Annotated in this window: 61 protein-coding genes and 1 pseudogene (2 of these 62 running past the window's edge); 27 read left to right on the plus strand and 35 right to left on the minus strand. The window is 44.3% G+C overall.

Annotation, left to right across the window (positions count from 1 at the left end; translation table 11 throughout):
• The 8 genes from BS19_RS00485 to sctW all read right to left on the minus strand — a co-directional run.
• Positions 1-606, minus strand: partial view of a virulence-associated V antigen gene (locus BS19_RS00485; RefSeq protein ID WP_038172577.1) — the 5' portion only. It extends 129 nt beyond the left edge of the window; the window shows 606 of its 735 coding nt (coding positions 1-606); it begins with the start codon at positions 604-606; its stop codon lies beyond the left edge, outside the window.
• Positions 607-616: 10 nt separating this feature from the next.
• Positions 617-841, minus strand: a complete 225-nt coding sequence (locus BS19_RS00490) for a hypothetical protein (RefSeq protein ID WP_038173055.1) — start codon at positions 839-841, stop codon at positions 617-619.
• Between the two features lie 115 nt (positions 842-956).
• On the minus strand, positions 957-3,074 hold the full coding sequence (gene sctV, locus BS19_RS00495; protein WP_038172578.1) for a type III secretion system export apparatus subunit SctV: 2,118 nt from the start codon (positions 3,072-3,074) through the stop codon (positions 957-959).
• The gene (gene sctY / locus BS19_RS00500; RefSeq protein ID WP_038172579.1) at positions 3,067-3,408 is read right to left on the minus strand and encodes a type III secretion apparatus assembly chaperone SctY; all 342 of its coding nucleotides are present in this window, start codon (positions 3,406-3,408) and stop codon (positions 3,067-3,069) included. Before sctY ends, sctV begins: the two co-directional genes overlap by 8 nt.
• 4 nt (positions 3,409-3,412) lie before the next feature.
• Entirely contained in the window at positions 3,413-3,808 is a 396-nt protein-coding gene (gene sctX / locus BS19_RS00505) for a type III secretion apparatus assembly protein SctX (protein ID WP_245609241.1), read from the minus strand.
• Positions 3,808-4,179, minus strand: coding sequence for a type III secretion chaperone SycN (gene sycN, locus BS19_RS00510; RefSeq protein WP_038172581.1), 372 nt, complete (start codon positions 4,177-4,179; stop codon positions 3,808-3,810). The genes sctX and sycN overlap by 1 nt, the downstream gene beginning before the upstream one ends.
• A complete protein-coding gene (locus BS19_RS00515; protein ID WP_038172583.1) occupies positions 4,166-4,450 on the minus strand; it encodes a TyeA family type III secretion system gatekeeper subunit in 285 nt (94 codons plus the stop codon). Before BS19_RS00515 ends, sycN begins: the two co-directional genes overlap by 14 nt.
• On the minus strand, positions 4,431-5,330 hold the full coding sequence (sctW, locus tag BS19_RS00520; RefSeq protein WP_038172585.1) for a type III secretion system gatekeeper subunit SctW: 900 nt from the start codon (positions 5,328-5,330) through the stop codon (positions 4,431-4,433). The genes BS19_RS00515 and sctW overlap by 20 nt, the downstream gene beginning before the upstream one ends.
• A gap of 187 nt (positions 5,331-5,517) precedes the next feature.
• Here sctW and sctN point away from each other — a divergent pair, with 187 nt between their 5' ends.
• Genes sctN through sctU form a run of 8 tightly spaced genes read left to right on the plus strand, consistent with a single transcriptional unit; the run spans position 5,518 to position 11,801 of the window.
• Positions 5,518-6,840 carry a type III secretion system ATPase SctN gene (gene sctN, locus BS19_RS00525; protein ID WP_038172587.1) on the plus strand — a complete coding sequence of 441 codons (1,323 nt, stop codon included), beginning with the start codon at positions 5,518-5,520 and terminating at the stop codon, positions 6,838-6,840.
• The gene (gene sctO, locus BS19_RS00530; protein WP_038172590.1) at positions 6,837-7,298 is read left to right on the plus strand and encodes a type III secretion system stalk subunit SctO; all 462 of its coding nucleotides are present in this window, start codon (positions 6,837-6,839) and stop codon (positions 7,296-7,298) included. Before sctN ends, sctO begins: the two co-directional genes overlap by 4 nt.
• A gap of 8 nt (positions 7,299-7,306) precedes the next feature.
• Positions 7,307-8,068 (plus strand): type III secretion system needle length determinant, encoded by a 762-nt coding sequence (locus BS19_RS19580; protein WP_051686461.1) that lies wholly within the window; start codon positions 7,307-7,309, stop codon positions 8,066-8,068.
• Complete coding sequence (gene sctQ, locus BS19_RS00540) at positions 8,065-9,027, plus strand: type III secretion system cytoplasmic ring protein SctQ (protein WP_038172591.1); 963 nt, start codon at positions 8,065-8,067, stop codon at positions 9,025-9,027. Before BS19_RS19580 ends, sctQ begins: the two co-directional genes overlap by 4 nt.
• Position 9,028: 1 nt before the next feature.
• On the plus strand, positions 9,029-9,679 hold the full coding sequence (sctR, locus tag BS19_RS00545; protein WP_038172593.1) for a type III secretion system export apparatus subunit SctR: 651 nt from the start codon (positions 9,029-9,031) through the stop codon (positions 9,677-9,679).
• 15 nt (positions 9,680-9,694) lie between these two features.
• The gene (gene sctS / locus BS19_RS00550) at positions 9,695-9,961 is read left to right on the plus strand and encodes a type III secretion system export apparatus subunit SctS (protein WP_038172595.1); all 267 of its coding nucleotides are present in this window, start codon (positions 9,695-9,697) and stop codon (positions 9,959-9,961) included.
• Positions 9,958-10,752: a type III secretion system export apparatus subunit SctT gene (gene sctT / locus BS19_RS00555; RefSeq protein ID WP_038172597.1), complete on the plus strand. Its 795-nt coding sequence runs from the start codon at positions 9,958-9,960 to the stop codon at positions 10,750-10,752. Before sctS ends, sctT begins: the two co-directional genes overlap by 4 nt.
• Positions 10,749-11,801, plus strand: coding sequence for a type III secretion system export apparatus subunit SctU (gene sctU, locus BS19_RS00560; protein WP_038172598.1), 1,053 nt, complete (start codon positions 10,749-10,751; stop codon positions 11,799-11,801). Before sctT ends, sctU begins: the two co-directional genes overlap by 4 nt.
• Positions 11,802-11,843: 42 nt before the next feature.
• Here the strand turns inward: sctU and BS19_RS00565 are convergent, their stop codons facing one another.
• The 14 genes and pseudogenes from BS19_RS00565 to BS19_RS00630 form a co-directional block, all read right to left on the minus strand.
• On the minus strand, positions 11,844-13,007 hold the full coding sequence (locus BS19_RS00565) for a VopS family T3SS effector adenosine monophosphate-protein transferase (protein ID WP_038172600.1): 1,164 nt from the start codon (positions 13,005-13,007) through the stop codon (positions 11,844-11,846).
• A 3-nt stretch (positions 13,008-13,010) separates the two neighbouring features.
• On the minus strand, positions 13,011-13,448 hold the full coding sequence (locus BS19_RS00570; RefSeq protein ID WP_038172602.1) for a CesT family type III secretion system chaperone: 438 nt from the start codon (positions 13,446-13,448) through the stop codon (positions 13,011-13,013).
• 141 nt (positions 13,449-13,589) lie between these two features.
• The gene (locus BS19_RS00575; protein ID WP_038172604.1) at positions 13,590-14,249 is read right to left on the minus strand and encodes an HrpE/YscL family type III secretion apparatus protein; all 660 of its coding nucleotides are present in this window, start codon (positions 14,247-14,249) and stop codon (positions 13,590-13,592) included.
• Positions 14,228-14,893 carry a SctK family type III secretion system sorting platform protein VscK gene (gene vscK / locus BS19_RS00580; RefSeq protein WP_038172605.1) on the minus strand — a complete coding sequence of 222 codons (666 nt, stop codon included), beginning with the start codon at positions 14,891-14,893 and terminating at the stop codon, positions 14,228-14,230. Before vscK ends, BS19_RS00575 begins: the two co-directional genes overlap by 22 nt.
• Entirely contained in the window at positions 14,886-15,626 is a 741-nt protein-coding gene (gene sctJ / locus BS19_RS00585; RefSeq protein WP_038172607.1) for a type III secretion system inner membrane ring lipoprotein SctJ, read from the minus strand. The genes vscK and sctJ overlap by 8 nt, the downstream gene beginning before the upstream one ends.
• 2 nt (positions 15,627-15,628) lie before the next feature.
• Entirely contained in the window at positions 15,629-15,976 is a 348-nt protein-coding gene (gene sctI, locus BS19_RS00590; protein ID WP_038172609.1) for a type III secretion system inner rod subunit SctI, read from the minus strand.
• Positions 15,973-16,332 (minus strand): YscG family type III secretion system chaperone, encoded by a 360-nt coding sequence (locus BS19_RS00595; RefSeq protein ID WP_038172610.1) that lies wholly within the window; start codon positions 16,330-16,332, stop codon positions 15,973-15,975. Before BS19_RS00595 ends, sctI begins: the two co-directional genes overlap by 4 nt.
• Before the next feature lie 3 nt (positions 16,333-16,335).
• Positions 16,336-16,587 carry a type III secretion system needle filament subunit SctF gene (gene sctF / locus BS19_RS00600; RefSeq protein WP_038172612.1) on the minus strand — a complete coding sequence of 84 codons (252 nt, stop codon included), beginning with the start codon at positions 16,585-16,587 and terminating at the stop codon, positions 16,336-16,338.
• Entirely contained in the window at positions 16,571-16,807 is a 237-nt protein-coding gene (locus BS19_RS00605; protein WP_038172614.1) for an EscE/YscE/SsaE family type III secretion system needle protein co-chaperone, read from the minus strand. The genes sctF and BS19_RS00605 overlap by 17 nt, the downstream gene beginning before the upstream one ends.
• The gene (gene sctD / locus BS19_RS00610; protein ID WP_038172616.1) at positions 16,794-18,101 is read right to left on the minus strand and encodes a type III secretion system inner membrane ring subunit SctD; all 1,308 of its coding nucleotides are present in this window, start codon (positions 18,099-18,101) and stop codon (positions 16,794-16,796) included. Before sctD ends, BS19_RS00605 begins: the two co-directional genes overlap by 14 nt.
• A pseudogene (gene sctC / locus BS19_RS00615) lies at positions 18,007-19,871 on the minus strand (type III secretion system outer membrane ring subunit SctC). The gene sctD and the pseudogene sctC overlap by 95 nt, the downstream one beginning before the upstream one ends.
• Entirely contained in the window at positions 19,868-20,296 is a 429-nt protein-coding gene (locus tag BS19_RS00620; protein WP_038172618.1) for a YscB family type III secretion system chaperone, read from the minus strand. Before BS19_RS00620 ends, sctC begins: the two are co-directional and overlap by 4 nt.
• A gap of 13 nt (positions 20,297-20,309) precedes the next feature.
• The gene (locus BS19_RS00625; RefSeq protein WP_038172620.1) at positions 20,310-21,296 is read right to left on the minus strand and encodes a T3SS regulon anti-activator ExsD domain-containing protein; all 987 of its coding nucleotides are present in this window, start codon (positions 21,294-21,296) and stop codon (positions 20,310-20,312) included.
• A gap of 147 nt (positions 21,297-21,443) precedes the next feature.
• On the minus strand, positions 21,444-22,250 hold the full coding sequence (locus tag BS19_RS00630) for a helix-turn-helix transcriptional regulator (RefSeq protein WP_425424999.1): 807 nt from the start codon (positions 22,248-22,250) through the stop codon (positions 21,444-21,446).
• Positions 22,251-22,916: 666 nt separating this feature from the next.
• Here BS19_RS00630 and BS19_RS00635 point away from each other — a divergent pair.
• The 4 genes from BS19_RS00635 to BS19_RS00650 all read left to right on the plus strand — a co-directional run bounded on the left by BS19_RS00635 (position 22,917) and on the right by BS19_RS00650 (position 27,582).
• Entirely contained in the window at positions 22,917-23,363 is a 447-nt protein-coding gene (locus BS19_RS00635) for a CesT family type III secretion system chaperone (RefSeq protein WP_038172624.1), read from the plus strand.
• A gap of 12 nt (positions 23,364-23,375) precedes the next feature.
• The gene (gene exsE2 / locus BS19_RS00640) at positions 23,376-23,657 is read left to right on the plus strand and encodes a T3SS regulon translocated regulator ExsE2 (RefSeq protein ID WP_038172626.1); all 282 of its coding nucleotides are present in this window, start codon (positions 23,376-23,378) and stop codon (positions 23,655-23,657) included.
• Between the two features lie 360 nt (positions 23,658-24,017).
• Positions 24,018-25,115: a NapC/NirT family cytochrome c gene (locus BS19_RS00645; protein ID WP_038172628.1), complete on the plus strand. Its 1,098-nt coding sequence runs from the start codon at positions 24,018-24,020 to the stop codon at positions 25,113-25,115.
• A gap of 19 nt (positions 25,116-25,134) precedes the next feature.
• Positions 25,135-27,582, plus strand: coding sequence for a molybdopterin guanine dinucleotide-containing S/N-oxide reductase (locus BS19_RS00650; protein ID WP_038172630.1), 2,448 nt, complete (start codon positions 25,135-25,137; stop codon positions 27,580-27,582).
• A 99-nt stretch (positions 27,583-27,681) separates the two neighbouring features.
• On the opposite strand, the gene BS19_RS20340 is transcribed toward BS19_RS00650, so the two are convergent.
• Positions 27,682-27,852, minus strand: coding sequence for a hypothetical protein (locus tag BS19_RS20340; protein WP_169738995.1), 171 nt, complete (start codon positions 27,850-27,852; stop codon positions 27,682-27,684).
• Positions 27,853-27,967: 115 nt separating this feature from the next.
• Between BS19_RS20340 and BS19_RS00655 the strand changes: the two genes are divergently transcribed.
• On the plus strand, positions 27,968-28,657 hold the full coding sequence (locus BS19_RS00655) for a DNA-3-methyladenine glycosylase I (protein ID WP_038172631.1): 690 nt from the start codon (positions 27,968-27,970) through the stop codon (positions 28,655-28,657).
• A gap of 153 nt (positions 28,658-28,810) precedes the next feature.
• A complete protein-coding gene (locus tag BS19_RS00660; RefSeq protein WP_038172633.1) occupies positions 28,811-29,233 on the plus strand; it encodes a BLUF domain-containing protein in 423 nt (140 codons plus the stop codon).
• A 2-nt stretch (positions 29,234-29,235) separates the two neighbouring features.
• Here the strand turns inward: BS19_RS00660 and ohrR are convergent, their stop codons facing one another.
• On the minus strand, positions 29,236-29,694 hold the full coding sequence (gene ohrR / locus BS19_RS00665; protein ID WP_038172635.1) for a transcriptional regulator OhrR: 459 nt from the start codon (positions 29,692-29,694) through the stop codon (positions 29,236-29,238).
• Positions 29,695-29,807: 113 nt separating this feature from the next.
• Here ohrR and ohr point away from each other — a divergent pair, with 113 nt between their 5' ends.
• The gene (gene ohr, locus BS19_RS00670; protein WP_038172636.1) at positions 29,808-30,230 is read left to right on the plus strand and encodes an organic hydroperoxide reductase Ohr; all 423 of its coding nucleotides are present in this window, start codon (positions 29,808-29,810) and stop codon (positions 30,228-30,230) included.
• A 123-nt stretch (positions 30,231-30,353) separates the two neighbouring features.
• Here the strand turns inward: ohr and metE are convergent, their stop codons facing one another.
• The gene (metE, locus tag BS19_RS00675) at positions 30,354-32,639 is read right to left on the minus strand and encodes a 5-methyltetrahydropteroyltriglutamate--homocysteine S-methyltransferase (RefSeq protein WP_038172638.1); all 2,286 of its coding nucleotides are present in this window, start codon (positions 32,637-32,639) and stop codon (positions 30,354-30,356) included.
• A gap of 260 nt (positions 32,640-32,899) precedes the next feature.
• On the opposite strand from metE, the gene BS19_RS00680 reads away from it, so the two are divergent.
• Complete coding sequence (locus BS19_RS00680) at positions 32,900-33,820, plus strand: LysR substrate-binding domain-containing protein (RefSeq protein ID WP_038172640.1); 921 nt, start codon at positions 32,900-32,902, stop codon at positions 33,818-33,820.
• A gap of 32 nt (positions 33,821-33,852) precedes the next feature.
• On the opposite strand, the gene BS19_RS00685 is transcribed toward BS19_RS00680, so the two are convergent.
• The 3 genes from BS19_RS00685 to BS19_RS00695 all read right to left on the minus strand — a co-directional run bounded on the left by BS19_RS00685 (position 33,853) and on the right by BS19_RS00695 (position 37,408).
• The gene (locus BS19_RS00685; RefSeq protein WP_038172642.1) at positions 33,853-34,053 is read right to left on the minus strand and encodes a DUF4250 domain-containing protein; all 201 of its coding nucleotides are present in this window, start codon (positions 34,051-34,053) and stop codon (positions 33,853-33,855) included.
• Positions 34,054-34,138: 85 nt separating this feature from the next.
• On the minus strand, positions 34,139-34,819 hold the full coding sequence (locus tag BS19_RS00690; protein WP_038172644.1) for a hypothetical protein: 681 nt from the start codon (positions 34,817-34,819) through the stop codon (positions 34,139-34,141).
• 126 nt (positions 34,820-34,945) lie between these two features.
• A complete protein-coding gene (locus tag BS19_RS00695; protein WP_038172645.1) occupies positions 34,946-37,408 on the minus strand; it encodes an EAL domain-containing protein in 2,463 nt (820 codons plus the stop codon).
• 205 nt (positions 37,409-37,613) lie between these two features.
• Between BS19_RS00695 and BS19_RS00700 the strand changes: the two genes are divergently transcribed.
• Positions 37,614-39,887, plus strand: coding sequence for a YgiQ family radical SAM protein (locus BS19_RS00700; protein WP_038172647.1), 2,274 nt, complete (start codon positions 37,614-37,616; stop codon positions 39,885-39,887).
• 46 nt (positions 39,888-39,933) lie between these two features.
• Here BS19_RS00700 and serC read toward each other — a convergent pair whose 3' ends face one another.
• Both serC and BS19_RS00710 read right to left on the minus strand, forming a co-directional pair.
• Entirely contained in the window at positions 39,934-41,016 is a 1,083-nt protein-coding gene (gene serC, locus BS19_RS00705; protein WP_038172649.1) for a 3-phosphoserine/phosphohydroxythreonine transaminase, read from the minus strand.
• Between the two features lie 124 nt (positions 41,017-41,140).
• Positions 41,141-42,406, minus strand: coding sequence for a DUF945 family protein (locus BS19_RS00710; protein WP_038172651.1), 1,266 nt, complete (start codon positions 42,404-42,406; stop codon positions 41,141-41,143).
• A 174-nt stretch (positions 42,407-42,580) separates the two neighbouring features.
• Here BS19_RS00710 and BS19_RS00715 point away from each other — a divergent pair, with 174 nt between their 5' ends.
• The 3 genes from BS19_RS00715 to BS19_RS00725 all read left to right on the plus strand — a co-directional run bounded on the left by BS19_RS00715 (position 42,581) and on the right by BS19_RS00725 (position 45,759).
• Entirely contained in the window at positions 42,581-44,533 is a 1,953-nt protein-coding gene (locus BS19_RS00715) for an ATP-binding protein (RefSeq protein WP_038172653.1), read from the plus strand.
• Complete coding sequence (locus tag BS19_RS00720; RefSeq protein ID WP_038172655.1) at positions 44,530-45,027, plus strand: response regulator; 498 nt, start codon at positions 44,530-44,532, stop codon at positions 45,025-45,027. The genes BS19_RS00715 and BS19_RS00720 overlap by 4 nt, the downstream gene beginning before the upstream one ends.
• A 165-nt stretch (positions 45,028-45,192) precedes the next feature.
• Positions 45,193-45,759 (plus strand): hypothetical protein, encoded by a 567-nt coding sequence (locus BS19_RS00725; RefSeq protein ID WP_038172657.1) that lies wholly within the window; start codon positions 45,193-45,195, stop codon positions 45,757-45,759.
• 101 nt (positions 45,760-45,860) lie between these two features.
• On the opposite strand, the gene BS19_RS00730 is transcribed toward BS19_RS00725, so the two are convergent.
• On the minus strand, positions 45,861-46,448 hold the full coding sequence (locus BS19_RS00730; protein WP_038172659.1) for a TfoX/Sxy family DNA transformation protein: 588 nt from the start codon (positions 46,446-46,448) through the stop codon (positions 45,861-45,863).
• 355 nt (positions 46,449-46,803) lie between these two features.
• Between BS19_RS00730 and BS19_RS00735 the strand changes: the two genes are divergently transcribed.
• The 5 genes from BS19_RS00735 (at position 46,804) to BS19_RS00755 (ending at position 52,200) form a co-directional block, all read left to right on the plus strand.
• Positions 46,804-47,724 (plus strand): HDOD domain-containing protein, encoded by a 921-nt coding sequence (locus BS19_RS00735; RefSeq protein ID WP_038172661.1) that lies wholly within the window; start codon positions 46,804-46,806, stop codon positions 47,722-47,724.
• A 19-nt stretch (positions 47,725-47,743) separates the two neighbouring features.
• Positions 47,744-48,649 carry a LysO family transporter gene (locus tag BS19_RS00740; protein WP_038172663.1) on the plus strand — a complete coding sequence of 302 codons (906 nt, stop codon included), beginning with the start codon at positions 47,744-47,746 and terminating at the stop codon, positions 48,647-48,649.
• 115 nt (positions 48,650-48,764) lie between these two features.
• The gene (locus BS19_RS00745) at positions 48,765-49,277 is read left to right on the plus strand and encodes a hypothetical protein (RefSeq protein WP_038172665.1); all 513 of its coding nucleotides are present in this window, start codon (positions 48,765-48,767) and stop codon (positions 49,275-49,277) included.
• Between the two features lie 130 nt (positions 49,278-49,407).
• The gene (gene panP, locus BS19_RS00750; RefSeq protein WP_038172667.1) at positions 49,408-51,066 is read left to right on the plus strand and encodes a pyridoxal-dependent aspartate 1-decarboxylase PanP; all 1,659 of its coding nucleotides are present in this window, start codon (positions 49,408-49,410) and stop codon (positions 51,064-51,066) included.
• Between the two features lie 279 nt (positions 51,067-51,345).
• Positions 51,346-52,200 (plus strand): MurR/RpiR family transcriptional regulator, encoded by an 855-nt coding sequence (locus BS19_RS00755; protein WP_038172669.1) that lies wholly within the window; start codon positions 51,346-51,348, stop codon positions 52,198-52,200.
• Positions 52,201-52,231: 31 nt separating this feature from the next.
• Here BS19_RS00755 and BS19_RS00760 read toward each other — a convergent pair whose 3' ends face one another.
• Entirely contained in the window at positions 52,232-53,485 is a 1,254-nt protein-coding gene (locus BS19_RS00760) for an iron-containing alcohol dehydrogenase (RefSeq protein WP_038172671.1), read from the minus strand.
• Between the two features lie 268 nt (positions 53,486-53,753).
• On the opposite strand from BS19_RS00760, the gene BS19_RS00765 reads away from it, so the two are divergent.
• On the plus strand, positions 53,754-54,020 hold the full coding sequence (locus BS19_RS00765) for a GrxA family glutaredoxin (RefSeq protein ID WP_009841803.1): 267 nt from the start codon (positions 53,754-53,756) through the stop codon (positions 54,018-54,020).
• 92 nt (positions 54,021-54,112) lie between these two features.
• Here the strand turns inward: BS19_RS00765 and BS19_RS00770 are convergent, their stop codons facing one another.
• From BS19_RS00770 to BS19_RS00780, 3 genes are all read right to left on the minus strand, one after another.
• Positions 54,113-55,009: a helix-turn-helix transcriptional regulator gene (locus tag BS19_RS00770; protein WP_038172675.1), complete on the minus strand. Its 897-nt coding sequence runs from the start codon at positions 55,007-55,009 to the stop codon at positions 54,113-54,115.
• Positions 55,010-55,155: 146 nt separating this feature from the next.
• Positions 55,156-56,175, minus strand: a complete 1,020-nt coding sequence (locus BS19_RS00775; RefSeq protein ID WP_084185916.1) for an alpha/beta hydrolase family protein — start codon at positions 56,173-56,175, stop codon at positions 55,156-55,158.
• 26 nt (positions 56,176-56,201) lie between these two features.
• Complete coding sequence (locus BS19_RS00780) at positions 56,202-57,140, minus strand: DUF2860 family protein (RefSeq protein ID WP_157631108.1); 939 nt, start codon at positions 57,138-57,140, stop codon at positions 56,202-56,204.
• A 422-nt stretch (positions 57,141-57,562) separates the two neighbouring features.
• Between BS19_RS00780 and BS19_RS00785 the strand changes: the two genes are divergently transcribed.
• A protein-coding gene (locus tag BS19_RS00785; RefSeq protein WP_038172681.1) for an aspartate:alanine antiporter crosses the window boundary here: on the plus strand, positions 57,563-57,671 show its 5' portion. The gene runs 1,574 nt beyond the window's last position; the window shows 109 of its 1,683 coding nt (coding positions 1-109); it begins with the start codon at positions 57,563-57,565; its stop codon lies beyond the right edge, outside the window.

Raw genomic sequence — 57,671 nt, forward strand, 5'->3', positions numbered from 1 at the left:
ATTAAGCAGTTTGGATTTATCACTAATGGATGTTGAAAAATCACTTAGGTTCTTCACCTCTTTAGTATTTTGATAAGAGGTTTTATTGACGCTGATACCCTGCTGAATTAGGAAGTCTTTATGATTACTAATATTATGATCCAACAGATACTGATACTCTGGAGACTGTTTAAAAGTGGCCTCATCTTGATAATTAAAATCTGCATAGCTAAAACCTTCATTCTGTGGTGTATAGGTTTGAGATTCTTGATTGCTGTCCGTGTTACTTAACTTAGAATGGATGTTGGACTGCACCACCGCGTAAATTTTGAGTTGCGTTGTGAGTGCTTGCAGCTCCTGTTTCTGCAATTCACGTTTTTCTATGCGATCCAGGCGGCGCTCATTCAGTGCAAGCAGCACCTTATCGTCAAGTTGAGAGGTTGAATGAGGGGCGGTACTTTTACGCACTTGGCGATCTTCTAACTGCGCGGCTCGCTCAATGGCAAAAGCAGGGTTCAGTGCCAGTTGGCTTTGATTAAATGTGGTTGGCTGACAATCTTGCATCGTACTCTGAGCATAATGAGTCGTAGTCGTCGTTTGATTACTTGTATTAGTCATCTCTATCATTTGCAAACCTCTAAATCACTATGCCACGCATTAATATTGGCCGTTTGTATCGCTGACTTTTCTTTTCCGATCTCTTACTTTGCGAGTGATGCGCCCGGTCAAGCAACATCGTATTACCTACGACTGAATCAACACCTAGCTCACCAAGTAATGGCTTGAACCTATCATGTTTGTCATCCGCATTTCGAATCGCCGCTTCTGCAAGTTCGATCGTTTCAGTAAAAGGAGATTTCATTGTGATACCCATAATAAATGCGTTCACTGAACTCTCTCTGTCAGTAAACGTCGAGTCTTTTTATTTTTTTCGATTGCTCAATGACTTAAAACTCGCAGGTCGAAACGCGTGGCCATCACATCACTACTCTGCCAAGCGGTTGAATATTAATTTGCTGAGTTAGCTCTTGGAAAGACAACACCGGAAGCTCGTAATATTCCGACTCAAGCAACTTTCTGACATAGCGACGCACATCCATAGATACAACTAACACGGGTTTATTTGGCATACGGTTAAGGTCACCAATCGTCTGTTTTACGTCGTTAATAAATTGCTGAGTCACCGCAGGATCAAGCGCCAAATAGCTTCCTGCAGAGGTCTGTCTAATGCCGTTACGAATGGTGTCTTCTACACTCTGATCAAGTAGGTAGGCGGGGAGCATGTTTTGTCCGTTAGCGTATTTATAACAAATGTAACGCTTCAAGCTAGAGCGGACATACTCGGTAAGTTGGACAACGTCTTTTTCCTTATGGCCCCACTCGACCATTGCTTCTAAGATCATGCGCAGGTTACGAATGGAGATATCTTCACTGACTAAACGCTGTAGAATCTCTGTCATTTTTTGTAGCGGAATAATGCGCTGTGCTTCTTTGACCAACTCACTAAAGCCGCCTTCCATCTGTTCAAGCAGATAACGAGTTTCTTGAATACCGATAAAGTCTTGCGCGTAATCTTTTAGCACATGTGACAAATGGTAAGTCAAAATTCTATCGGATGTGAAGAAACCAACGTGACTTGTCTCTAACTGGTCTAAATAACGCTTTGATACCCATACACTGCTGATCCCCGGAAGAAAATCATCCCCTTGTTCAAACGGAATACTTAGCAGGTCAAGCTGTTCATTATCCTCTATCACGAGCAGTTTCTGTTGTTCAATTCGACCGCGTGCTACTGGTACTTCCTGCAGTTGAATCAAATACTCATTGTTATTCATTTGATCATTAAAACGCAGGTGTATCCCAGGGAATGGCACACCAAGATCTAAGTAAAGTGCGCGTCTTATTCGGACAAGTTCATCGTTTAGCGCCACCGCTTCAAGGCTCGCTTGTAAGCTTGAATCGAGTTCGATCAAAAGAGGGACTGTCATGGCAAATTCTTCTTGCTCAATCAGCTTAGCTTTATTGACCCGCGTTGATGTCGGCAGGTTCAACTTAGCGGCAGGTAAGCCAGCGCCTTGAGCAACAAAGGTAGAAAGATCAGAGGTCTCAGCTTGGTTGTGTTTTGTTTGTCGATAGGTAAGGAACACCCCTCCACCACCAACCACCGTCGCTAACACCAAGAAAGTAATTTTCGGGAATCCAGGGATTAATGCAAATAAGATCAGCAATACACCACTAATTAATAGCGCCCTTGGCTGAGCAGTTACTTGGCCACCAATATCGGTTCCTAAATCCGAAGCGTTATCATGGCAGACTCGAGTCACGATAATGCCTGCCGTCATGGCGATAAATAGCGCTGGTATCTGCGACACCAAACCATCGCCAACGGTCAAAATAGCAAACAGTTCTAGCGCTTCAGCCCCACTCATACCCTTTTGAGTGATGCCGATTGTCACACCACCAAGAAGGTTGACGACGATGATCACTAAACCTGCGATAGCGTCTCCTTTGACGAACTTCATGGCACCGTCCATCGAACCGTACATCTGACTTTCTCTTTCGATCAGCGAACGCCGATACCTTGCCTCGTTGACATCAATCACCCCTGCCCGCATATCGCCATCGATACTCATCTGTTTACCTGGCATTGCGTCAAGCGAGAACCTGGCACTCACTTCAGCGACGCGCTCAGAGCCTTTGGTAATGACCATAAACTGGACAATGGTAATGATAAGGAAAACCACAATACCAACGACTAAATTGCCGCCAACCACAAAATTACCAAAGGTATATACGATTTCTCCAGCATCACTTTGAAGAAGAATCAAACGTGTTGTAGTTATCGATAACGACAAGCGAAACAAGGTCGTAATCAAGAGAACAGCGGGGAAAGCCGAGAATTCGAGTGGCGTCGTAATATAGATCGATAACATCAGTAGCACGATCGCAATGCTTATATTTGTGCCAATCAGCACATCGACAAGCGCCGTAGGCAATGGCAAGATCATCATAAACACAATGGCTAGCAACATCACTGCAAGCATAATGTCTTTACGTTCACCCACCTTATTTAATACATCAATGAGTTTATTCATTCGCTTGACTGCTAAGTGATCTAACGTAGCGCCTGTGTGCTTGACGCGCCTCCTCTTGACGGCTTTGTTTCCATCGCGCTTGGCTTATGCACAACCATAGCCCGGATTCATACTCTTGTGGCTGTAACTGCAATAACTCTTCGCACAACAAAATAGAGCGTGCAAAACACCCTACTTGCAAGCACGCAACCGCTAATAATCTTTTTGCTTCACAGCAATGGGGGCGAACGTCAACCACCACATTAAGCAGCGATATTGCTCTATCAGGCTGCTGGTATTGCACTTGTAAAGCGGCGTGGACCAGCAGAAATTCAACGTCTTGATTGCTTAGCATCGCACTAAACCTCAATCAGTAAGTGAAGCGCCATGGTCAGATGATTTTGTTCTAACTGGCTAGCCTCTAGAGTGGTTGTGGCTGAAATGATCGATGGAGAGTGATATTGGCAAGTTAAGTTCTTGAGCTTGTGTAAGGTATCCTCAAACTGCTGACGGTATTTTTCTGGCCTCAAGAGTTCCAGCTGTGAAAGCTTGGGAGTAGCAAGCCCTAATAAGTGCTGTTCTGAAAGACGAAGTTGATACAAACGCGGTAAATGCGTCGCCACCGCTTGGCCGGCTGGAGGCAGTTGAAAACGTTGTGGCAAGCTATGTTGCAACTCGCCGCTACCGAGATAACCTGAGGCCTCGATACCTACATTTAACGCACCTACATTATTTAATGAGCTTATCTTATTCACTAATTCACCATATTGTTATGCAGCCGAATAAGCATTGCCAACGCTTGCTCTAGCGATGGATGTGTAACTTCTTCGCCTGCCATCTGTGCACTGAATACCAGAGTATTTTCACCTAGCAAGCTGGCGCGCACTAAAAAGGGCCATCCCTGCTCATCGTTACAGATCGCCAACGCACGTTTAATCAGCTTGGCCGATTGAGACCTCAACATTTCCCTTGCAAGCATCATGAACAACATACCTTGGTGTTTTTCTATATGTAACGTTCCACTGCATTGAAACGTCAGTTGCACTCTCCCTGAACAAGAAAAGTCGACACTCTCCACCCCCATTGCTCGACAAAAATCATCGACCGAATCATCAATCCAGTTCATCTTGCCACGCTTGCTCTTCTTCTTGGTCGATAGCGTCATTAAGTGCCGTCTGTACCGCACGTAACAAGTTTTGTCTCTGCTCTGCATCGTTAAATACATCAACTGGTATCTGCCTAATCAGGTTGTGCAATTGATGAAGAAAGCGGATTCTTAATACGCTGACGGTTAGATCCATCGAGTCTGCAATTGCGCAAACGGCTTCACTGTCTACCCAGTGCTGTTCAATCAAAGCGATGATGTCAGCCATTAGTTCAACCCCTTGATTGGCCATAGATAAGCCTTTGTGATTGCAGCATCAAACACACCTGATTTACCTGATCTTGAAGCGTATTGAGGATTTTTAGTTTGTGCATATCAGACATGAGTAACTGAAGCTTTACTGAATCAATCGTGCAACCTTGTACACTTAAATCTGCGCTCATCGCCTGCAACATGAACTCAACCGCAGTAGAGACTTGCTGTGAACCAAATCGTTCGACAACATCGTGATAGGCGGCGCTTAATCCTTGATAGCTATGCACGCTATCGCGGTAAAAGCCGCGTAATTGGTGGAGGCTACTGAACGCTTGTTCGCGGCTAAAATCATCTGCAAATCGAGACACCCGAATCTCAGTATCAATTCTCGACCAATAATCTGTATGCTGCTCCATATGCTGCACGGCGTGATCGATAACCTCTAACAACGGCATATTGTTGACACTCGACTCTAGAGACTCCTTAAGTACTTTTAGCGCTAAATATTGATGACTTTTCTCGCTTGAGAAGCCATCAAGATACGTTTGTAGCTGCTCGATGGTGGCAATATTGCCATCTGATATTTTGCTTGTGAGTTCTTTGAGCGTCTGTTTTTTTTCTAAATCGGGGACTTTTCTTAAGTATTCTGAGAGCTGTTGATTCGCTTGTGTCGATCGCGAAAAGCGATCTTTGATTGCTCGTTTTGTTAGATCTTTTTCAGCCTTTTCTGAACCGAGTGACGTCAACTCTTCCATCGCATCGAATACTGAATATGCGGCGTTATGAACGGTGACCATTTCGCCCCGATAGCGACCTTTTGCATTCACCATAGTCGAACTACTCTGTTGTTTATTTGAGTCCATTGAGGGTTCAAACTTTGTATTCAAACTGGTCACATTGTGACTGACTGTACTCATTCATTGACATCCGTCGTATGTAATGTGAAGCGAGTATAGGGTTCAAATTAGGGTCGAACTGTCAAAATAAGGCGCGTTTTTTTAGGGCTTTTTAAGCATTCTAAAAACTCTCGACTGATATTCGATATAAATAGAAAGTCCATCTCTCTATGCTCACAACCATCAATCATTACTTCTTAAAACTACTTTGAACCAGTTTTCTTATATAACCGATTGCCAACACGCGGCGATTGAGCAATCTCGCCTGATCCAGATTCGTGGCCGTGTAACCCAAGTAACAGGCACTATAGTCAAAGCCGTCGTTCCGGGTGTACGTGTGGGTGAACTTTGCGAACTGCGTAACCCTGACCAGACATTGTCTCTGCTGGCTGAAGTAGTCGGCTTTCAGCATCCCAATGCCTTACTCACACCATTGGGAAACATGTTAGGGATTTCATCCAATACTGAAGTTATTGCGCTGGGTAAAATGCATGAGGTCAGTGTTGGTGAACATTTACTCGGAAAAGTACTTGATGGCTTAGGTCGTCCACTAGATGGTAGTCAGATGCAAGCCCCCTTTCGTTGGTATCCGGTGTATCGAGATCCCCCCCCTCCGATGCAACGCAAACTGATCGACAAACCTATTTCACTGGGTGTCCGTTGCATTGATAGCTTATTAACTTGCGGTGAAGGTCAGCGCATGGGCATTTTTTCTGCCGCAGGCGGTGGAAAAAGCACCCTGCTTGCCCAATTAATTCGCTCTGCAGACGTGGACGTAACGGTACTTGCTCTGATTGGTGAGCGTGGACGTGAAGTTCGCCAATTCATCGAACATGATCTCGGTGAGGAAGGTATGGCTCGCTCAGTATTGGTGGTCTCGACCTCTGATCGACCTGCCATGGAACGTGCTAAAGCAGCTTTCGTCGCCACTTCAGTTGCAGAGTATTTTCGCGATCAAGGTAAACGCGTCTTGCTTTTAATGGACTCAGTGACCCGTTTTGCACGCGCACAACGTGAAATTGGTCTAGCCGCTGGTGAGCCTCCGACCCGTCGAGGTTATCCACCTTCTGTTTTCGCGGCACTACCAAAACTGATGGAAAGAGCGGGACAGTCTGACCAAGGATCGATTACGGCGCTCTATACCGTTCTTGTCGAAGGCGATGACATAACAGAACCAATCGCTGATGAAATACGCTCAATTCTAGATGGCCACATTATTCTGTCGAGAGATCTGGCCGCCACCAATCACTATCCAGCCATTGATGTTTTACGTTCTACCAGCAGAGTGATGAACCAAATCATTGAGCAGTCACACCAAGATTCGGCGAACCATATACGTGAAATGTTAGCGAAATACGAACAAGTCGAACTGCTAATAAAGATCGGTGAATACCAAAAAGGCACGGATGTACGGACTGATCTGGCCATTGATCAGCATGAAGATATTCGGACTTTTTTACGTCAAGAGACTCAAGAAACCAGCAATTTAACTAGCGCAATCAAACAATTGAAAGAACTAACAAAACAATGATTAACCAACTCTTGCACATTAAAACTGTGCGCGCCGATAAAGCACACAGAGCGGCTCAACAACAGGCGTATCACGTATCGCGAGCTAGCACAGCACTCGACAAATCACAGCAAGCCATAAATGACTACAACCAATGGCGTGAACAAGAGGAGCGGCGGCGCTTTGCTAAAGCGCAACAGAGTTCGGTTTTGCTCAAAGAGCTCGACACACTTCGGCAAGAAATCGCCCTGCTACGCGAACGTGAAGCCGAGCTAAAGCAACAAGCCGCTGAGGCAAAAAAGCACCTAGAGCATGAGCGAATGGTGTTTGCGCAAAAAAAGAAGCTCGCGGTAGTAGCGTACAAAGCGACAGAAAAATGTGCACGCTTGTATCAACAACAACAGACCGAGAAAGCACGCTCAGAACAATATCAAGAAGAATTAGACCAAGAAGAATTCCGTACTATCGCAGTAATGTAGAGGTAATCATGAAGATTAAACACAGCATTGATGGTCATAGCCAGATAAAAACCAAACCAGTTGATGCCGACCAAAAGGTAGGCAATCAATGTGGTGGATTACAATCGCGTTTTGAGAACGCGATGAAAGGCAAGAAAGTAACAAGCAAAAACAGACCCACTAAAAATGATGTCGAGGGGCAAACCAAGCCACCTTGTCACTTAAAAGACATGTTCAAACAAGACTCCTCACATTCAGCAACCCAACGGTATGGCTGTGCACTATCGCTCAAGACCAAAGATGTAGAAGTAATGTTGGAAGCATTCAATGACAGCGCTCACATCCAAGAGGACGTTGGTTATCCGAGTTCTCATCTGGCAACACAAGGTGAGTCAATAATACCAAGCATGACCAAGAAAGCATCTCTGCCGGCATCAAAAGCGCAGTCTAAATTTATCAACCAACTGGTTGAACACATTAAAATATCGATTCCCCATTCAAGTCCTGGCAAAGAAGTTCGTTTGTTGCTCAATGACGGTCAGCTCCAAGGGGGGGAGATCCAAATAAAGCGAGATAACCAAGGGTATCAGGTCATCATTCGTCAAGAGCATGCGCATTCGGTGATCAATCAACAAGCACGCCAAGATCTTACCGAGCGTTTAAGCCGTGTGGCATTGGATCACCCGATTCGACTCTTAATCACCGAACAGAGCGAGCATCAGCATGATCAGCAACACTCTCGACAACAACGAACGATTTATGATGAGTGGCGTCATGAGGACAATCTATGAACTTACCTCTTCCTAGATTGGCGGCAAATAGCATAGCGCTGATCAATCGCCTCTGCGCCAGACAATCTTATTTTCAAGACGAAAACGGCGGTAGTTTATCTATCACGATGGCCTCAAACCCTGAACTAAAAGGCTATCGACTCTCTGCGCTGATAGGCAGTCAGACCGTGATGATTGATTTCGCCTCTGCACAATTGCAACAGTGGCTAAGTCACATTCTCAATGAGGCCTGCTTTGATTCAATACCTGACTCTTTGCAACTTGAGTTACTCGGATCTCAGCTAGAGCCTTATGAACACCAGCTCAAAAAACAATTTGGTCTAATGCCAGTATTAATCAAACTTGAGCCACTGTTAACGCCAGCTTGCCAACAAAAAACACGCTTAATGCTCACCATCAAAAGTCGTGAACGTACCTTTTGTTTATGGGTAAACCAAGGTAACGAACCGCTGCTTGGTGCTCTGCCGCAACGCTCAAATAAAGCGAATCAACACATCACCTTACCGATTTGGCTTTGTCTAGGCTCGACCCAAGTTTCTAGCGGCGATTTTTCAGCACTCAGCCAGGGAGATGTGATCTTTTTTGACCACTGTTACGTTGCGGATCAACACGTTATTTTCCAACTATCGGGCTCGGCCCTGTGGCGATGTCAATGGCAAGACCACACCATCACCATCTTAGAAAAAGAGAACACTATGAACAAATTGCACAACCAAGAATCTATTTCTGATCCTCAGAAGTTACCGATTGAATTAACCTTTGATGTAGGACACCAAACGGTAACGCTCGAACAACTTGGCCAACTCCAGCCTGGCTATGTTTTCGAGCTCGACCAAACCACGACTAACCCCGTGTCGATCAGAGCATATGGTAAGGTAATTGGTGAGTGTGAGCTGGTCAACGTCAACGGCAAACTAGGTATTCGCCTACTGACAATTTTCACTGGCGAGCAAGCCTAATATGATCGAATTAGCAGATGAATTCAATCTCATCATCAGCCTTGCCTTACTGGCGTTGATCCCATTTATTGCGATGATGGCGACCTCATTCGTCAAGCTTGCGGTGGTTTTTTCATTGTTACGTAACGCGTTAGGGGTTCAACAAATTCCGCCAAATATGGCGCTGTATGGCTTAGCCATCATTTTGTCGATTTTTATTATGGCGCCCATCGGTTTTGAAACTTACGACTACGTCGCCTCACACAATATTTCGATAGAAGACTCTGCAAGTGTTGAAGGATTATTCGAAAGCGGCATGCAGCCTTATCGTAACTTTTTGAAAAAACATATTCGCGCCACCGAAGCGTTATTTTTTACTGATGCGGCTCGGAGTTTATGGCCCAAAAAATACGTTGAACGTTTAGAGTCAGATAGCTTGCTGCTGCTGTTGCCGGCCTTTACCGTTAGTGAGCTGACGCGTGCATTTGAAATTGGATTTTTGTTGTATCTGCCGTTTATCACCATCGATTTAATTGTGTCCAACATCTTATTAGCGATGGGGATGATGATGGTGTCCCCGATGACCATTTCTCTCCCTTTTAAGCTCCTGCTCTTCGTTATGCTAGATGGCTGGACCAAACTCACCCACGGCTTAGTGCTGAGTTACCGCTGAGAAGGCATCATTGTAATGAATCCAACCGACATTATTCATAGTGCAACTCAAGCCTTAACTTTGGTTCTGTTTCTTTCTCTTCCGCCGATCTTGGCGTCAGCCTTAATAGGCACACTGGTGTCTTTAATTCAGGCGCTAACCCAAGTTCAAGAGCAAACACTCGGCTTCGTGTTTAAGTTAATCGCCGTGATCATTACCTTGTTGATCACCGCTCAATGGATGGGTACCGAGTTACATTCCTTCGCCGCGCTAATGATGAACACGGTCTCGTTGATACGATGAACGACAACAACCTCAACCAAGCGCTGTTCATTTACAGCTTAACCTTACCTCGAATGATGGCATGTTTTATCTTTTTACCGATTCTAAGTAAGCAGGTGTTAGGTGGCGCAATGATACGCAATGGTGTTTTATGTTCGTTAGCCTTGTTTGTCTTCCCCGTGGTTGACCAGCACACGCTATCGACCAAAACTGACCCACTTTGGGTTATCACTATCCTTGGCAAAGAAGTGCTGTTAGGGCTATTAATCGGTTTTATCGCGGCGGTACCATTTTGGGCAGTGGCAGCCAGTGGTTTTCTAATTGATAACCAACGCGGCGCAGCAATGGCGAGTATGTTTAACCCAATATTGGGCTCGCAATCGACGCCAACTGCTGTGCTGTTGACTCAGACAGTAATTACATTATTTTTTTCCGGCGGTGGCTTTATCGCCTTTATGTCGGCCCTTTTCAAAAGCTATCACTCTTGGCCTCTCATCGACTTTTTCCCAACCTTTACTGAAGCTTGGGTTGGTTTTTTTTATCAGCAATTCCAACAGATGTTATGGTTTGGAGTGCTGATGGCAGCGCCACTGGTTCTAGCGATGTTTCTGGCTGAATTTGGCTTGGCGCTAATCAGTCGCTTTGCTCCACAGCTCAACGTATTTATTTTGGCGATGCCCGTTAAAAGTGCTGTCGCCAGTGTGTTATTGATCTTTTATCTTGCTTTGATGATGGGTCAATACCAAGCCTTGTTTCCTAGCACCTTGATATTTGTCGAACAGCTCAACACTATCTGGCCGAGGACGTCATGAGCAGTGAAAAAACAGAACAACCAACGGCAAAAAAACTTCGCGAGGCTAAACAGAAAGGCCAGGTGGCTAAGAGCCAAGAAATCGTTTCTTCAACACTGGTAATTGTCGTCATGGCCGTACTGTTAATATTTGCCGAATATTACCTCAACCACCTATCTGCACTCTTGCTCTTGCCAAGTCAGCTCGCTTATCAGGATTTTCAACACGCTCTACCCGATGTGATATTCTTGACGGTCAAAGAAATGCTCTACCTCTTAGCTCCGCTGAATATCGTTGCCGTTTTTATCACCCTAATCGCCAACATCGGACAGTTCGGGTTCATCTTCAGCGTAGAATCAGTCACTCCTGATATAAAAAAAATCAATCCAGTCGAAGGGGTAAAGCGAATATTCTCGCAAAAAAGTGTGATTGAGTTTATCAAATCGACCCTTAAGGTGACTTTATTGTCGAGCATTATCTGGGTCACGCTACAAAGTAACCTAAACTCCTTAATGCACATTCCTACTTGCGGGCTTAACTGTCTGCCAACCATCACAGGTGTCTTACTTAAACAGCTGATGATCACCTCATCAGTTGGCTTACTCATTATTGCAGCGGCTGATTTTGCTTACCAAAAACACGAGCATAACCAAAAACTGAAAATGAGCAAAGACGAGGTGAAACGAGAATACAAAGAGATGGAAGGTAGTCCAGAAATCAAAAGCAAACGCCGCCAGCTACACCAGGAGCTACAGGCGTCAAACCAAAAAGAAAATGTCAAACGTTCTAATGTTCTTGTCACTAACCCAACGCATATTGCTATTGGCCTCTACTATAAAAAAGGCGAAACCCCTCTCCCTATCATCACCTTTAAAGAAACCGATACGATGGCAAAACGCATGACCGATATCGCACAACAAGAAGGTATACCTGTGATGCAAAAAGTGCCACTCGCTCGCGCCTTATACATCAACGGCCAGTTAGATCAATACATTCCAAGTGACTTAATTGAAGCGACCGCCGAAATATTAAGATGGGTCGCCTCTTTAGAACCACAAGACAGAGAATAGTCTTGAATTTCACATCAACAATGTGCCGACGCTGACTCGTGTTTATTTAATACCGTGGAGACGATTTTCTGCATTCAGCGACAATGGATTAAATGCGTCATTACGTAATTCAGCAATCGCATACAACAGTCGGCCCATACGCCCATTGCCATCGGTGAAACCATGATAACCAATCACCCCCGCAAGCAGATGCTTGCCCAAATCCCTGCTAGAGACTGTCTTATTGGCTAAGAAGGACTCCAAATGCTGTTTAAGCATAGCTTCCCCTCCGATACTGGAAGGCAGCGTGCCACCGGAAATATTGGGACCACGATAATCTCGCTCTAAATTGGGTACGAGTCGCTGATGAAGTTGCTTAAGATTATTCATATTCAGTAGATCTTTGTCACTCGATGCGTACTCACTGAGCAATGCACGAATATTCTCAGCATCATTACCCTTTGTGTTTGAAGCATTAATAATCCAAGCGACTGCACGATCGACATTACTCACCAATTTAGTCGGGTTGAAAGTGCTTTCAGGCAAAATCTCGGCGTATACACCTTGACTCAAGTCAATACTCGCAAGTCCTTCGATATGTTGCTGAGCCGATTTAAGGTGCACAATTTCCATATCGAAAATGGCTTTCATTTGGCCAATGCTAGACGTTGGACTTTTTTGCAACGCCGCAACACCTCCCCCATAATCGGCGACGACTCGGCCTGCTAGCGCACAAGCAGCCCCTTTGCCGATAAGTGACGTCAGTCTTTTACCTGAGTCAGTATCGAGCATGGTTTCGGTCATTGCTCTATTCGCCAACTGACTAAACTCTGTACTATTGCCGCGCATAATTTTAGGGTCAATTTTTTCAAATGTACTTAGCACATCGGCTGTCGTATTAATGTCGCCATTTTTAAACAGCATTCTCGCATGCTCTACCGAAGAAGGGGTTTGTAATCGCTGAGACTGACCGTATTCATTATTAAACATGACCTCACCAATCGCTTTAGCAACCGACTGTGGGCTTCCTTCACGAAACAGTTTCTCCGTCGCTTCAAAGAAACGAGAAGCCGAATCAGCTGCCGAACTGACACGTATAAACTCTTGCGTGGCCACATTAACTTTATACTCTTTGCCGCCAACGCTGAGTTTTCCTTCCCTGAATATTTCATCCCGAACTTGAGGCATTGCCGCTCGTAACGCACTAACGCTGCTAAAACTAACCATAAATTAAATCCTTATTAAAGAACCTAGTGATGAATCTATATCTAACGCCTGATTGACTGGATTGATGAAGTGTTGTGGTCGACTAGTCACAGTTTTGATCCAATCAATGAAGTCCACCATCAATTGCTCTAACAATGACGCGGTTAAAAGGTGTTGATCAACATGAACAAAGCCAACCAACCCAAGATCTTCATCCCAATACACTGCAGGGTCACCATTAACGATGGCGTTTTTCATCAGTTGAGTGTGCCAGTCTAAGCCGGGTTTTCTATCTGAAACCAAACCAACAATGGTCAGCCGGTCAATGCTGACATTAACGGTCAGAGCGATACCGTGGTCTACGATCAGACGACAACAATTATCCCTATCAAAGGCGAGTCCCGAAATGCTGCATCGCTGAGCAAACTCAGCAAGTACAGAGGTCATCCATCCATTTATCATGCGCTAAGCTACTCCAGTCTCTTGGCATTAATTTGAATGGTGATTTTTCTCTATTCTCCGTTGTTGATATGCCAATAAGCGTCGGACTTTTATCGTTTTAAGACCGCTACTGCCAGATAAAAGAGGAAGTTACCCTGATCACTACCGATAATTCATCGATGGTTCGCTATTCACATCAAGCTGGCGATCACTCAGTTGTTTGACCATGGCTTGCTTCAACGCATCAAGTTGACTATCGATACTGGCATCAACGATACCGACCTCGGTTTCAAGAATACACCCACCGCTTGTTAAACGAACATCGGCCATCACGTTGACATAAGCCACTTCATGAAAGTGACTTAACATTGTCGACACTTTTTCACGAACATTTCGTACTTGATCTGGATGGACATACAATATGACCTGTTTCTGGTTTGCTACTTGCTGTAATGCTTCACGTACAACATTGAGGGTGATATCGGCATCATCAAAGGTATCAATAATCTTACGCACGGCATCAAGCACGACTGCGGTCATTTCTTTCTCCACCTCTAAATAATAATTATTGCACTTTGCCAAAGTCAGCAACATCGTTTGCGCATGTTCTATCTTGGCTTTTTCTAACCCATCTTGATAACCACTTTGTTTCTCGGTTTCGTAAGCCAGTTGCGCCTTAGAGACAACATTTTTAGCTTGTGAATGCGCCGCATCTATCAAGTCCTTAGAATCCAAATAGCTCAAATAATCGTGCGCTTTAAGGACTTTAAGACCGGGGCTGAGCTGGACGTTGTCTGCTTTTATTTCAACAAATGAAAACATTGTGGAATTACCTGCTTTGCTATTTTTTTAGTTAACTGATAGGCCAAATCATGTTGGTTTACATCAAGCCATGGGGATGAAGATTGAGAAACAGACTCGGATGACTTTAACTTGAAACGCCAGCGTTGATGAAGACTCTCGGGAGCATCTCGCAACAAGAAATTAAACCAAACTAGCCCCAGTTCTCGCGCGCGAGTTTTCAAGCCTACACAATCAAATTGGCTAGGTAGGCTTTTTTGCCACCCTAATGGCCAGTTTGAAAGCAGCATAGGCCCTTGCTGAATACAATATCGAGCACCAGTCATTCCAAACACTGAATTTAAGTGCTGTTTAGGCTCTTTCAACACAATATGACGCATCGCTTGACAATGAAGTACGCCGCCAACCATGATGATAAGATCATTGAGTGGTTCTAATGGCAGAAGGGCAAGACTGAAGCTGGGCACATTAAACGCCGTTTCAGAAACTGGGGTGACTCCCCACTCTCGCAAGCACCATTGATTCAGAGCGGGTCTTTTTCGCCAGCCGCCAAGGTTTTCAAGCCAGGGCAACGGTTGGGTTAACCAGGTTATGTCAATGTATTGGCATGGGCAGTAATTGAAGTTATACACTGCCTGACTAAATAGCGTTTCAGGATTATCCACGCTTTACACTCCTACAACACCAATACGTCGCGATATTTGATCCAACCAGTAGCACAAATAAAACAAGTAACAAAACAATAAAGCGATTCGTTGAAGTTTTTGACACTTGGATAGATAGAATACTGTCGAACTGTTTACCATGAGGCATGGCACGACCTTGTGCAGAAGGAACCATAATGACACTAATTCGATCGTAGCTAAGTCCTTCAATGCTGTTATTTACCAGTAATTTTATTTGCGGAATATAAGAATCTAAAGCAACATCAGCAGCATGTTTGATAAACACTGACGCCGAAGCTAGGGTTGGATTCTCTCCCGGGCGTAAATCTTTTTCTTCCGACACAACATGAACGCGAGCAACCAGAACGCCATCAATCTGAGACAGCGTTGATGAAAGCTCTTGAGATTTTGCGTAGATCAAGCGAGCGCGCTCAGCGAGAGGTGAGGAGATAAGATCGTTTTTAGGGAAGACTTCTTTTAAGCTAGAGAACTCCTCACGTGGGTACCCTTTACTCTTGAGTGTATCCACCGCAAAGGCGATTTGCGAGCGTTCAACCAGAAGCTTTACCGTATTATCTTTGTCAGGTTCTTTGTCGGCGTTAACGCCTTCCGACAACAAGATCGACAACATTTCGTTGCCTTCTTTCTGGCTGATATTTGTGTATAACTCAGTTTGACATCCGGTAACAAACACAACCACGCTCAAAGCGAGAATACGGATTATCTCTTCCATTTTTACTGCGCCTTTAGCAAAGTTTCTACGTTTTGTGTTGTTTTACCCACGGTTTTAGCGATCAACTCTTCTTGAAAAGTAATTCGTGTCAGCGCCCACTGCATTTCAAGCAATTTCGCCGGATTGTCACCAATCATTTGCATATTGTCTTGGAGCGCACTTTTAGCATTATCGATGTTTGATTTGAGCTCGCTAATATTTTCGAGCAATCCGCCCTCTAAGCCTGCATCGCTTTCTACGACCGACATTGCTTGCTCAAAACGCTCTTTGAGCTCATCTTCAATCTGCGCATCTTGCACCTCTTCCAGGCTAGTTTGAATACCTGAGCGATAGCTTGAATCAATAATCATAGAAAGTTCTTAAGTTCTTGCGCAAAACTCGTTGCGAATGCTTGGCTCTCTGGATTTACTTGTTCGGCTTGGATTAACCAATTCTCGGCTTTAGTGATCTGACCGGCTTTACCTGCGGCTAAAGCGGCAAACGAGATCAAACAAGGATAGGTTGAGCACCAAGGGGTAAGGAGTTGCTCAGCTTGCTGATACTTCCCGCGGTTCATTAAACTCATGGCACGAATCATGGCGACAACTTCTGCCGTATCTTGCTCTTGAGCGAGCGAATCAGCGATAGTTTCAGCAGCGGTGTGATGATGAATTCCCGTGGCCATCAGAGCGGTCTCAGCCAAGAGCTGACGCATTGCTGTGTTCACGATCTATACCTTCTGTAAAATAGATTGCATCACGTCTTTGATCGCTTTTGTCGTAGTCGAGTTAATGTTATAGATCACTGACCACTGATTGATGGTGTGTTGCAGTTCTGCAAGCTTCGAAGGATCATCGGCATTGGCAGACAGATTCTCGATCGCCTTGTTAACGTTTTCATTAGCCTTCTTGGCTTGCTCTATGAGCTGGTCTTTGACTTGGTCTAAATTGACCGATGTGGAACTATCATAGAAAGACGTCATAAGCATTCTCCTTAACTTTGTTTGAAACGTAATTTTTAATGACGGTTTGCGCGGCAATATACGCCTGGTGTTGAGTTGTTAACATTTGATATTGCTGAGGGACACACCCTTGATCTAGCTGCCGTTTAACTAAGAGCTGTGCCTGAAAAAGCGCTTCAATAATTTTATTTGCTTCTACGCCATATCGGTCATTATCTAGAATTTTCTCAAGATTTGTCATGATTGTTTTCTTGTCTAAAGTTCAGCTCGACATTGATCACCTGACCTCCTTTAACCAGTTTAATCGCTTGCGCAGTAACGCTCGAGATGCGGTAGCCCTGAGGTGTTCTTGACCCAACCATGTACCGAACATCATCATTCAGAATGACGTAAGGCGCATGACCAAAATTGACACTACGAAAAGGGAAATCAACCCTGTTTCCTTTGCTGACGTTAGGCATCGATTTGAGAACTAAATAAGGTATCTCGCCGAGTTGCTGCCTAAACTCGCGCGCCACGCTATAGAATCGAGCGGTTTCTTGTTTACTCAACTCGCCCCTTATCTCAACGTGATCGCCATTAGTGATAATGTGTACTTTTTGCAGTAGTGATTGTTTTTCCAGAAGCCATTTAAGTGTGTCTAGATAAGCACCTGAGTGCTGTAACTCGGTTTTCCATGCCACTAAGCCAGGAACATCTGTTGCTAGAATTTGTTCGACTTCACTCCAGTGACTGGCATCATCGATATAGCCAGTGAGTAGTATTGTTCCGGTCTGCTCACCATTTTCAACATTCACTTGGTGGAAACCAAGATTATGTAAAACGAAGCGCACACTACGTTGAATTTCTTCCATCGTGCGCAATTCACTTATGTAATTGATACCAAGTTGATCAATGTCGTATAGCAACTGCTGTTTTTGCTGGTAATCCGCTACATATCCCTTTAATACAACTTGATTATCACTGGCATTCCACTCGACACTTACATCCTTAAATCCAAGCCGCTTTAAAACATGTCTCACTTGTGCCACGGGTTCGATTTCAGTGGTTATCGTTTTGATTGTATTATTTTCTTGGCGATAAAATACACCAGCTAAGATCGCACTCGGTAACACACTGCACAACACTCCAATTACGAGTACTCGTGTCCAATTTGGCTTTGCGATTCCGTCAAAATATGGTTCATGCTTGCTCACACCTTTTGCTGGCTCGAAAGTAATCAATGCATCTTCGACATAACCAATGGCAAAGTGAACCACACCAACGACGACTACACTGCCACGTTCTAAATTAATCCCTTGTCCAATAACGTCAATATGATCTCCATGCACCGTGGCAATTCTGCAATCGCTTAATGTCACGTAATCATCTCTGCATTCGAGTGTCAGATGGTGGGGGTCTACCCCCGCGTCAGATAACACCAGATCGGCACTATAATCATCACTCCCCAGAACCAATGAGCCTGGAGGTAATGACACTTCTCCCCCTGAATGCACACCGGACAAGATACGAATTTTCCATTGCTTGCTTGTCATTTTGACTCCTCAACTCGACTGGGCGCACGTAATGCGATTCTAAATCACACAGAGCGACTTTGATTCGCCAACCAACTTGTTCAGTTTTACGCTGATAAAGCGTTAACGCTGCTTAAGCACTTTACTGTCGTTGGAGAGACTATCTCGTTGTCCGAACGGAGGTCTTAGGTCATATTGATTGTCGATAAAAACATTATCGCTAATCCCGTCAACTACGATCCGAGGCGATATAATGAACAAACGAACCGTGCGGCGAGTTACACTGGTCTTGCTGCTAAACAGTGCCCCAAGGAACGGGATGTCTCCAAGTAAAGGTACTTTGCGCAACTGCTGACTGACTTCATCACGATAAATACCGCCAATCAGCAAACTCTGTCCTTGTTTCACCGTCGCTAATGTGCTGATTTCTGTCTTACGAACGGAAGGCAAATCATCCACACTACCATCCGGGATCTCCGAACCATCTTCGAGGTGGAGGCTTAAGTTAATCTCTGGGTGCTCGACGAAACGATCACCAACAATACGCGGGACAATTTTAAGCAGCGTGCCGTAACTGACCTCTTCAAGTGCTGTTGTTTCAGACCCGAGCAATTTAACGTAAAATGTATTGCTGTTGTTCAGCACCGCCTCGACATTTTCTTGCGTCAACAACGTCGGTCTCGACACCACTTGTGCACTTCCCTCTGATTCAAGTAAGCGAACTTGAGCTAGCAAGTAATTTAAATTGCTGGCATCCAACAAAGATTGAAACGTCGCACCACTACCTAACGTGACGTCACCGCCAGTCACATCGCCTGTCGTTTTAATGTCGAGAATACGGTTACTACCAACCGAGATACCCGCACGCCAATCCACACCAAGCTGGCGGATATGGTTAGCGCTGATATCCACTATTGATAACGCGACCTCAATTCTTGTTTGAGGCTTATCTAACTGTGCCACTAACTGACGATAAAGAGGCAATCTTGCTTGTGTATCGCGCACAATGACGGCATTCAACCCTGGCTCGGCTTCGACTGTCGCAAGACCAAGTGTGGGTGGATTAGCCTTTATTTCTCTTGGCTTTTCGTCTGCCATTTGATGATTCACCGTGACAACTTGCGTTTGAACACCCGACACTAATCGCCGTAACACGGAAGCGACGCCAGGAACGATAACCTTCTGATTTCGATAAGAAACCTCACGATCAGTCGCAGACGCATACCTGAGCGGAATCAGTTCCACAAACAGTTCATCAATTGGGTTAGCTTGGCGAAGTATACGGCTCTCTAACGCTTGCGCCGTTTGAACGATCAAATCTACGTAATCCGGTGGTCCAGACAAATAAACAAGGCCTTTATCCTCAACCGCTCGCCAATGAAAGCGTGGATCCCAGACATTGGTAGACATCAACGTGCTACGTAATTCTCGTGTGGTGAGAGTTTCGAGTTGAAGGAGTCTCGAACGAATTTCATTGGCTTTATAGACATGTAACACCGCTCCATCGTAATACCACATTAGGTTGTAGACTTGAGCCAAGTAATCAAGAAATTCGTTTGGGTGCTGTGGGGTAAATCGACCACTCACCTTTTCACTGATTTTATCGCTGACAACCACTGCAACAGAATAATTAGCACCAAAGTTATTCAGCAGTTCCTTCAGTGAGTCATCATCTGCAAAATAACGAAACGGACGATGATTAGGCCAATCAAGAGGTGCAGCGGCTAAGTTATTGACACCAAAGGTTAATATTAAGCTAACCCATAGCTGCCGTTTTCTGATGTGCTTCATGGCAACCACATAGTATGACGCTCGATATGATTAAAGCCTTCTGGTGTTAGTAGTGCGCTATAACGCTCACACCTATCGATATGTTGCGACAAAAGGGCACAAAATCGCGCATAAGATAACTGTTCACATCCAACTTTAGCCTGAAGCACCAAGCTCTGATCGTTGTTTACGGTCAACGTATTTATGCCATCACGAAGCGTCTTTAATGAAAATTGCATACAGCGCTTTAGCATCTGCTCACCTTGAAAGTCTAAGTCCTCTGCAAACGTAAATGGCAACGTGGTTTCCCATATTATCCAAGAGGAACGCTGCTTGATTTCGAGACTAAATAGGTCAACATCAATATTAAAGGCGCCATTTTCATCAGGCGTAAAAGCCCTAATCCCTCGCTCAGAAGCAAGAGATTTCATAATGTCGTTTAGCATAGTGATGCCTTAATTAGCTATGACTGAGATGATTAAAAGCGTAACCACACTGACCACTTTGAACATCAAAGTAATAGAGATCAGCTTGGCTGACTGAGTGCATATCTCGAAACCACTGCCACAACTTAGCAACTGCATTCAAGTCACGATAAACATGATCACACGCCTCCCAGATCTCATTCAGTTCGGGAGCAAACTCAGTTATTTTTTTACACCAAGCTTCCCAAGCGACAAAGAAACTGGGTGTGATCATGGTAAACTCAGCCAACGCCTTTAATTCATCAAGATATGGCTGCCAAATTTCTAATGACAATCGATATGAATTAGCCATTTCTTGATGATTCACTTCGAGCATTTTAAGTTGCTCTTTAACACTTGTTTGCTGAGATTTGATCAGCTGTAGTTGCTGCTCGATATAAATTGAACTCGTTTGAGCTTGTTGACTGGCTAATTTAGTCCAATACTCTTTTTGAATCTGAAGTTGGCTGTTTAATTGCCCCATTTCAGCAACTCTGGAGAGCACATCCTGATCGGTTTGGCGCTTGAGCCACTCGGTTATCGCCCCACATAGGCACACCGCCAACGATTTTGGCGTTGCTAAATTATAGCGATAGCCAATATGTTGATTAATGTACGTCAGCCGCTGTTGATTATTTTCAAAAACTTGGTTTGAGCTAAGTCTTGACCCCACTTCTAAAAACAATCGCATCGCAAAACGGTCTAGCGGAGTGTCTAACATTTGATAGGTCTTTACGACCTGAGCCGAACATAAACTATCAACCACGTCTCTATCTAAAAGCCTCTGCAACAAAGACAGTTGCTCGTGACTGAGCACACCCTCACTTAAAAGCTGACGGTGGCTGACATTGACAACATTTTTATGTGGCGTTTGCCTAGAGGATCTATCGTGGCGGACACCACTATGCAAAACCGTAACCTTTCGCTTGATCACCTCGTTATCTGAAAAAAGCGAACGGCGTCGCCAATGCTGCTTTTTCATCTCGTCTCGTTCTCCTCCCCCCTTCGAACACTACGGAACGTAAGAGGTGACATTAGTCGTGGGTATTGGTCTCTAATTTGATGATCATATATTGAGTTACATCGGTATACTTATAATAAAAGTCACAAAGTATTAGCTTTTAGTCACTTATTTAGCAATAACAACCCGTTCATCCCCCGAACGGACTTTACTTGGCGTAGTACCAAAACGACGACGATAACTCTGAGTAAAATAAGATTGGCTTGAAAAACCAGCCTCCATTGCGATATCAACGATGCTCATATTACTCGTCAACAACAACTTGTGTGCATACAATAAACGACGTTCACTGATCCATGCGCGTGGAGGCATGCCATAATGTTCATTGAAGAGTTCTTTGAATGTAGTGAGACTGGCACCAAACTCATGGGCATAATCATTCAACTTCCATTCCTCTAAATAGTACGTTTCCATAAAGCGTCGCAGTCTCAGTGAGGTTCGACTGGTTAATTGAGAAAGTAAAGAATAAAGTCGCTCTCCGCCTGGACTGTGTAAAAGAAGGATCAACATTTCTTCGTATTTTAAACGCATGATCGCATCAGGATAAGACTGCTCTTCCAATGCTTGCATCCCTGACAGAACTTGCTCAAGCAGTATATTTAAATCAAAAGTAAACAAACCTGAAACCACTTTATCGGCTGTCGCCAAAGTCATCAGCAGATCACTGTGCTTTTGTAGTAATTGACTCACCAATTCATTCCCAAACTCGATGATTATCGAGTTGAATTTACGACCAAATGCCGAATATTCAAACAAGTAATCACCTTGTGACAGAAAAATCCCGCTGCCAGCCAGAACATTGACTGTGCACTCACCAGTTTGAACTTTTAATTGTCCATTAAGCACCACAACAACCTGAGAATGATCTGAGTTCAATACCTCATCCTCTCGATAATAGGTTGAAAGCTTACGCATTTTGCCAAAACCAGAATTGGCTTTATCTGTATTTCGTTCTTCTGACACACTCATCTTCTGACCTTCACCATACTCACTTACCCCGTATTTTCAAAACGGGAGGCATAATGCAATATCGAGAGCTATCGCTGCCAACATTTAAAATATTATTGTAATTTAAGAGAAGAGCACAGGAACTTGAAAACGAACTACACTCTATTTTAGAAAATAGACGACTTTAGAACAATTAATTAGTATCTAAAATAAAAATCTACAGATGTAATTTTATTCTGACAAAAGAAAACTGAATCTTTAGAGGCTAACTTCAAATAACTTATAACACAACTTTACAAGTCCGAAGAATGAATATATGACAAGATAAGTTAATCACAGTGTTTAATTTATAATTCTTCAGTGTTGTATTACATTGGCTTGTAGGTGTATAGCATGATTTTTTACTGCGTTAGATTTGTAAAGCACATACTTTATAAATAACATACCGTGATTAATACGGATAAATAATATAGAACTAATTTGTATTTGTTCTAACATGACATCATCACCCTTCCAAGTTCTAAATAAAAATTAGATCCGACTGATGTATAAAAAATATCTTCTAATTGTTATAAACATCACGCTTACAATCACATATGCTCGACTGATACTTCCACAGTAAGGAACCTGCATATGTCAGCACGCCATAAAATAGATGAGGTGTTAAATCGGTTTGCTCATCAAATAGGCTTGCCTGAACTATCACTAGTGAATAATGAGTTAAGCTTAGTGTTCGATGATATCCTTCGAGTTCATATCATCTTTCACTCAGAAATTAATGCAGTACAACTAGAGTCGGAAGTTGTAGATTTAAAAGCAATCAACAGTGATTTATGTCGTTCACTATTGGCATTTAACAATCACTGGTCCGATTTTGGCGTTTTTTTTGGTTTGGATAACCATCGAGAAGTTTTATGTTTACATAAAATACTCAACATCGAGACCTTTGACTACACGTGTTTTGAGTCCTCACTGGCAGAACTCATATCGCAAAGTGAATCATGGATGTCACTGCTCACCGCTTTTGAAAATAACGAGCAAGGTATTTCTGAACCTAACCATGAAGACCTGAAAGTATAGTATGGGATGACTATGTCAAACGATATTCAAATCACGAAAAACAACTTCAATACCCATGACTTTAACCAAATCAAACACACTAACCTCGCCCCGACGAAAAAGTTTCACGGTCAGGTTGTTGCTATTATTGATCCTACTATCCACCAAAATGATAAGCGGCAAGCCAAACTTTCTTTGGACCAACAATTAACGCAACTGAGTGATCTCCAGCATTGTAATCTAGTTATGTCTAACGACAGGGTCCAGCAAATTATAGAGACACTTTATCAACGAAAAGTACAAATCATCGAATGATTTTGATCTGCTGTAGACTTGCTTGGAAACATGTCAGTGCTCAGCCGTTACTTTATATTTTTCTCCTGCCGCTCATTTCGCAAAAACTCACCACACAAAGAAATTTATTAAATAAAATCAGAGTCTTAAACTCTATTACATCCCTCTACTTACAGGAGGGCAATATTGAGAGATTAATCACTAATAACAATGTCAACTCGTGAAACTATTGCTTAGATTGATTAAATCAGCGATCAACCCCTCAGATATAAACATTTTAACCATACAAAAATCATGGTTATGAGCAAGATCAACCATTATGTACCACTAAAGGAGTAGATTGCGACAGAGCACAAAAAACATCAAAGGTTGGTGCACATTATGTCAATTAGAAAACGTTATATCGCACTAATTACCGTAATAGGTATCACTATAGGGTGGCTGACCCTTGGAGGCACAGCCGCAGTTATGCACTACACGTCAAGCACCGAGTTCTGCCTCTCATGCCACACTATGCAAATCCCCTATGAGGAGTATCAAGGCTCGATTCACTTTACCAATGCCAAAGGCATACGAGCCGAATGTGCTGATTGTCATATCCCATCAGACCCTATCGATTATGTCGTGACAAAAATTCGTGCGTCTAAAGACATCTATCATGAGTTTATTACTGGCAAGATTGATAGCGAAGAAAAATATGAAGAACACCGTATTGCCATGGCTGAAACCGTCTGGGCGCAATTGAGGGCCAACGATTCAGCAACTTGTCGTTCTTGTCATACTCATGAAGCAATGGACACTTACGAGCAGTCAGATGACGCAGTCAAAATGCATCAGTACGGACTAGACAACAAGCAAACTTGTATTGACTGTCATAAAGGTGTTGCCCACTTTGCTCCCGAACCTGAAATGGACAGTGCCGCCTTCGACAACTTGATGGCATTCACTGAGCAAACCGATCCACAAGCCAAGCAAGTTTATCCGGTCGAGTTCGTCCAATTGGGTGATCTTGCCACTGTTAGCCCAACAACTGAACTAATGGTGTTAGCCTCCCAAGGAGACAACGCCCGTCAAGTTCAGCTTGATGGCTATCAAATGAAAGGCGCAGAGCAAGTGCTTTATTTTGGTGAAGGGCAACGCGCGATTATCGCCACCTTAACCGAGCAAGGCCAAGCCGCCTTACAAGTAGGAAATTACATACAAGACGAATACGGTAACGAATGGCGTTCAGCCAGCTTAGTTGGCGAAATTGACTCACCGGTTCTTTCAAGCCAAAAACCGTTATGGGAATACGCTGAGCAACTCGACACGGTCTACTGCTCAACCTGCCATTCCAAAATTCCCGCAGGGCACTTTACTGTCAACGCATGGGGCCCTGTTGCGAAGGGAATGGGCGAACGCACTGATATCTCAGATTACGACCTAGAAGTGCTGACCAAATTCTTCCAATACCACGCCAAAGATGTGGTAGGCCACTAAGAGACAAAAGGATACGATTATGACCGAAATTACACGTCGCGGTTTTCTCAAAGGAACTGGCATGGCTGCGGGCGCCGCAGCGATTACCTCTCTCGCTCCTTTAAGTACGGCCGCATCAAATAAGCGTGGTTCAGGCGTATTAACGGCTAGCCGCATGGGGCCTTTACTTTGCGAGGTGAAAGAGGGAAAACTGGTTTCAACCACCAATGCCCTTGCACAAACAGTAGTAAACAGCCTGCAATCAACAGGACCAGATCAAGTCTATACCAAAGCCCGAATCAAATACCCGATGGTACGCAAAGGCTACTTAGATGATCCCAACCAACCGAAAGGCGAGCGCGGCCAAGATGACTACGTCCGCGTTTCTTGGGATGAGGCTTATAAACTGATCCATGAACAACACATGCGCATTCGTCAGCAGTATGGCGCTGAGTCTGTTTTTGCCGGTTCCTATGGTTGGCGTTCAAGTGGGGTGCTGCATAAAGCTCAAACACTACTACAACGTTATATGAGTATGGCAGGCGGTTACTCTGGTCACTTAGGCGATTATTCAACGGGTGCTGCGCAGGTAATTATGCCGCATGTAATGGGCTCGATAGAGGTGTATGAACAGCAAACTACTCACCCAGTCGTCATGGAAAATTCCGAGGTGGTTGTTCTGTGGGGGATGAATCCTCTCAATACATTAAAAATTGCATGGAGTTCAAGTGACTGCTCTGGCCTAGAGTTTTTCCATCAACTAAAAAAATCGGGCAAAACCGTCATTGCGATCGATCCGATGCGCTCAGAAACCATCGAATTCTTTGACGGCAAAATTGAGTGGATTGCACCTAACCCAATGACCGATGTTGCCTTGATGATGGGTATTGCTCACTCATTGATAACAACAGGCAAACACGACAAAGCATTCTTGGATAAATACACCGCAGGTTACCCAGAATTTGAAGCCTACCTACTTGGTAAAGAAGATGGTGTCGAGAAAACACCACAATGGGCCGAAAAAATTAGCGGCGTTCCAGCCAAAAAAATTGAAATGCTCGCAGATATCTTCAGCCAAAATCGCACCATGCTAATGGCTGGTTGGGGGTTGCAGCGCCAACAATATGGTGAACAACGTCACTGGATGTTGGTCACTCTGGCCTCAATGTTAGGACAAATCGGGCTACCTGGCGGCGGGTTTGGCTTCTCTTACCATTACTCTAACGGTGGTAACCCGACCCGAGACGCAGGGGTACTCCCGGCGATTTCAGCGACTATCGGTGGCGGCTCTTCGGCTGGTAACGATTGGGCCGTTTCTGGCGCAGTTAATAGTTTCCCAGTCGCCCGTATCGTCGAAGCGCTTGAAAACCCAGGTAAGGCTTATCTCCATAACGGCAAAGAGTTGTCATTCCCTGACATTAAAATGATTTGGTGGGCAGGTGGTGGTAACTTTACTCATCACCAAGATACTAATCGCCTGATCAAAGCATGGCAAAAACCTGAATTAGTCGTGATTTCTGAAATTTATTGGACCGCAGCGGCAAAACACGCCGATATTGTTTTGCCCATCACCACATCGTTTGAACGCAACGACATGACCATGACAGGCGACTATAGTAATCAACACTTAGTACCAATGAAGAAAGTCGTCGAACCTCAAGGTGAAGCACGCAATGATTTCGACGTCTTTGCCGATATGGCGGAATTGATCAAACCCGGTGGTCATTATGTGTTTACCGAGGGTAAGGACGAAATGGATTGGATTAAAGAATTCTATGAAACGGCGCAAAAAGGAGCGCGAGCAGCAAGAATTCGCATGCCAAAATTCGGCCAATTCTGGGATGAAAATCAACTGATTGAAATGAAGTTCAACAAGAAGGCGGCCGAGTTTGTTCGCCATGCTGATTTTAGAAAAGATCCAGTCATGAACCCACTTGGCACGCCAAGCGGAAAAATCGAGATTTACTCGCGAACTATCGAGAGCTATAAACTTGATGACTGCCCTGCTCACCCGACTTGGATGGAACCAACCGAATATTCTGGTAGCGCCAAAGAGGGCGAACTGCAGCTGATGACGGCTCATGCAGCCCACCGTTTGCACAGTCAATTTAACTACGCCCAACTACGTCAGCAATACGCCATTGCAGACCGTGAGCCAATTACCATTAATACTCAAGACGCCGCCGCCCGAGGTATCAAGAACGGTGACTTAGTCCGCGCCTACAATGATCGAGGACAAGTACTGGTTGGCGCTCTGGTCACTGACGGCATTAAACCTGGTTCGGTCTGTATTCATGAAGGCGGCTGGCCTGATCTCGATGCCAAAACGGGCTTGTGTAAAAATGGCGGTGCGAATGTCCTAACGCTCGACATTCCTACCTCGCGACTCGCTAACGGGTGTGCAGCAAACTCGGCGTTAGTCCGGATTGAAAAATATACAGGTCCGGCACTTGAGCTGACGGCGTTTGTCCCACCGAAAAGCGCGTAAACAAACACTTATAAATCCGATAAACTAGAGCACTCGCTCCAATGCCGTTCACTTAAAGTGAGCGGCATTGTGTTTTCTAGTATATCGGCTTGGCTTTTTCTAACAGCGACCTTTTTTTGCTTGCCCTGGTGGACAGAATTTTTCGCGTTGTTGTGTCTCTTTGTCACTATTATATTTTACTTCAAGATCACGATACTCACCTTCAACGTTGGTAATCTGACATCCCGATAAAGCGGCTGTGATGACTAACGCCAATCCAATACTCTTCATGTTTAACTCCGTGTTTTTTCGCAGACTTTAGCGTGATCAATCGTTACTATGTCATTGATAAGTTAACTTCTGTTTGCAACAGGTTAACTGGTTTTATTTGAGGGAGAACATCACATTGACACAAGAAAAGTTTGACGACATTTACCAACGCGCAGTGGATCGAAAAGGGGGCGTCACCCAGTTAGAGTCTTTATTATCTTCACCACTTAGCCACGAACAACTGCAGCGTATCCCTAATGACCGCTGGCTATCAGCGTTCAGTATGAAGGTGTTTCAAAGTGGAATATCATGGCAAGTGGTGAGAAATAAGTGGCCAAATTTTGAAGAGATCTTCTTCGGTTTTAAAATAGAACCCTTGTTGATGCTTTCAGATGAACAGTGGGATAACAAAGCTGCCGATAAACGAATTATTCGCCACCACAGTAAAGTTCAGTCTATCCGTGCTAATGCTCAAATGATGCATGAATGTTCACTCAACCATGGCTCGTTCGCTAACATGGTGGCGCAGTGGCCAAAGGATGATATTACTGGATTGTGGCTCTATCTGAAAAAACACGGCCAACGTTTAGGTGGTAATACGGGGCCATACAGTTTGCGTCAAATGGGTGTTGACACCTTTATTTTATCTGGTGATGTAGAAAGTTATCTGCGTAACACAGGGCTTATTGAAGGAGGGAGAGATACCCTGCGCTCGCTCACAGCGGCAACTCAAGCTTTTTTACAATGGCAACAACAAAGTGGACGAAGTTTCACCCATATTAGCCAAGTGATTGCTTACAGTACAGGTGACAACCGAGTGATCTAAGTAACCGAGAGATCTAAGCGTAGAGGCATCAATGGTCATGGTGTGTCGCAGGCAATGATTACGTTATTTATTGTCAAATCGCAAATATGAGCTAGGTTTTATATTGAATCATGTTTGCGAACACATATTGCCGACACATTAAAGGAGCCTGTAATGTTTCTAACACGACTCGTGTATGCCAGCACCATTGAACAAGGGTTTGATTTATCGACCGTCGAAGAAATTATTAGCTCGGCACGCAAACATAACAGTGCACTCGATGTGACTGGGATGCTGTGTTTCGATCGGCACTATTTTCTACAGTGTTTGGAAGGATCACGAACCAATGTCAATGCTGTCTATCAACGTATTTTGAATGATAAACGCCACTCAAGCATTATTATGCTCGACTACCGTGAGGTAAGCGCGCGTGATTTTAGCCACTGGTCGATGGGTTACATTCCCTCTTCTAGCCTCACAGCGCCACTTTACTTGCGCTATTCAGGCGCTAGTGAATTCAACCCATACCACATGTCTGGTGAGAGTGCTTATCAATTACTGCTTGATCTCAAAAATGCCTTGCCGACGATCAGTTAGTGTTACTTAATGCTACTTAGCACTTTTTCACATAACCTTTTCAAGGTGATCAGTTCATCAAGCTCAAGATGAAACTTACATTTCATCTGCTCTGGAACTTGTATCGCTTGTTGTTTTAATGCCAAGCCTGATGGGGTGAGTTTAAGCACACGTACGCGTTCGTCATGTTCGCTACGCCCACGTCCCACATACCCTTTTAACTCCAGTCGTTTTAATAATGGCGTCAACGTACCTGAATCTAGATGCAAACGATGACCCACATCTTTAACACTGATGCCATCATTTTCCCACAGCACCATCATGACGAGATATTGAGAATACGTTAGATCGAGCTTATCAAGTAACGGGCGATAACTACGAATCACTGCGTTAGATGCACTGTATAACGGAAAACAGACTTGATTGTCTAACAGCAATAACTCTTCGGCCGCTAAAATACGTTGTGACTTGCAATGAGACATAGACGTTCACTCATAAAAATAAATTGCGCACAATATACTTGCATTTCAACTAAGATTCGATCTAATATTGCAAACAATTAGATTGTACACAACCTAAATTTAAGGAACATAACATGAAAACACTCTACAAAACGCAAGCAACTGCACTCGCTGGCCGTAATGGGCAAGTAAAAACAGACGATGGCCTACTAGATGTGGCACTCACTTACCCGAAAGAAATGGGTGGAAGTGGCGCTGCCACTAACCCAGAGCAGCTGTTTGCTGCTGGTTATTCTGCGTGTTTTTCAAATGCCATTTTACACGTTGCCAACGAAGCCAAAGTGGCACTTAAGCATGCACCAGTTACTGCTGAAGTGGGTATTGGTCCCAATGATCAAGGTGGTTTTGCCTTAACAGTGAGCCTAGCTGCGACTTTAGAGCTTGCGCAAGAACAAGCACTTGAGTTGGTTCGTACTGCCCATCAAGTCTGTCCTTACTCTAACGCTGTTCGTGGTAATATCGATGTGCAAGTCACCGTCAACGGTGAATCAATTTAACTCGCTGACATTACTGAAACGATATGTCAAAGCATCACTAACAACACTGCCGACCATTAGGTCGGCATTGTTTTATCTGCATACATTGTTCTAACAACATATGCATAGTTAACAACACAGTACTTACGCAGAGTAAGCTTTTCTGAGCTTTTTCGCCGCCAACACCATATTGGTTAACGATGCTTCTGTCTCGGCCCAGTTACGCGTTTTCAATCCGCAATCTGGATTGACCCACAATCGCTGTGACGGGATCTTTTCTGCCGCTTTATTGATTAAACCTTCAATCCACTTTTGAGTCGGAATATTCGGCGAATGGATATCATACACACCCGGACCGATTTCGTTCGGATAATTAAACGCTTCAAAAGCTTTCAATAGTTCCATATTTGAACGTGACGTTTCGATGGTAATCACATCCGCATCGAGCGCCGCAACCGAATCAATGATCTCGTTAAACTCTGAATAACACATATGAGTATGAATTTGAGTTTCAGGCTTCGCGCTCGCCGCAGAAATCTTAAACGCATCGACAGCCCACTCTAAATATGCTTTATGCTGTGCTTTTTTAAGTGGTAAGCCCTCACGGATAGCGGGTTCATCAATCTGAATAATATTGATTCCGGCATCTTGAAGATCGGACACTTCATCGCGTAGCGCCAGAGCTAGCTGGGTGGCAATTTCTTTTCGGCTGATATCTTCACGCGGGAAAGTCCAACAAAGAATCGTGACTGGCCCTGTCAACATTCCTTTCATCTGCTTTGAGGTCAATGATTGCGCGTAGGTAGACCACTCGACTGTCATTGGCTGCTCACGTTCGATATCAGCGACAACGATAGCGGGTTTGACGCAACGTGAACCATAACTTTGTACCCAGCCAAACTGAGTTGTCTGGAAGCCAGCGAGATTTTCTGCAAAATACTCGACCATATCGTTACGTTCAGCTTCACCATGAACGAGTACGTCAAGACCTAAGGCTTCTTGGCGTTTTACCGCATCCGAAATATGTCCTTTAAGCGCTTGCTGATACTCCGCCGAAGAGAGCTTTCCGCTACGATAAGCACTGCGTTGAACACGAATCTCACTGGTTTGTGGAAACGAGCCAATGGTCGTGGTTGGGAATAATGGCAAATCTAACACTTCACGTTGATGGGCAGCACGCTCTGGATAAGGTGCGCTACGCTCGGTAAATGCCTGAGTGACACGATTAAGCCGCGCTTGAACCTGAGGTTTGTTAACGTGGGTTGCGCTTTTGCGCGCTTGAATCGGCGTACTATATGTATCGCAAGCCAAAATAGCCGCGTGATCACCATCTAACGCTTTACCCAGTAACGCCACTTCCGTCAATTTTTGCTTAGCAAAAGCAAACCAGCTGTGCACTTCATCACTCAAATTCGCTTCAAGTTCCAAATCAACAGGGCTATGCAGTAGCGAGCACGAACTGGCTATCCATAACCTGTCAGCCAACTTATCTTTGACTGGTTTTAATAAGGCCAGTTGCGCATTTAAATCGGCACGCCAAACATTTCGCCCATTGATCACACCAGCGGACAGAACCCAGTGCTCAGGCAATTTTTCGACCACAGTATCCAATTGCCGAGGCGCGGCAGACACATCAATGTGTAGGCCGTCTACATCCAGCTCGACTATCTTGTCTAAGGTATCAGTTACCGAGTCAAAGTAGGTTGTCAGCAGTACCTTGACGTCACAACGAATCATTTGATAGGCGAGTTTAAATGCCTCTTGCCAAGGCTGCTCCAATTCAAGCGCTAAGATAGGCTCATCAATTTGTACCCACTCGACGCCTTGTTTAGCGAGTTTGGCCAGAATGGCTTGGTAAGCCGTCAACAAACGTGGCAATAGACTCAATCGGTCAAAACCTGGTTCAACTTCTTTACCAAGGTAGAGATAACTGAGCGGCCCAAGGAGTACGGGCTTAACATTATGTCCCGCTTGTACCGCTTCATTCACTTCTTCAAACAACTGTGGCCAGCTGACTTCAAAGCTATCATCGCGGCTAAACTCAGGCACAATGTAGTGATAGTTAGTATTAAACCATTTAGTCATGTCTGAGGCGGCACTGCCACTGCATCCACACTGAGCTTGAGACTGGCCCCTGCCTACTTTAAACAGCGTATCGATATCTGGGAAACCGTCTCGATGACGTTTAGGTACATGGCCAAGCAGTAATGTTGTGGTCAAAACGTGATCGTACCAAGCAAAGTCCCCTGCTGTGACAAAATCGAGACCGGCTTGAGCCTGCTCTTGCCAGTGGTTGTCACGCAACGTTGCTCCGACCGTTTTAAGCTCGGCCTGATCAATTTCGCCACGCCAATATTTCTCTAATGCAAATTTAAGTTGACGCTTTTCGCCAATACGTGGATAGCCAAGAATGTGAGTCGTTGTTGTCATGTTATTTGCCCTTTCGCTGAGATTCGTCAATGTGCCAGAGTACGACATCAATCATTTAATAAAGATGTCTGGATGGCTAAACTATCTCGTTGTTCACCGGATAGAACAAGTTCCAAATATTCAACATGTTTATTAGTATATTTCATGTTGCAGGGCTTCAGGTTCGAATGGCCAACTTAGACGTCTAGATGTTTACACATCCAATAAATCGGAGTAAGTTAATACTATTCAAGCAGAAATCGTCTATATGAAGGGAATTCATGATTGAGCTCAAGCACCTTAAAACCTTAGCAACACTGCGCGATACCGGTTCGCTAACCGCCACCGCCACCACATTGCATCTTACTCAGTCGGCTCTCAGCCACCAGCTTAAAGATCTTGAAGCTCGCATAGGCGGTCAGCTATTTCTGCGTAAAACTCGCCCCGTTAAGTTCACCGCAGAAGGTGAGATATTCCTGAAGCTAGCCGAAGACGTTCTGCCTCGGATTGCCAAAGCAGAAAATGAAGTTGCTAGCTTAAAAGAAGATGTTAATGGCCGACTGCATATGGCAATCGAATGTCACTCTTGTTTTCAGTGGTTAATGCCCGCCTTAAAGGAGTACCAACAGGCTTGGCCTAGCGTGACACTCGACTTCTCATCTGGCTTTGGGTTTGAACCTTTACCCGCACTCGTTTGTGGTGAACTCGACTTAGTCATCACCTCAGATATTCAACCGCGTTCTGAAGTGCATTACGAACCCCTGTTTGATTTTGAGATGCGTCTAGTCACCTCGGTTAGTCATCCTCTTGCTAAGAAAAAGTCGATTCAACCTAGTGATCTGAGCGATCAAACCATGCTCTCATATCCAGTACAGAAAAACCGTCTTGATGTGGTTAAACACTTTTTGCAACCTGCCTCCGTCGACCCTAAACAGTGGAAACAAGCGGATAATACCTTGATGCTGATTCAAATGGTTTCTGCTGGGCTTGGGGTTGCGGCGTTACCGAATTGGGCAATCAGTGAGTTCTCACGCCAAGGTTTGATTACCAGTATTCCGCTTGGCAATGGTTTATGGCGCAGACTATTTGCGGCCACTCGACATTCAGATAAGGATAAGCGCTATCTACAAGCATTCTTCAATACGGCACGTATTCAGTCGCAAGGTCATTTAGATGGAATTAAAACCGTCAAACTAGGATAGAAAAAGGAGGCTGTGCGCCTCCTCATTTGGGTTTACCGTTGATACGACTTAAACTGATTGGTTAATGGGTCGTAGCTGTAACCGAGCAGATCAAGTTTGCCAACAACTTGCTCTACATCCATTTCATAGGTGCTGATCAACTCTTCAAAACTATCACACTCTAAACGCAGCTTCTCATTGACGATACCTAACAGAATACTGCTATCAAAGTTACCCGCATTACTCAGATCCATCCTTGCCTCCTTTTTACGCACTCACTTAGTTAAGCTTAGTAATGGTTGGCAATGTTCGCAGTGAGCAAACTCTAAATTTCTACGCTTACAATAAAAACAGCGCCTGATTGGAAGAAACCGCCAACAACAGGAGCGCTAGCGCACAACCAAGCTGAAGTTTATTCACAGGTTTTGTTGTCAAGAGGTGCCAGCACCATATTACGATTGAGGTAATTAACATTGCTAGGCCAACCAATAAAGGTTCGGTCACTTGAGTTAAGGTTTGTGGATCCATTGTGTAAGCTTGAAGCAAGATGGTTAAGCTCATCAGCATCGCCGCCACGATACCTGTGACTGGTAAAATTCGATGAAAGGCTTGCAAACGGGTTCGCGCAATCGTCAGCAATAAATGTGCAAGCACAGCGCCAAGTAAGAAAATAGCAACCAAGGTATTCAAACTTGCCGCAAGCGATGGTTGATTGCCGATCTCAATTGCGACATAAGCCAATGCAAGGCCGTTAGCTAAATACATAACCCACATCGGGCCTTGTACGCGAGTCTTTTTGGTTTGTACTTGAGAATAAAAATAAGCGATTGCAAATACGATCATCATCGCTTCAATACGTAATGATGACACGGCTAGCCACAAAAGAGCGATGGTAGGCAGCATCTTGTGAATGCGCCCTCTTTGACCAGGGCAGAGATCGCCCTTTACCAAGATCAAAGTTAGAATGAGCTGTGCGCCCAATAACATCGGGGACAGGACGGCGAGTAATTGCTGAATCATAACACTATCGAATTAATGGGATATTAGGACGCGGATCATAGCAGATTCAGACGCGTTAGCCATCTGTGAAATATATTCACCATTGATAGTGCCTCCCCTCAAATCGATGTGTTCTGTGTAGCCGATTTAAGCCATTTGGGTATTATTGGCTAAATAGGCCATCACCGCTTTCTCTCCCACAAAGCCTTTAAAATGTCCGTGTTCATCGATTAAGCACCAGGGAAAAGCGGCATTCTTCATCACAAGCTGGCTGATTTGAGATTTGGCCGTTTGATCGGGAAGCACTGTGATCACAGGCGACATGATTCGGTTAGCGGGCTTATGCCAGTAGCCGCTTTCTTTGTTCGACTCCCAGTCGGTGCCCATTCCTGGGGTGAGATGTAAATTCATGTGATTTCTATCGATATAACCCACACACTCTTTACTCTCAATAACCGGCAAATAGTCGAATTTCCCTGACGATAAGTATTGGTAAATCAAGGATAACGGCTCACCAGGATCGATACGCTGACTAGGCTCAACCAGTTGAATTAGTGTGTCGGCATTCTCCATCGATGCTTGCTGTTCAATAGAGAAACAGCCAATAACATCTTCAAGTTCCTCCAGGGGTAGTGGCTTAGAAAAATAGTAACCTTGGATATAATCAGCCCCCAACTTCGTGAGGATTTCCAATTCGAGTTCCGTTTCCACGCCTTCTGCGATAACCTCTAACCCGAGGTGCTGAGCTAACTGGATCAAAGCCATTGCAATACTGTATTGCCTAGATTGATAAGTAATATCCTGAATAAACGCGCGATCAATTTTCAATATATCAAAGTAACGTTCTTTTAAATAACGAAACGATGCACAACCTGTACCAAAATCATCCACCGCGATGGTAACCCCAGCCCCACGAAGCGCAGACAAGAGTTCTAGATTTTTTTCATCGTTTTGGAAGTAAGCACTTTCTGTAAACTCAAAAGTAATTTGGCTTGGATTGATATGTTGTGTATCAAGCAGCATGGCCGCTCGCTCTAAGATACTAGAGAGGTTGGTGGTCGTTTTGAGTGACCGATTGACCGAGAGCTTTATATGCTCACCAAACCGTTGTTGCAATTGGGGAAGTAACTTTAAAGAATTAAGCAGCACCAGATCATCAAGTTCGACCACTTTATCCAGTTCTTCGACAACCGCGACGAGTTCTTGAGTATTCGTCTCTAAGTCGGCGTTCTCTGGAAAACGACACAAGGCTTCAAATTTATCAATGCGCTGCTTTTTTAAGTCGACAATGGGTTGGAAATAGATCTCGACATTACCATTACGCAGCGCCGTCAGCACATGTTCTTCTAGTTGCTTCTTACGCTCAATCTGACGGTGAATATCACGATCATAAAAATTAATTCGCCTAGCGTGCCCAGAATGTAGTTCGAGTAATGCTTGGTATGCGTGTGATACCAATTGATTTGGCGTGGACGCATCGGCACTCAGTACAGACACACCTGTCACCCCTTCCTTCAACGCTCTAGCCACTGACACTTGGGCATGTTGAAAACTCTGAAGCAGCTTAGTAATCGCACGGCCGATATTGGTTACCACTTGACGGTTGTCTTGATAGGCAAAATCAAGACACAACGCAAAACAGTCATGTCCTAAATAACCACAAGTAAGGACCTCAGTATTATCGCGTAAATAACTGGCAAACTGACGTTTTTTCTCGGGTAAGTTGCCTGAAGTAAAATGAGGCTGAATCGCGAGTACCACTAGGCTTTTGCCCATTTCGGCTTGTTGGCAAAGCTGGGAAAGTTGCTCGATAAACCTATTTTTGTCTGGCAGTTGGGTGAGCAGATCAATACCTCCCGATGCACTATCCTCAAGCCGGCTTAACTCTAGCGACAGATCAGCTGAAAAGCCCAAATAATAAGTTTCACCATTTCCCGGATTGATTTTGTGAATAGTCAAATCTTGTGGGAAGACACTTCCATCAGCACGGCGTGATAACAGCGTACCACTCCAATACCCTTGTTGCTCAACTTGGCTCCAAAGCTGTTGGTAATAAGCGGAGCTATGACGATCTGAATTGAAAACTCGCGTTTTAAGGCCAACGATCTCATTTCTTAAATAACCAGTGAGAACTTCAAAGTAATGATTACAAGCAAGGATACGCGTTTCTGAATCAGTCACGACAATGCCATGATGGTCATTTTCAAACACTGAATAAAAAATTTCCGCCATTTCATGCGAGCTTGATATATTCAGACACGGTGATAGTGTGCCTTTTAGCTCGTGACTACTGACACGTTCGATATAAAGGTCAACATAAAAAAACAACGCGGTTTTTGCCATCAAACAGCAGTGAGTATATTGCGGTTTATCGCTCTCAAGCACGGTTTGGAACACGCGTTTAATAACACTGCGCTGTGTATTAGGTAGTAACTCAAAAAAGCTTTTAGCGCTCAGTCCTTCATCTTGGCGACCAAACAGCATCATAGAAACTTCGCTATCGCAACGTAACGTCTGCGTTTTAAGATCTAGACACCAATCATAAACAGCGAACTTACGCTTCGGTCCGGTTTGCTGACCTTGTCCATCTTCCGTTTTTAATGCACTCATGGACTAACCAACTTATGTCATTTCATATTTATTCATATTATAGAAAATGGTAGGCGTGTTAATCGTTACTCACTTAACACTTTGGTGCTAAATGAGGCTTCCACTCGATAAAGCCAGATCGTCACAATAAGCCACAGTGATATTGAGGTAGATAGTCGCTGGCCAAGTCGCTATAATTCGCGCTCCTTGGCACAGAGAGCAAAATATGTACAGCAACATCACTCCTATTCACGAGCATAAGAAATACTGGGCAGAGTGCTTTGGCACCGCACCTTTCCTTCCGACCAGTCGAAAGGAGATGGACGCCCTTGGATGGGACAGCTGTGACATTATTATCGTAACGGGCGATGCTTATGTGGATCATCCAAGCTTTGGTATGGCCATCATCGGTCGTTTGTTAGAAGCCCAAGGCTTCCGTGTCGGTATCATTGCTCAACCTCAGTGGCACAATAAAGACGCCTTTATGGCACTGGGCAAACCTAACCTATTTTTTGGTGTCACTGCCGGTAACATGGACTCCATGATCAACCGCTACACCTCTGATCGCAAATTACGCCATGATGATGCCTATACCCCCAACAATGAAGGCGGCAAGCGTCCTGACCGAGCAACGCTGGTTTACTCTCAACGTTGTCGTGAAGCCTATAAAGGTACGCCTATCGTGCTTGGTGGGATTGAAGCGAGCTTGCGTCGTGTTGCGCACTACGACTACTGGTCAGACAAAGTTCGTCGCTCGGTACTGTTTGATGCAAAAGCAGATATCCTTCTTTTCGGTAACGCTGAGCGTGCATTGGTTGAAGTCGCACATCGCCTTGCTGATGGCGAAGAGATCGCTAACCTAACCAATATTCGCGGTACCGCAATCAACCTGCCAGCGGCTCCTGAAGGTTTCAAAATCATTGACTCTTCTCGTATCGAAAAGCCGAACAAGGCTTATGTGCCAGTAAACCCGTACGAAGTTGAAACGCAATGTGAGACTAAGAAAGATGAAAAGGAAGAGGTAAAGGCGCAACCTATTACCATTCGCCCTTCTCGTCACGATGCAAAAACAACTGCAGTTCGTATCCCTGCGTTTGAGAAGCTAAATAATGACCGCATCCTTTACGCTCATGCGAGCCGCATTTTGCATCTTGAGACCAACCCGTATTCTGGTCGAGCTTTGATCCAGCGTCACGGTGACCGTGAACTGTGGGTGAACCAAGCACCGATTCCATTGACAACAGAAGAGATGGATTACGTGTTTGGCCTTGCTTACAAGCGTGTTCCTCACCCTATGTATGGCAAAGCGAAAATCCCTGCATATGACATGATCAAAACTTCGGTTAACATCATGCGTGGCTGTTTTGGTGGCTGTTCTTTCTGTTCGATTACCGAACATGAGGGGCGTATTATTCAGAACCGCTCTAAAGAGTCGATTTTGAGCGAGATGGAAGAGATTCGCGATAAAGTCCCTGGCTTTACCGGGACTATTTCTGACTTAGGTGGCCCGACGGCGAACATGTACCGTTTGGGTTGTTCAGACCCGAAAGCAGAAATTAACTGTCGTCGTCCATCATGTGTGTTCCCAAAAATCTGTGAAAAGCTCAACACAGACCATCAACACACCATTGACCTTTATCGCTCAGCAAGAAAAGTTTCGGGTATTAAGAAGGTAATGATCGCTTCTGGCGTTCGTTACGACTTAGCGATTGAATCTCCAGAATACGTACGTGAGCTTGTGACTCACCACGTTGGTGGTTACTTGAAGATTGCTCCAGAGCATACTGAAAAAGGCCCTCTGGATCTGATGATGAAGCCTGGTATGGGCACATACGATCGCTTTAAAGAGATGTTCGAAAAGTACAGCGCTGAAGCGGGCAAGAAGCAGTATCTAATCCCTTACTTCATCTCTGCTCACCCGGGCACAGAAGATGAAGACATGCTTAACCTTGCGTTGTGGCTGAAAAAACATAACTACGAGTGTGATCAAGTACAGAACTTCTACCCATCGCCAATGTGTAACGCAACGTCGATGTACTATTCAGAGACTAACCCTCTGAAACGCGTGAAATATAAGAAGCGTGAGGATGTGCCAGTGCCAAAAGGCGATCGCCAACGCCGTCTGCATAAAGCGCTCCTTCGTTACCACGATCCAGAGAACTGGAAGATTATCCGCGAAGCACTGATCAGCATGGGTAAAAAGCACCTGATTGGTGACAAGCCGAACTGCTTAGTACCAGAAGAAGACTTTGACGCTCAGACACCGGCACAGCGCCGTAAATCAGGTCGTCACGGTGCTCACCGCTTCGCGACTAAGCACACTAAATCACAACCTGGCTTTGAAAAAATGCACGGCGAACAACGCGCTAAAAGCAATAGTAGCAGTAACGGCAATGTCAACGGTAAACCTGGGGCCAAACCCCAACACTCTCGTAGCGGGAAACCGACAGCGACAGGTTCCGGCAAACCTGCCGCAGGGCGTAAAGCTAAGCAGCGTTGATCAAAAAAGCCTAGCAAATCGCTAGGCTTTTTTCCTTTTGCGGAGCTTAAGCGTTATTGGCTTCAAACTCGCGCATAAAGTCGACCAGAGCCTGAACACCTTCAATCGTCATCGCATTGTAGATTGATGCTCGCATGCCACCAACGGCCCTATGACCTTTAAGGGCAACCAAACCTTTAGCTTGTGCTTGTTCGAGAAACAACTCGTCTAGCTCGGGTTTGACCAATTGAAAAGGGACATTCATACGTGAACGGTTATCCGGATGAACCGTGTTGATGTAAAAATCAGACTCGTCGATTTGGCTGTATAATAGCGACGCTTTCTCTTGGTTGATTTTCTCCATCACAGCTACACCACCTTGTTGCTTAAGCCACTTAAACACTAAGCCAGATAGATACCAAGCAAATGTTGGCGGTGTATTGAACATTGACTCTTTTTCTGCCAGCACCTTGTAACTCATAAAGCTTGGCAGCAGCGCATTGGCTAAATCGAGTAAGTCGTCGCGAACGATAGCAATACAAATGCCTGCAGGACCAATATTTTTCTGTGCCCCTGCATAAATAACACCATATTGCGATACGTCAATTTGACGAGATAGAATGTTCGACGACATATCAGCAACAATCGGCTTATCTGTTACAGGCAATTGACTGATTTCAATACCATCAATGGTTTCATTTGGACAAAAATGAACATACGCAGAATCTGGGTCAATCGTCCACTGATCCGCATCTACCACAGCAGTTTTGCCCTCGCGCTGCGTTTTAGCGTCAAATACGTCAACTTGGCAATATTTGTACGCTTCTTTAATGGCACTTTCTGCCCAATAACCCGCATCAATATAGGTGGCTTTTTTGGCTGTACCGAGCAAGTTTAGCGGAACGGCAGCAAATTGAGCACGCGCACCACCCTGACAGAAAAGCACTTTGTAGTTATTGGGAATATTGAGAAGGTCACGCAGATCTTGCTCTGCCTCTTCTGCTACTTGAATAAACTCTTTACTACGGTGACTGATTTCCATCACAGAAGTACCTAAGTTATTCCAATCTACAAATTCGCTTTGCGCCTGTTCCATCACGGCCTTCGGCAGCCCTGCGGGACCAGCACTAAAGTTATACACCTTTTCCATCTCACTTTCCTTGCTCAAGCTTGTATTACGACTACTTCGATTAATAGCATGTTTTTTATCGGATAAAAAGCAACAAAAGAGGTCTTTAGACCTCTTTATCGTTTAAAGCCAATAAACTTACCCGTTAAGGTTGCATCAGTGCTGGCATAAGTAGCGCCATCAACGGAATTTCCTGACCGTTTTCAAATAGTAAACTACCCTCTTTAAGCTGCGCTTTGATACGGTAGCCCGTGTCATTTTGCTGCATTAATTCCATCACCATCGCTTCATCAATGCCCTGCTGAATGAATGGATATTGGGTCACTAAGCCGTTGGAGAAATAAGTATCGATATCCCCAGTCAAAGCAGGCAAGATCATCGCCATATTTTGAGTCACATTATCCGTTCCTTTTGGTACGTTAATGCTCCACGTTGTTTCGAAGCGACTTTGTTGGTTGAGGTTGACCTCCATCTTATTGATGGCGAGGTAAAAACCCTTTGAAAACAAACTATCGACATAAGGTATCGCAGTTTGAATATCGTCGTTACTCGGGACAGGATTGTTTTGGTACAGGGTAATTAAATGTGCGAACGCTTCACTATCTAGATCGCCAAAGGCAAAGTCGAGTGACACACTGTCAACGTCACCTTCACTGGTGACCAATTTATTCAGTTCAACAATATGCTGACTACTGACCGTTTTAGCGGCTTCATCAAACGAACTAACAAAACGATATTGACTGTCACTCAATGCAAATAAAGGCGATTGTTCACCGCTAACAATCGCGGCTCTCGCTAGCTTAAGCGTTTGTTCGCCTATCCAAAAACTGTCGACCTTTTTTCCTTCACCTTCGCCTTGTAGACCAGAAAGCACCATTTTCTCTCCGGAATTGAAATCAATCTCTACTGAAGGAACATCGAGTTGATAGGTCATGTCGCCCAACACCGTAACATGACCACTCAGCGTAGAAGGAGAAACAGAGACAATCGCACCATCTTGCCCTTCAGTGACCTGGTTCCAGTGATCAAGCTTAAGGGTGTACTCGGTGTTACCATTTAATTGAGTGACGGTCTCTAGCGTTAATGGCAGGTCATCGACATTCTCAAGCACCGATTCGGCACTAAGGCTGAACAGACCATGCGACACCTGACTATTGACCACCAGCTCGGTTGGTAAACCATCAACCACTAACTGTTCAGCTAGTATCGGGTCAATCACGGTATAACGAGTGGTGATCTGTGAGGACAGATACCCGCGGTCATATTCAATAACCTCAGCGCGCACAGAGTCACTATTCAGGTGAGTCACGCCGTCTTGAATAACGCTCTGTCCAATTTGTCCAACAGCCAACGGCCAACACAAGGCGAGAGAGATGGCGCCACCAATAGCACCGAGTTTTTTTAATTCCATGGTCATCAATTCTTAGTCACGATTTGGTTCAGTCTACACCAAAAAACATTGAGATAAATCAGAGTATTGGCCTTAAAGCCAAAACAAATGAGATTCTTCATACCTAGCTCTCAATACTCAATTGCTAAGCTTGCTAGAGTGAAAGGTGTCATTTGTTAATATTGTAGCCTAGTCGTGAATCAATTCTCTGTACTGTGTTTGGACAACAACCCGATTAGCGTTGAACAACTTAGGCGCGAGTTAAGTCCGTTTGCCAGTAAGTTTGACCTACATACAGCCGATACCATTGACGATGCCCATGCGGCACTTGAGTTTTGCCTCGAACAACAACAAACCGTCGCCTTGGTGATTGCCAGCCACCACGATAATTTCAATGGCGCTGATTTTTTGATTCAACTCGACAAGAATCACCACACACAAAGTGCCAAAAAAATCTTAATTAGCTGTGGCAAAGACATTCAAGCTATTCTCTCTGCCGTCAACGATGGACGCCTCGATTACTGTCTGACGAAACCACTACAGGACAACGTGGTACATAGGACGGTGCAAAAAGAGCTGACCAACTTTATTCTCACGCACGACAAAGAGAACTTACTGTCCTACAGCCAAGTGCTTGATCAACATCGTCTGCTACGCGCTCATATCGATCAGAAAATGCGCAGCTATCGTGAAGGTTTCATTACCGATCATCACAGCATGAGTGATCAACAGTTGGCGCAAAAAGTCTCCACGGCTTTGCTCGATTTTTTTGCCGAACAAGACGAAACCAAAGCTTGCCGCACCTACTCCGCCGATCATCTGTTAACAGTAGAGGGTGAAGAAAATCGATTCCTATGGTTCATTACCAAAGGTGACGTTGCTCTGTATAAAAAAGACGACATCGGTATGCAGCGGGAAGTAGTACGGCATAGCCAAGGCAATATCGTTGGCGGAATGTCATTTGTCACTGGGGAGCCCTCTTTCTCGACCGCAGTGACCCTGTCACAAACGGAAGTAATCAAACTCGACCGAGACGTGTTCACTAAAGTCATGCATTCCAATATGACCTTATTGCCGCTATTTACCAACTTGCTGCTACGCCACTTTAATCGTCGTTTGCAACGCAGTATTAATACTAAGCTCGAGCTGCAAAAAACGTTGGAATCGCTTGAGTCCGCTCATCAACAACTCATTGAACGAGAAAAGATGGCGATGCTCGGACAACTGGTTGCCGGAGTCGCGCACGAACTCAACAACCCTATTGCAGCTATTCTGCGTAGCACTGAAACGTTAACCGCCAAAATACAACATTTAGTCGATGGTCGTTGGAGCGAAGACGTGGGTATCGATGGCATTGAAGTGCTCAAAGCTGGCTTAGCACAGCGCCCACGCTCAACCGCAACAGAAAGAGAACTGACTCGCCAGGTACAGCAAAATGTCGGTGATCGACGCCTAGCAAAGAAATTGGTCAAACTCGGCTTGGAAAGCGACGCTCAATGGCAAATCAAAGCGCAAAACCACCCTGACGCAACCATGGCGCAACTTGTTCAACTTGAAGACTATTACATGGCGGGCAGCACTCTTCGCTCAATAAACGTGTGTGCGGGTCGTATCGCCGATATGGTCCGCAGCCTAAAAGGTTACGCTCGTCCTGATGATGAGAAGCGCCACCTGATTGATATTCATGAAGGCATCGAAGACACCTTAGTTATTTTTGAAAACAGGTTAAAATTTCATGAGGTTGAAAAGCGCTACGGCGATTTAGCTTCCATTCAGTGCCTGCCTATAGCCTTGCAACAAGTGTGGACTAATCTCGTCTCCAACGCTATTGATGCCTTTCCGAGTAAAGGTCACTTGTTAATAGAAACCAGTATGCGAGAAAAAGATTATCGCCAGTGGGCAGTGATCAGCTTTACTGATAACGGCAGTGGCATCCCTAAACATATCCAAGAGCAAATGTTCAGTTTAAATTTTACCACTAAAAAAGAGGGTAATTTTGGTCTTGGCATCGGGCTATCGGTTTGCCAACAAATTGTCCATCAACACGGCGGAAAAATCGAAGTCGAGTCCGAAATTGATCAATTCACTAAATTTTCTGTTTGGTTACCTTACGACCAAGCACTACCCGAATCAAGGAGCCCTGAATGAACAAGTACCTAATCTTATGTGTTGATGACGAACGTGAAGTTTTGGATAGCGTCATTCAAGATCTCGATTGCTTTGAAGAGAATTTTGTTTTGGAGGCTGCCGAGTCGGTTGCAGAAGCCAAATCCCTGATTGAAGAGTGCCAGCAAGAAGACGTAAAATTGGCGCTTATACTTTGTGATCACATTATGCCTGATCAAACTGGCATCCAATTTCTGATTGAACTCAATGAAAATTCGCCAACCACTCAGGCACGTAAGCTATTGTTAACTGGACAAGCAGGTTTGGAAGACACGGTTGAGGCTGTCAATCACTCCAGTCTTGATTTTTTCATTGCCAAACCATGGCGCGGTGATGAACTAAGAGAAATAGTCAAAAGCCAGCTCACAACTTATATGATCGCAAACGAACCTGAGTTAATGCCTTGGGCATCTGTGCTTGACACTGAAAAAATCTTTGCAGCAATGGCAAAAAAACGTGTCGATTTCGGTGAATAATTAGTCATTTCTGGCATAGAGCTTGCTTAGTTATGTAAATCACGACAAAACAATGACATTTCTATAGTGACTGTTGCTATGATGCATTATCATGTCGTAATGATGTCATGGCGCACACGTCGCTAAAGACCAAGGAAATTAACAAGATATAGGTTTATCGTCCATATGCGTAAAACAATCTTAGCTGCAGCCCTAGTGCTTGCATCGGGCCAATCATTCGCTCAAACCGATCCAAACAGCCCAGCAGTAATGAGCAACTTCAGTTATGACTACTTAGAAGCTCGTATCGGCGCAAGCCCTGTTACCTTTGGTGCTGCTATAAGTAAGTCGATCCACCCTAATGCTCACATTCTTGGTCGTGTCGATTCTGAATTTGAAGGCGATTATGATGCGTCTGCAGGTTTTGGCTTTCACGCTCCAATCAACAACTGGGCCGATTTCACTGGCGAAATGTTACTACGTTTAGTTGATACTGGTAATGAGCGTCGCAGTGGTTACGGCCAAGGCACCAATACTGGTATGGAGCTAAATCTAGGCATCCGTCAGTGGTTAGGTCCACAACTTGAAGTCGGTGGAAAAGGCGGTTACGTATCGATTGATGATGATGACAAGTGGATTGGTTCAGCTTACGTTCGTTTCCACTCGACAGAACTTTTCTCAATCGGTGGCGAAGCACGTATTAATGATTTCTACGGTGACCAATTAATGTTCACCACTCGCTTTAAGTTCTAATTAACGTCGAGCTAAAAAACCGAGGTCATCACCTCGGTTTTTTTATGCAAATCCGTTTGCTTGAGCAATCCCTCCAAATAAAGGAGTGGATAAAATTAGTTTTAGTGACAATTAGCCAGTAATTGGCGTTTACGCGGCTCCTGGATTAGTTTCCAATGAATGCCTTCTATCGCACCTGCAAACTTCCACAATAACTTCACATCAACATCGCTGCCATAAGCCTGCTTCACTCTAGAGAACACCGCTGAAGGGCCAAGCTCAACAAAAGTATCGACATCTTCTATTCCGGCTTTTTTGACCATACGCTCCAATGTTAACTGCATATTGGGTAAATCACGTAGCCGGCGATTAGCATATGAACGTTTATATTCACGCTCAGAAACCGAATAGGTAATAGATTCTTCGACAAGACGGGCTATCTTGCTGTCGTTGGTCACAAAGAGCGTGGTGACATCATAGTAGTTTACCGTTGCCGTTGTCTGTTTTTTAACGTGACGATACTTTTCGCAGCCTAGTTGCGATAACTCGCTATCGAGCTTCTCACCACCACGAATAAAAACATGGTCGTTACTTATTAAGGCGAACATAGCCTCTTCTTTAAACAGTCCAGTACCACCAAACATCGAGCGTTTTTGAAAGTCGCCAAACTTTTTAACGTATTGAATAAACTTTTGCTCTGTCATATCCATTGATCCTTAATCAAATACCCCGATTAGTTAAGATCACCAGATAACAGCAGTAATAAGCGAATTAATTATTTGCGCTCAAGCAGTATTATTTTGTTTTGCGAGGCTTAAGCGATATTGCGTAGTACAAATGATAGTTAACGAAACAAATTAAGTCTGTGCATATATCACATCAATTGCATTGAATTCGCTGAACATCGAGATTAATGTCACACTCTATTACTTTTCATAACCGACGTAATTTGATTTATGGCGCAAATAAATCGCTACACAAATTATCATTTAATACTATCTAGTGATTGCTAATATATCAGTGAAAACGTTAAACTGTATACAGTATGATAATTGTATAGATCCTATGAATCACCTCTCTTTTTATTGGCTACCAGAAAATGGTGACCTGTTAATCAAAGGAATCGAATCCGAGTTCTCTAGCTTGATTGAAAATTCAATCAAGAGACACAAGATCTCGCTACCCCCGATCCCTGATGTTGTGTTAAAGATTCAACAACTTTGTACCCAAGATACCACCACTATCTCAGATGTTGCTGATTGCCTATTTGAAGACCCTGGCTTGGCCGCTATTGTAGTTCGCGTTGCCAATTCAGTGATATTCAATCGCCGTAATATCACCTGCACTGACTTAATGACCGCGGTTTCACGTTTGGGTATTCTGCGTGTCCGTGACATCGTAACAGCCCAAGCTATTGAACAACTTAAGCATTCGGTGAACTTAACTCACTCGTGCAACAAAATCCTTAGTCAAAGTGCCGCCAATTCACGTGAGTTGGCCGCAACGATGGTATTCGTCACTCAGGGTTTTAAAGAGACTGGATTAGCCACCTACAACAACCTTGAAACCGACAAAGCTCTCCTTACTGGTTTATTGGCTGACATTGGCCTGTTTTGTATTGTTAACGAGTACCACAACTACTTGGAACAAGGTAACTACCTAGCAGAAGATATCGCTTTCCAGATATTTGATCGACAGTGCTCTAATGCAAGTAAGTTGGTGCTAGACACGTGGGGTTTTGACCAAGACTTCCTCGAAGTGGCTTCTAACCAAACTATCAGTTCATCTGACGTAGCCGTCAGCTACTTAGATGTCGCTCGTATCGCCAATCATATCCTTATGTTCCGTCGTCAAGATGAAAACATTGACGACCATACCGTTGAATTTGACGTTACTGGTGCCGATATACTGTACAAACTCAGTAATTTAAGTGATATTGAGTTCAACACACAGATAGACGAACTCATTCGCGCAAGTGGCCTCTAACCACTAAATAGGATTTACCATGTTTTCAGGGATGATATTTATTTTTGCCCCACTGGTGGTGGGGTACTTTATTTCTATTGCCAAACCATCTGTACTTGAAAAAATCAATGCTGCAACGGCGAACCTAATCTATGTCATTCTGGCTTTGATGGGACTCAGCCTAGCCGCTTTGGATAATCTCGGCCAAAACCTGCAGTTAATCTTAAAGACAACCGCTGTCTTTTTTAGCTGCTTAAGCCTAGCAAATTTAGCGGTATTGCCGCTGATTGATAAGTGGCTACCGATCCAAACCGATGCAAGTAATACCAAGCTTCCTTTGTCATCGATGGCACTTGAATCTGCCAAGCTGATTATCGTTGTCGGCGGCGGCTTAACGATCGGCCTTATGCTGCCTTTCGACCTGAGTTGGGTAGACACCGCCAGTGAATGGATATTGTTTTTACTGCTGTTTTTTATTGGTATTCAATTACGCAACAGTGGTCTAACTCTGCGGCAGATACTACTCAATAAGCATGGAATGGTCATTGCCCTAGTCATTATTGCTAGCTCCATGATTGGCGGAGTCATCTCTGCAACAATACTTCAAATTGATGTTTTTCAGGGCCTAGCAATGGCATCTGGATTCGGTTGGTACTCACTCGCGGGAATTTTAATGGGCGACGCGTTTGGTCCGGTCTATGGCGGTGCTTCTTTTATGATTGAGTTGCTACGCGAGCTGATCGCCCTAGTTTTAATCCCGCTCTTTATCCGCAACAAACCTTGCACCTCAATCGGTTATGCTGGTGCAACAGCAATGGACTTTACACTACCAGTGATTCAAACCACAGGTGGTGTACGCTGTGTACCCATTGCCATTGTTAGCGGATTTATATTAAGTCTTTTGGTACCCGTTTTGATGTTATTCTTTGTCTCTCTTGCAGGCTAGATCGCAGAATCATTGGCGAAAATCTCTATATTATGCCGGGTTAAGTCCACTAACTTTAATCAACACTAAAACAATAAAAGCACACTTATAATAATTATCTTCAAAAGGAATCACTATGAAACGTACTCTTGTTGCCCTGCTGCTTGGCGCCGCTGCTTTTACCGCCTCTGCCACTGACAACGAATGTTTGTCGCAAAAGTACGATGCCTATATCGATGCTTCGCTTCACTGGTATGAAGACTTGTCTCAGCTGACAGCACAACAGTATCCAGAGCTGAGTGAAGTCAGTGAATGGTTCCTGCAAGGTCGTCAACATCACTTTGAGCTCAATCGAGCTGCTGTGCATTACTACCTTAAACAAGATCCAACTAAAGTGGCGACCAACCAGCCTGTCGAGGCTTGGCTACAACTAGAACAAAAAGACATTAAAGTGCTTTCATCACGCAGCGATGAGTTAGGCAAGTTGGCTCAGACGACCTTTAGCGACCGCCAATCTCAACCGCATGAGAAGAACTACGAACTGCGCTCTGCGTTTGCAGATTTACTCAGTCACCCAACAAAAATAGATGCGGCATTGAAACGATATAACAAGTCAATTCAACAACTTGAAATGATCAACTGTCAATAGAAACACTTTTTTTACCAGTAGTATTTGTCACTTGAAAATATTAAGATTCGTTAATTAAGACGGGACATTGTTCCCGTTTTCGTTTAGATTGTCCCGCTTGCAAGAAAGATGATTAGAGCAAAGTCGCTGTATGATAACGGAACATAAAACGGCTGATGTGAATTTTGAGAGCTTATTGCGCATATTCACAGTACCTGAAGGGCCGGACTCAACGTTAACCCAGATTGAAGAAAAGCTATCACGCAACTTAAACGAGTTTTTGCGTGATCATATTGTTGCCGAAGAGAAACCGCTTCGAGATATCGAAAAAGATTTTTCCAACGCCACTATCCCTGAAAAACCAGAATTTGTCTCGGATCATACCCAACACTTGCTCGATACACTTGTCTCGCAATCCGTTCATACTTCTGCCCCAAGCTTTATCGGCCACATGACGTCAGCGCTACCGTATTTCTTAATGCCGTTGTCGAAAATCATGATCGCGCTCAATCAAAACTTGGTGAAAATTGAAACATCAAAAGCCTTTACGCCACTAGAGCGTCAAGTGCTCGGTATGCTCCATCGTCTTATTTACGGTCGAGATGATAGCTTTTACGCCCAGTGGATGCACAGCGCCAATCACTCGTTAGGCGCATTTTGCTCAGGCGGAACCATTGCTAATATTACCGCTCTATGGGTTGCGCGTAACAATGCATTAAAAGCACAGGGTGACTTCCAAGGGGTAGAAAAAGAAGGTCTATTCAAAGCCATGAAGCATTATGGTTATGAAGGTCTTGCTGTATTAGTCTCCGAACGTGGTCACTACTCGCTTAAAAAAGCCGCAGACGTTCTTGGTATAGGTCAAGAAGGTTTAGTTGCCGTCAAAACCGATAACCAAAACCGCATCTGCCCACAGGCACTTGCTCAGCGCATCACCGAGTTAAAAGCCAACAACATCAAACCTTTTGCAGTCATCGGTGTGGCAGGAACCACTGAAACCGGTAACATCGACCCTCTGCAAGCCATTGCAAAAGTTTGTCAGCAAGAAAATTGCCATTTTCATGTGGATGCGGCTTGGGGCGGTGCGACACTGATGTCGAACAATTACCGCCATTTACTAGCCGGCGTCGAGTTGGCTGATTCCGTCACGATTGATGCCCATAAACAGCTCTACATCCCAATGGGCGCTGGAATGGTATTATTCAAACAGCCTGACGCGATGAAATCCATTGAACACCATGCGCAATATATCTTGCGTAAAGGGTCTAAAGATCTTGGTAGTCATACCCTAGAGGGCTCACGCTCTGGCATGGCGATGTTAGTCTATGCTGCAATGCATATCATTAGCCGACCTGGTTATGAGCTTCTTATCGATCAGAGCATCGACAAAGCCAACTATTTTGCCAACTTAATCGGTCAGCAAGAAGACTTCGAGTTAGTCTCGCAGCCAGAGTTATGCCTGCTCACTTACCGCTACGTTCCTCAACGAGCGCAAAATGCACTGGAAAAAGCTCAAGGTGAACATCGAGTAACACTCAATGAACTAATCAATGAACTGACCAAATTCATTCAAAAACGCCAACGAGAAACGGGAAAATCGTTTGTATCGAGAACGCGCCTCAACCCTGCAAAGTGGGATCATTTGAACACTATTGTATTCCGCGTGGTGCTAGCCAATCCATTGACGGGCTGCGACATTCTAAACCACATTTTGCAACAGCAACGTGAAATTGCTCAGCAAGCACCAAAGCTGATGGCGCAAATCAATCACACAGTGGAACAGATATTCAGCGCTGACAATTCAGTCTGAAATTTTATTTCTGAAATATTGTAATTTGTCTATCAACTTAAGCCTCAAAACAAAAATTTATCCAACTTTAGAAATCAATTCTGTAGTTTAAACAAAATTTTGTTTGAGGCTTGTCATAGAATGACTAATTGCTTGACAGAAAAGTTGTCGTAAATCTTTTGCTTAGGTTTATACTGGCCCTATGGCGCTGGATTGCACTTACCCTTTGGGAAACAGTTTGTTACCCTTTTTCATTTTGGGTATATCCAGTGAGTTGTTCTCTATACCCTCGTGAACACTATGAATACATTAGAAAAAATTCAAAAAAACCTAGAAAACTTTAGTAAGTCCGAGCGAAAAGTAGCCGAAGTAATCATGGCTTCACCGCAGACTGCTATCCATTCTAGTATTGCTACGCTAGCCAAAATGGCTGATGTAAGTGAGCCTACTGTTAATCGTTTTTGCCGCCGTTTAGATACTAAAGGCTTCCCAGACTTCAAGCTACACTTAGCACAAAGTCTTGCCAACGGAACACCATATGTAAACCGTAACGTTGAAGAAGATGATGGCCCTGACGCATACACGCACAAGATTTTCGAATCGACCATGGCGTGCCTTGACGTGGCTAAAAATAGCCTTGACCCGATGCAAGTTAATCGTGCTGTTGATCTGCTAACTCAAGCCAAACGAATTTCGTTCTTTGGCTTAGGCGCCTCGTCGGCGGTTGCGAAAGATGCACAAAACAAATTTATTCGCTTTAACATTCCGATTACCTGTTTTGAAGATATCGTAATGCAACGCATGAGTTGCATTAACTGTACTGATAACGATGTTATCGTACTGATCTCGCATACTGGTCGGACGAAGAGCCAAGTGGAAATTGCCAATCTCGCGCGTGAAAACGGCGCAACAGTGATTGCAATTACCGCTAAAGACTCACCTCTTGATAAAGCAAGCTCGTTGTCTATATCACTCGATGTGCCAGAAGATACCGACGTATACATGCCGATGGCAAGTCGCGTTGTTCAAATGACGGTCATCGATGTCCTCGCAACAGGCTTTACGCTTCGTCGTGGTTCTGGATTTCGTGAGAACTTAAAGCGTGTAAAAGATGTGTTGAAAGATTCTCGCTACGATAAACTTTCACAGCTATAAATGACGAAGGAGCACACAAGTGCTCCTTTTTTTATTCGCTACTTTGCAGCCGCCCTTCATCCTGACGATAACCTTGGTGAATGATATCTGCTTTAGAGCTTGATTCGAGTTGTTCACCTTGCTGACACTCCCCATCACATTGACACACCTGATCTAATATATACATCAAGCGTTGGATAGTCAGTGGTATCGGGTTGCCTTTGATCGCGACCGATTTCAATGCATCTTGGGCGACAGACTCAAACGATGTACTGCATACTCCAAAGCTATTGAGCTTCGGCAGTGGCAGCTTATCGAGCATCATATTAACCCACAATATTCCATCGTCTCGGTGTGCATTCACACGGCCAGTGAGAATTTGCGCCAGTTTTTCATAACGATTGAGGATATCGTCTCGGCCAGCAAGTGTCGCGGCCCTGATGTTTTCTTGCATCACATAAGGCGCAAGTTGGGCTGTAATGATACTGTGCGGCGCATGAAGCTTACCACCTAATGCTGACGCCAATCCATGTGCGGCTCCGAGCTTAGCATTGGTCATTGCCATTCCGCCGAGCATAGCGGCAAAAGAGAGATCGCTACGCGCTTGTGGATCATCCTCAAGACAACCTTTGATGATAGCACCGCTCAGTTTACGCAAACCTTCTTCACAAATCATATCGGTCAATGGATTCGGCTCGCCACACACATAGGCTTCCATTAAGTGAGTAAAGGCATCCATAGCACCGCGCGCTGAGGTTTGTGTATCAGTGCCATAAGTTAATCTGGGATCAACAATCGCAACATCCGCGAGCATTTCTGGACTGCGTAGACTGACCTTAACTCGATCTTGTCCCGAACGCAGTACCGCATTGCGTGTTACTTCAGAACCAGTACTCGCGGTGGTGGGAATGGCGATAAAAGGGATGGGCTTTGCTTTAAGCGGTACATTCCTGCCGACGACTTCGACATAATCATACACATCGCCTTGGTTGGGAATAACCGCTGCCAACGCTTTACCCATATCGAGCACACTGCCACCACCAATGGCAACCACCATATCAGGCTTGAATTTTCGCCCAACCAACGCCACTTCTTCAACCATGGTAATGTTAGGCTCACCGCGAATGGCTACGTGTTGGTAACGCATATTTTGATGGTTCAAGTAGTCGATGACGAGTGCTGAGCGTTGAAGATTTTTGCCGCTAACTAAAAGGACACTATAGCCAAATTGGTTGAGTACCGACAAAGAGCGCTCCAAAGCACCTTCTCCAAATATAATTCGAGTGGAGGTCATAAACTGAAACATGCTAGATACACTCCCTGTCACTGGCGTAGTAACAGCTTGCCTTTTCCGTAAAAGAATAAAATTGACTCAGTGCAACTTGTTGGTATCAACCCTTATTTTATTGCGTCTTTATAGAGCTAAAGCACATTTAAGAATACGCCGACTGGCCGGTAAAGGTTCAATTTTTAGTCGATAGATTTCACCTATTAAACTAACAGGCAATTGCCACTTTATTTCCGTTTATGATTCGGGCATAGTTGCAGGTAACAAAATACAGGAGAAAAACAATATGTTCGTAGTTATCTTTGGTCGCCCAGCTTGTCCTTTCTGTGTTCGTGCAAAAGAGCACGCAGAAACACTGAAAGCAAAACGCGATGATTTCAACTACCGTTATGTAGATATCCATGCGGAAGGAATTTCTAAAGCAGATCTTGAGAAAACTGTCGGCAAACCTGTAGAAACCGTCCCTCAAATATTCATCGATCAAGATCATATCGGTGGCTGCGACGAATTCGAAGCGTACGCAAAAGAACATCTTGGTCTATTCGACGAATAAGACCAGACTGCTCAGTGAAAGCCGCGATTGTCGCGGCTTTTTTGTTGCTTGTGGCGAATTGCCATACGCACTGCCATAGCTCAAAAGATTAATCAACGAATAGGGAGTTGAAACGAAAACGTCACTCCCCCCGTTAACGTCGGTTCAATATCACGAATCATTTCAACCAAAAAAGCACGCTCATCAATCTCTAATTGCTGTTGTTTCGCAATATCGAACAAGGCTTCAAGTGCGGTGCTGTAAGCAATATCAGAGAGCAAGTAAACCTCAGCGCACAGGTAATATCCTTCGGGGATAATAAAATCGTATCTCGCGTGGTCCACTTGCCAATCACCAATAACAGTTTCAATGTGACTCCAGCTCTTCTCAAGTTGGTTTATAGGTGTTGCGCCTAATAAACGCACTGATCGATGACCATACTTTGCAAATACTCTATCCCAATCTGGATTATCCAGAGCAATTTTTTTCATGCCTCTTTTGGGATACCAAACTTGTTCCATTGGTATCGACTTTGCCAGCTCAGTTTCAACAGAATATTGTAAGCCTGGATGAGCAAGTTTTGCGATAAAATCCGAGGTCTCACGAGGTGTAGACTCAGTACCTATTTTTCGAATTTGCTTGGCAGTAAGCCCCAACTCTCTTTTTAGCGCCTTAGCTAAAGCCTGAGAGGTGGTAAAGCCGCAGTGTTGGGCAATCTCCAGAACAGAGATAGGGTGATCATTGAGCAACAAGTTAACCGCGAGCTGAAGGCGCAAGCGACTCATATATTGGCCCGGAGTCTCATGAAACAACTCGGTAAATTGGCGGTGGAAATGATAGGGAGAAATCGCACTATCGGCGGCAATATTTTCCCATGACCGAGACTCACTTGGTTCTTCGTGCATCTTTTTCAAGGCAAGGACAAAGCGTTTTTTTAGGTGCTTCGGTAATGACGCTAATAACGCAATTTCGGGCACCAACTTAAACACTGGCTTGACATGATCAGGCATAGACAATGACTTTAACAGGAAGACCGAATTACTATCGCCCGACCACCGATTAAAATCAAACCCATTTCATGCTGTATTCCCAAAACGAGACGCAAAGCAAAGCGCTTTTGATGGATCGATTCAAGCGCTGGCTAAAATGCTCTTTTTCATGGTGTTTCGCTGTCGAGTTTCTCAAGCCAAGCTGAAAGTGTCGTGAAAAAGTCTGGCGCGTAAGCACGCTTACCGAGCAACAATAACTTAACCAGAGATATTAAGTCATTATTCTCATCGTCGAATTCAGGGTATTTGAGTAAACCATGAGTCGCATCAGGGATAATTTTAATCATGGCGTTATCTTGCCCGTTGTAGATTAACGTTAGCTCATTGTAGGTATCCATAACATCGACATACACATCATTGTCACCGAGTAAAATCAGTATTGGTTGCTTGATGTTCAAATAATCCTTTGTTGCATCTGACCAGACATTTTTTCTAACAAAGTTGAAGCGTTCTTCACTCATTACCGCTTTTTCATCAGCAAACAGCTTTACATAGTTGGCATAACTTGGACGCTCTTTCCAAAACAACCGCTCTTGTTGATGCCTCTGTCTCGCGTGACGAAACTGAGCAGAGCTGGCCTTTTCACGTTGCAATTTAATTTTTGTCATATACCAACTTTGATCCAACCAGTTCATCGCATAGCCAACTCCAACCATAAAACTGATATCTGGATTATTTCGCATCAATGCGGGAGCGACCCATCCAGCCTGACTAAACCCCATCACACCAATGGTTTGAGCCTTATCCGGATAGTGTTTCTTTACGAAACTAATCGCGCTACGCACCTCACCTTGCCTATTCAACATTGATTGCTTAAGCCAGTTGCCGCCCGATTGACCGACGCCAGGTTTGTCCCAGCTAAAGACTGCATAACCAGCATCTAGAAACACTTGCCAAATTTCATCATAGTAACCATCAGCATCATATGGCGTCGCACCATCACCTGATATAAAAAACACCACGCCTTTAACCTTGTGTGCGTCACTCGGCGATTTGAAATAAGCACTAAGTGTGTAGCCGTCATGTTCAAAACTCAGCCGCTGCTCAGTCACATTCGCCAAAGTCACTTCACTCCAACACAGGAGAACCAAGAAAACCATTAACGATTCTAACTTTATGATTCTCATATTAATAATCACTCTTACACAATAGATTAAAAACGATACAAGCCGCCCAAAAGAATAGTGAACTCTTGCTGATTGTAAAACGCAATGTTTGACTGTGACTGCTCATAAGCCAACTGACTAACAAAACTGACTTGATCAAATCCCAAAATGTTTACCTCTTCGAATGACAGACTTAAGTGAAACCTATCTTCCTCCCTGATTTTTTCGAAGATGGGATGCTTCGCATCGTATTCACTGGTCGAAAGTCGACTATCAATGACGAAAGTATAAGGATGGACAAATAATGTCGCGCTTAGCCCTACACCTAATTTATCGAACGCATTGGCTTTACCTTGTGCACTGTCTATTTGATAAAAAAGGCTTGGTTCAATGAAAACATCGGCTGAAAAGGGAATGGGGAATGAAATGTTGGAAAAATAACCATTGCCATCTCGATTGAGTAAGCTATTTGGTGTCATTTCTCTTCCAACCTCCCGGTCATAATAAGCTAGATTCAACGACATGTAGTGGTGTTCGAATTTCAACCGATATACATTACCCTTGATATCGGTTTTCTCTCTTGCGTTATTAAGTAAATACGGGTTAGCCCATACTTCACCCGTGACTAATGTTGGCGCGACTGCGACGGTCAGCGATGATGCGCTGTTCCATTGATTTGTATAGCCAATTTCGAGAGCAAGCACGCCTCGAACAAAAGTATCCTCATTTTGACCAACAAATATTTGATGATCATTGATTTGATAACGAACCTGACCTAACGGAATAAGGTTGCTAGTTACTACGCGATTCCCCTCATGGTTTAGTGATGAAAGTCTATTGTCATCTCCAGTGTTTAGGTTACTTTGAATTTCATTGTAAATAGCTACGGCCCCAACACTTCCTGACAGTCCTTGTCTTGCAGCTAAAATGTCACTTGATATCAATGACATCACTACAGACATAGCCACGAGTAAATTTGTTTTCACAATCTCTCCCTTACTTTTTATAGCGCTCAATCTTCATCTTTGACAAAAAAGGCGATGACTGCTCTCCACCAGTTATGATGAGAATTGTTCCATAGCTTTAGCGTTAAAAAGTGTCCCAACTTGCTGAATGCAAAATAACGAAATGGAAGTGGTATCGATGTAAAAAGCTCATTTAAGAGCAACTTCTTAGAAGAAATTGTCGTGATCGGGATGACTAAACGACTCACTAGACTCGCCCAATCCGCGCTTGATTGGCTGCCTCTCGCAACGCTGAAACCTTATAAAACTAATAGAATAGTCAACGGTTAACGACACCCTGTGTAAACTAATAGTAAAATATAAAATATTTCACTTATTTTTTAGTCATATTCAGATACAATTCGCGCATACAACCACCCTCGGCCGCAATACAAGAATCGCCCGTGAATATTGACGTAGTACTTTTGCTAGAACAAAACCCCATTTTGCTCATTTTTGTCGTGCTTGCTATTGGTTTAGCGATCGGCAAGATCCGCTTTGGAAGCCTACAGT

This window comes from Vibrio pacinii DSM 19139 (genome assembly GCF_000711795.1).
Lineage (GTDB): Bacteria > Pseudomonadota > Gammaproteobacteria > Enterobacterales > Vibrionaceae > Vibrio > Vibrio pacinii.

Coding starts and splice junctions, on each gene's coding strand:
- BS19_RS00490 (WP_038173055.1), bottom strand. CDS start 841: ATGAAATCTCCTTTTACTGAAACGATCGAACTTGCAGAAGCGGCGATT.
- sctV (WP_038172578.1), bottom strand. CDS start 3,074: ATGAATAAACTCATTGATGTATTAAATAAGGTGGGTGAACGTAAAGAC.
- sctY (WP_038172579.1), bottom strand. CDS start 3,408: ATGCTAAGCAATCAAGACGTTGAATTTCTGCTGGTCCACGCCGCTTTA.
- sycN (WP_038172581.1), bottom strand. CDS start 4,179: ATGAACTGGATTGATGATTCGGTCGATGATTTTTGTCGAGCAATGGGG.
- BS19_RS00515 (WP_038172583.1), bottom strand. CDS start 4,450: ATGGCCAATCAAGGGGTTGAACTAATGGCTGACATCATCGCTTTGATT.
- sctW (WP_038172585.1), bottom strand. CDS start 5,330: ATGAGTACAGTCAGTCACAATGTGACCAGTTTGAATACAAAGTTTGAA.
- sctO (WP_038172590.1), top strand. CDS start 6,837: ATGATTAACCAACTCTTGCACATTAAAACTGTGCGCGCCGATAAAGCA.
- BS19_RS19580 (WP_051686461.1), top strand. CDS start 7,307: ATGAAGATTAAACACAGCATTGATGGTCATAGCCAGATAAAAACCAAA.
- sctQ (WP_038172591.1), top strand. CDS start 8,065: ATGAACTTACCTCTTCCTAGATTGGCGGCAAATAGCATAGCGCTGATC.
- sctR (WP_038172593.1), top strand. CDS start 9,029: ATGATCGAATTAGCAGATGAATTCAATCTCATCATCAGCCTTGCCTTA.
- sctS (WP_038172595.1), top strand. CDS start 9,695: ATGAATCCAACCGACATTATTCATAGTGCAACTCAAGCCTTAACTTTG.
- sctT (WP_038172597.1), top strand. CDS start 9,958: ATGAACGACAACAACCTCAACCAAGCGCTGTTCATTTACAGCTTAACC.
- sctU (WP_038172598.1), top strand. CDS start 10,749: ATGAGCAGTGAAAAAACAGAACAACCAACGGCAAAAAAACTTCGCGAG.
- BS19_RS00565 (WP_038172600.1), bottom strand. CDS start 13,007: ATGGTTAGTTTTAGCAGCGTTAGTGCGTTACGAGCGGCAATGCCTCAA.
- BS19_RS00570 (WP_038172602.1), bottom strand. CDS start 13,448: ATGATAAATGGATGGATGACCTCTGTACTTGCTGAGTTTGCTCAGCGA.
- BS19_RS00575 (WP_038172604.1), bottom strand. CDS start 14,249: ATGTTTTCATTTGTTGAAATAAAAGCAGACAACGTCCAGCTCAGCCCC.
- sctJ (WP_038172607.1), bottom strand. CDS start 15,626: ATGGAAGAGATAATCCGTATTCTCGCTTTGAGCGTGGTTGTGTTTGTT.
- sctI (WP_038172609.1), bottom strand. CDS start 15,976: ATGATTATTGATTCAAGCTATCGCTCAGGTATTCAAACTAGCCTGGAA.
- sctF (WP_038172612.1), bottom strand. CDS start 16,587: ATGACGTCTTTCTATGATAGTTCCACATCGGTCAATTTAGACCAAGTC.
- BS19_RS00605 (WP_038172614.1), bottom strand. CDS start 16,807: ATGACAAATCTTGAGAAAATTCTAGATAATGACCGATATGGCGTAGAA.
- sctD (WP_038172616.1), bottom strand. CDS start 18,101: ATGACAAGCAAGCAATGGAAAATTCGTATCTTGTCCGGTGTGCATTCA.
- BS19_RS00620 (WP_038172618.1), bottom strand. CDS start 20,296: ATGCTAAACGACATTATGAAATCTCTTGCTTCTGAGCGAGGGATTAGG.
- BS19_RS00625 (WP_038172620.1), bottom strand. CDS start 21,296: ATGAAAAAGCAGCATTGGCGACGCCGTTCGCTTTTTTCAGATAACGAG.
- BS19_RS00630 (WP_425424999.1), bottom strand. CDS start 22,250: ATGCGTAAGCTTTCAACCTATTATCGAGAGGATGAGGTATTGAACTCA.
- BS19_RS00635 (WP_038172624.1), top strand. CDS start 22,917: ATGTCAGCACGCCATAAAATAGATGAGGTGTTAAATCGGTTTGCTCAT.
- exsE2 (WP_038172626.1), top strand. CDS start 23,376: ATGTCAAACGATATTCAAATCACGAAAAACAACTTCAATACCCATGAC.
- BS19_RS00645 (WP_038172628.1), top strand. CDS start 24,018: ATGTCAATTAGAAAACGTTATATCGCACTAATTACCGTAATAGGTATC.
- BS19_RS00650 (WP_038172630.1), top strand. CDS start 25,135: ATGACCGAAATTACACGTCGCGGTTTTCTCAAAGGAACTGGCATGGCT.
- BS19_RS20340 (WP_169738995.1), bottom strand. CDS start 27,852: ATGAAGAGTATTGGATTGGCGTTAGTCATCACAGCCGCTTTATCGGGA.
- BS19_RS00660 (WP_038172633.1), top strand. CDS start 28,811: ATGTTTCTAACACGACTCGTGTATGCCAGCACCATTGAACAAGGGTTT.
- ohrR (WP_038172635.1), bottom strand. CDS start 29,694: ATGTCTCATTGCAAGTCACAACGTATTTTAGCGGCCGAAGAGTTATTG.
- ohr (WP_038172636.1), top strand. CDS start 29,808: ATGAAAACACTCTACAAAACGCAAGCAACTGCACTCGCTGGCCGTAAT.
- metE (WP_038172638.1), bottom strand. CDS start 32,639: ATGACAACAACGACTCACATTCTTGGCTATCCACGTATTGGCGAAAAG.
- BS19_RS00680 (WP_038172640.1), top strand. CDS start 32,900: ATGATTGAGCTCAAGCACCTTAAAACCTTAGCAACACTGCGCGATACC.
- BS19_RS00685 (WP_038172642.1), bottom strand. CDS start 34,053: ATGGATCTGAGTAATGCGGGTAACTTTGATAGCAGTATTCTGTTAGGT.
- BS19_RS00690 (WP_038172644.1), bottom strand. CDS start 34,819: ATGATTCAGCAATTACTCGCCGTCCTGTCCCCGATGTTATTGGGCGCA.
- BS19_RS00695 (WP_038172645.1), bottom strand. CDS start 37,408: ATGAGTGCATTAAAAACGGAAGATGGACAAGGTCAGCAAACCGGACCG.
- BS19_RS00700 (WP_038172647.1), top strand. CDS start 37,614: ATGTACAGCAACATCACTCCTATTCACGAGCATAAGAAATACTGGGCA.
- serC (WP_038172649.1), bottom strand. CDS start 41,016: ATGGAAAAGGTGTATAACTTTAGTGCTGGTCCCGCAGGGCTGCCGAAG.
- BS19_RS00710 (WP_038172651.1), bottom strand. CDS start 42,406: ATGGAATTAAAAAAACTCGGTGCTATTGGTGGCGCCATCTCTCTCGCC.
- BS19_RS00720 (WP_038172655.1), top strand. CDS start 44,530: ATGAACAAGTACCTAATCTTATGTGTTGATGACGAACGTGAAGTTTTG.
- BS19_RS00725 (WP_038172657.1), top strand. CDS start 45,193: ATGCGTAAAACAATCTTAGCTGCAGCCCTAGTGCTTGCATCGGGCCAA.
- BS19_RS00730 (WP_038172659.1), bottom strand. CDS start 46,448: ATGGATATGACAGAGCAAAAGTTTATTCAATACGTTAAAAAGTTTGGC.
- BS19_RS00735 (WP_038172661.1), top strand. CDS start 46,804: ATGAATCACCTCTCTTTTTATTGGCTACCAGAAAATGGTGACCTGTTA.
- BS19_RS00740 (WP_038172663.1), top strand. CDS start 47,744: ATGTTTTCAGGGATGATATTTATTTTTGCCCCACTGGTGGTGGGGTAC.
- BS19_RS00745 (WP_038172665.1), top strand. CDS start 48,765: ATGAAACGTACTCTTGTTGCCCTGCTGCTTGGCGCCGCTGCTTTTACC.
- panP (WP_038172667.1), top strand. CDS start 49,408: ATGATAACGGAACATAAAACGGCTGATGTGAATTTTGAGAGCTTATTG.
- BS19_RS00755 (WP_038172669.1), top strand. CDS start 51,346: ATGAATACATTAGAAAAAATTCAAAAAAACCTAGAAAACTTTAGTAAG.
- BS19_RS00760 (WP_038172671.1), bottom strand. CDS start 53,485: ATGTTTCAGTTTATGACCTCCACTCGAATTATATTTGGAGAAGGTGCT.
- BS19_RS00765 (WP_009841803.1), top strand. CDS start 53,754: ATGTTCGTAGTTATCTTTGGTCGCCCAGCTTGTCCTTTCTGTGTTCGT.
- BS19_RS00770 (WP_038172675.1), bottom strand. CDS start 55,009: ATGCCTGATCATGTCAAGCCAGTGTTTAAGTTGGTGCCCGAAATTGCG.
- BS19_RS00775 (WP_084185916.1), bottom strand. CDS start 56,175: ATGAGAATCATAAAGTTAGAATCGTTAATGGTTTTCTTGGTTCTCCTG.